General features: G+C 41.5%; 55 protein-coding genes (2 of these 55 cut by a window edge). 4 read left to right on the top strand and 51 right to left on the bottom strand.

The genetic code is table 11. The annotated features are described in order from the left end of the window. The 14 genes from ACJYYY_RS05720 to ACJYYY_RS05655 all read right to left on the bottom strand — a co-directional run. Positions 1-288: the start of an MFS transporter gene (locus ACJYYY_RS05720; protein ID WP_408869220.1), read on the bottom strand. The gene continues 912 nt to the left of window position 1, outside the view; 288 of the gene's 1,200 nt are visible here — the first part of the coding sequence; its start codon is at positions 286-288; its stop codon lies off the left edge, out of view. Further along, positions 285-1,010 (bottom strand): tetratricopeptide repeat protein, encoded by a 726-nt coding sequence (locus ACJYYY_RS05715; protein ID WP_408869219.1) that lies wholly within the window; start codon positions 1,008-1,010, stop codon positions 285-287. The genes ACJYYY_RS05720 and ACJYYY_RS05715 overlap by 4 nt, the downstream gene beginning before the upstream one ends. Positions 1,011-1,535: 525 nt before the next feature. Next, positions 1,536-2,636: an IS30 family transposase gene (locus ACJYYY_RS05710; RefSeq protein WP_408869218.1), complete on the bottom strand. Its 1,101-nt coding sequence runs from the start codon at positions 2,634-2,636 to the stop codon at positions 1,536-1,538. A gap of 333 nt (positions 2,637-2,969) precedes the next feature. Then, positions 2,970-3,953 carry a signal recognition particle-docking protein FtsY gene (gene ftsY / locus ACJYYY_RS05705; RefSeq protein WP_035313225.1) on the bottom strand — a complete coding sequence of 328 codons (984 nt, stop codon included), beginning with the start codon at positions 3,951-3,953 and terminating at the stop codon, positions 2,970-2,972. Between the two features lie 23 nt (positions 3,954-3,976). Next, positions 3,977-7,543, bottom strand: coding sequence for a chromosome segregation protein SMC (gene smc, locus ACJYYY_RS05700; protein ID WP_408869217.1), 3,567 nt, complete (start codon positions 7,541-7,543; stop codon positions 3,977-3,979). Between the two features lie 15 nt (positions 7,544-7,558). Next, complete coding sequence (gene rnc, locus ACJYYY_RS05695; protein ID WP_035313223.1) at positions 7,559-8,257, bottom strand: ribonuclease III; 699 nt, start codon at positions 8,255-8,257, stop codon at positions 7,559-7,561. An 89-nt stretch (positions 8,258-8,346) separates the two neighbouring features. Beyond that, a complete protein-coding gene (locus ACJYYY_RS05690) occupies positions 8,347-8,583 on the bottom strand; it encodes an acyl carrier protein (protein ID WP_035313221.1) in 237 nt (78 codons plus the stop codon). Between the two features lie 116 nt (positions 8,584-8,699). Continuing rightward, positions 8,700-9,446 carry a 3-oxoacyl-[acyl-carrier-protein] reductase gene (gene fabG / locus ACJYYY_RS05685; protein WP_035313219.1) on the bottom strand — a complete coding sequence of 249 codons (747 nt, stop codon included), beginning with the start codon at positions 9,444-9,446 and terminating at the stop codon, positions 8,700-8,702. After that, positions 9,447-10,382, bottom strand: a complete 936-nt coding sequence (fabD, locus tag ACJYYY_RS05680) for an ACP S-malonyltransferase (RefSeq protein WP_035313217.1) — start codon at positions 10,380-10,382, stop codon at positions 9,447-9,449. Next, positions 10,375-11,385, bottom strand: coding sequence for a phosphate acyltransferase PlsX (gene plsX / locus ACJYYY_RS05675; RefSeq protein ID WP_408869216.1), 1,011 nt, complete (start codon positions 11,383-11,385; stop codon positions 10,375-10,377). The genes fabD and plsX overlap by 8 nt, the downstream gene beginning before the upstream one ends. A 26-nt stretch (positions 11,386-11,411) precedes the next feature. Further along, positions 11,412-11,990 (bottom strand): transcription factor FapR, encoded by a 579-nt coding sequence (fapR, locus tag ACJYYY_RS05670; RefSeq protein WP_035313215.1) that lies wholly within the window; start codon positions 11,988-11,990, stop codon positions 11,412-11,414. A 131-nt stretch (positions 11,991-12,121) separates the two neighbouring features. Further along, positions 12,122-14,176 (bottom strand): ATP-dependent DNA helicase RecG, encoded by a 2,055-nt coding sequence (gene recG / locus ACJYYY_RS05665; RefSeq protein ID WP_035313213.1) that lies wholly within the window; start codon positions 14,174-14,176, stop codon positions 12,122-12,124. A gap of 71 nt (positions 14,177-14,247) precedes the next feature. Beyond that, the gene (locus ACJYYY_RS05660) at positions 14,248-15,900 is read right to left on the bottom strand and encodes a DAK2 domain-containing protein (RefSeq protein WP_035313211.1); all 1,653 of its coding nucleotides are present in this window, start codon (positions 15,898-15,900) and stop codon (positions 14,248-14,250) included. 31 nt (positions 15,901-15,931) lie between these two features. Further along, a complete protein-coding gene (locus ACJYYY_RS05655; protein ID WP_408869215.1) occupies positions 15,932-16,294 on the bottom strand; it encodes an Asp23/Gls24 family envelope stress response protein in 363 nt (120 codons plus the stop codon). 259 nt (positions 16,295-16,553) lie between these two features. Between ACJYYY_RS05655 and rpmB the strand changes: the two genes are divergently transcribed. Further along, on the top strand, positions 16,554-16,742 hold the full coding sequence (rpmB, locus tag ACJYYY_RS05650; protein WP_035313209.1) for a 50S ribosomal protein L28: 189 nt from the start codon (positions 16,554-16,556) through the stop codon (positions 16,740-16,742). 190 nt (positions 16,743-16,932) lie between these two features. Here rpmB and ACJYYY_RS05645 read toward each other — a convergent pair whose 3' ends face one another. From ACJYYY_RS05645 to gmk, 13 genes are all read right to left on the bottom strand, one after another. Continuing rightward, positions 16,933-18,159 carry an ABC transporter permease gene (locus ACJYYY_RS05645; RefSeq protein WP_035313207.1) on the bottom strand — a complete coding sequence of 409 codons (1,227 nt, stop codon included), beginning with the start codon at positions 18,157-18,159 and terminating at the stop codon, positions 16,933-16,935. Beyond that, positions 18,152-19,051, bottom strand: coding sequence for an ABC transporter ATP-binding protein (locus ACJYYY_RS05640; RefSeq protein ID WP_035313205.1), 900 nt, complete (start codon positions 19,049-19,051; stop codon positions 18,152-18,154). Before ACJYYY_RS05640 ends, ACJYYY_RS05645 begins: the two co-directional genes overlap by 8 nt. Before the next feature lie 124 nt (positions 19,052-19,175). Next, positions 19,176-19,817: a thiamine diphosphokinase gene (locus ACJYYY_RS05635; protein WP_156921091.1), complete on the bottom strand. Its 642-nt coding sequence runs from the start codon at positions 19,815-19,817 to the stop codon at positions 19,176-19,178. An 8-nt stretch (positions 19,818-19,825) separates the two neighbouring features. Next, positions 19,826-20,479 (bottom strand): ribulose-phosphate 3-epimerase, encoded by a 654-nt coding sequence (gene rpe / locus ACJYYY_RS05630; RefSeq protein WP_035313229.1) that lies wholly within the window; start codon positions 20,477-20,479, stop codon positions 19,826-19,828. A gap of 2 nt (positions 20,480-20,481) precedes the next feature. Next, positions 20,482-21,366, bottom strand: coding sequence for a ribosome small subunit-dependent GTPase A (gene rsgA, locus ACJYYY_RS05625; RefSeq protein WP_408869214.1), 885 nt, complete (start codon positions 21,364-21,366; stop codon positions 20,482-20,484). A gap of 18 nt (positions 21,367-21,384) precedes the next feature. Beyond that, a complete protein-coding gene (gene pknB, locus ACJYYY_RS05620) occupies positions 21,385-23,424 on the bottom strand; it encodes a Stk1 family PASTA domain-containing Ser/Thr kinase (protein ID WP_408869213.1) in 2,040 nt (679 codons plus the stop codon). Next, positions 23,424-24,185: a Stp1/IreP family PP2C-type Ser/Thr phosphatase gene (locus ACJYYY_RS05615; protein ID WP_035313201.1), complete on the bottom strand. Its 762-nt coding sequence runs from the start codon at positions 24,183-24,185 to the stop codon at positions 23,424-23,426. The genes pknB and ACJYYY_RS05615 overlap by 1 nt, the downstream gene beginning before the upstream one ends. Before the next feature lie 14 nt (positions 24,186-24,199). After that, positions 24,200-25,528: a 16S rRNA (cytosine(967)-C(5))-methyltransferase RsmB gene (gene rsmB / locus ACJYYY_RS05610; protein WP_408605170.1), complete on the bottom strand. Its 1,329-nt coding sequence runs from the start codon at positions 25,526-25,528 to the stop codon at positions 24,200-24,202. Further along, positions 25,528-26,475, bottom strand: coding sequence for a methionyl-tRNA formyltransferase (gene fmt, locus ACJYYY_RS05605; RefSeq protein ID WP_035313198.1), 948 nt, complete (start codon positions 26,473-26,475; stop codon positions 25,528-25,530). Before fmt ends, rsmB begins: the two co-directional genes overlap by 1 nt. 15 nt (positions 26,476-26,490) lie before the next feature. Further along, positions 26,491-28,899 carry a primosomal protein N' gene (priA, locus tag ACJYYY_RS05600; RefSeq protein ID WP_408869212.1) on the bottom strand — a complete coding sequence of 803 codons (2,409 nt, stop codon included), beginning with the start codon at positions 28,897-28,899 and terminating at the stop codon, positions 26,491-26,493. After that, positions 28,878-30,101: a bifunctional phosphopantothenoylcysteine decarboxylase/phosphopantothenate--cysteine ligase CoaBC gene (gene coaBC / locus ACJYYY_RS05595; RefSeq protein WP_408869211.1), complete on the bottom strand. Its 1,224-nt coding sequence runs from the start codon at positions 30,099-30,101 to the stop codon at positions 28,878-28,880. The genes priA and coaBC overlap by 22 nt, the downstream gene beginning before the upstream one ends. 124 nt (positions 30,102-30,225) lie before the next feature. Beyond that, positions 30,226-30,438 carry a DNA-directed RNA polymerase subunit omega gene (gene rpoZ, locus ACJYYY_RS05590; protein ID WP_035313227.1) on the bottom strand — a complete coding sequence of 71 codons (213 nt, stop codon included), beginning with the start codon at positions 30,436-30,438 and terminating at the stop codon, positions 30,226-30,228. A 34-nt stretch (positions 30,439-30,472) separates the two neighbouring features. Next, a complete protein-coding gene (gene gmk, locus ACJYYY_RS05585; protein WP_035313194.1) occupies positions 30,473-31,093 on the bottom strand; it encodes a guanylate kinase in 621 nt (206 codons plus the stop codon). A 184-nt stretch (positions 31,094-31,277) separates the two neighbouring features. Here gmk and ACJYYY_RS05580 point away from each other — a divergent pair, with 184 nt between their 5' ends. Both ACJYYY_RS05580 and ACJYYY_RS05575 read left to right on the top strand, forming a co-directional pair. Next, positions 31,278-32,978, top strand: a complete 1,701-nt coding sequence (locus tag ACJYYY_RS05580) for an NFACT family protein (protein WP_408869210.1) — start codon at positions 31,278-31,280, stop codon at positions 32,976-32,978. Between the two features lie 127 nt (positions 32,979-33,105). Then, positions 33,106-33,972 (top strand): DMT family transporter, encoded by an 867-nt coding sequence (locus ACJYYY_RS05575; protein ID WP_035313193.1) that lies wholly within the window; start codon positions 33,106-33,108, stop codon positions 33,970-33,972. Positions 33,973-34,411: 439 nt separating this feature from the next. Here ACJYYY_RS05575 and ACJYYY_RS05570 read toward each other — a convergent pair whose 3' ends face one another. Next, entirely contained in the window at positions 34,412-34,618 is a 207-nt protein-coding gene (locus ACJYYY_RS05570; RefSeq protein WP_035315674.1) for a hypothetical protein, read from the bottom strand. Between the two features lie 330 nt (positions 34,619-34,948). On the opposite strand from ACJYYY_RS05570, the gene ACJYYY_RS05565 reads away from it, so the two are divergent. Beyond that, a complete protein-coding gene (locus ACJYYY_RS05565; protein ID WP_408868886.1) occupies positions 34,949-36,028 on the top strand; it encodes an IS30 family transposase in 1,080 nt (359 codons plus the stop codon). Positions 36,029-36,218: 190 nt separating this feature from the next. Here ACJYYY_RS05565 and ACJYYY_RS05560 read toward each other — a convergent pair whose 3' ends face one another. The 23 genes from ACJYYY_RS05560 to ACJYYY_RS05450 form a co-directional block, all read right to left on the bottom strand. Beyond that, positions 36,219-37,418 (bottom strand): MFS transporter, encoded by a 1,200-nt coding sequence (locus ACJYYY_RS05560; RefSeq protein ID WP_035315181.1) that lies wholly within the window; start codon positions 37,416-37,418, stop codon positions 36,219-36,221. A 244-nt stretch (positions 37,419-37,662) separates the two neighbouring features. Next, the gene (locus ACJYYY_RS05555; RefSeq protein WP_035315180.1) at positions 37,663-38,274 is read right to left on the bottom strand and encodes a hypothetical protein; all 612 of its coding nucleotides are present in this window, start codon (positions 38,272-38,274) and stop codon (positions 37,663-37,665) included. A 15-nt stretch (positions 38,275-38,289) separates the two neighbouring features. After that, the gene (locus ACJYYY_RS05550) at positions 38,290-38,907 is read right to left on the bottom strand and encodes a hypothetical protein (RefSeq protein ID WP_035315179.1); all 618 of its coding nucleotides are present in this window, start codon (positions 38,905-38,907) and stop codon (positions 38,290-38,292) included. A gap of 34 nt (positions 38,908-38,941) precedes the next feature. Then, on the bottom strand, positions 38,942-39,547 hold the full coding sequence (locus ACJYYY_RS05545) for a hypothetical protein (protein WP_035315178.1): 606 nt from the start codon (positions 39,545-39,547) through the stop codon (positions 38,942-38,944). Between the two features lie 67 nt (positions 39,548-39,614). Next, complete coding sequence (locus tag ACJYYY_RS05540) at positions 39,615-40,232, bottom strand: hypothetical protein (RefSeq protein WP_035315176.1); 618 nt, start codon at positions 40,230-40,232, stop codon at positions 39,615-39,617. Positions 40,233-40,344: 112 nt separating this feature from the next. Continuing rightward, positions 40,345-40,974 carry an orotate phosphoribosyltransferase gene (pyrE, locus tag ACJYYY_RS05535; RefSeq protein ID WP_035315175.1) on the bottom strand — a complete coding sequence of 210 codons (630 nt, stop codon included), beginning with the start codon at positions 40,972-40,974 and terminating at the stop codon, positions 40,345-40,347. A 2-nt stretch (positions 40,975-40,976) separates the two neighbouring features. Beyond that, complete coding sequence (gene pyrF / locus ACJYYY_RS05530; protein WP_035315173.1) at positions 40,977-41,678, bottom strand: orotidine-5'-phosphate decarboxylase; 702 nt, start codon at positions 41,676-41,678, stop codon at positions 40,977-40,979. Beyond that, the gene (locus ACJYYY_RS05525; RefSeq protein ID WP_035315172.1) at positions 41,671-42,597 is read right to left on the bottom strand and encodes a dihydroorotate dehydrogenase; all 927 of its coding nucleotides are present in this window, start codon (positions 42,595-42,597) and stop codon (positions 41,671-41,673) included. The genes pyrF and ACJYYY_RS05525 overlap by 8 nt, the downstream gene beginning before the upstream one ends. Then, positions 42,594-43,358 carry a dihydroorotate dehydrogenase electron transfer subunit gene (locus ACJYYY_RS05520; protein WP_035315170.1) on the bottom strand — a complete coding sequence of 255 codons (765 nt, stop codon included), beginning with the start codon at positions 43,356-43,358 and terminating at the stop codon, positions 42,594-42,596. Before ACJYYY_RS05520 ends, ACJYYY_RS05525 begins: the two co-directional genes overlap by 4 nt. A gap of 187 nt (positions 43,359-43,545) precedes the next feature. Then, the gene (gene carB / locus ACJYYY_RS05515) at positions 43,546-46,722 is read right to left on the bottom strand and encodes a carbamoyl-phosphate synthase large subunit (protein WP_035315169.1); all 3,177 of its coding nucleotides are present in this window, start codon (positions 46,720-46,722) and stop codon (positions 43,546-43,548) included. After that, entirely contained in the window at positions 46,715-47,806 is a 1,092-nt protein-coding gene (locus ACJYYY_RS05510; RefSeq protein ID WP_035315168.1) for a carbamoyl phosphate synthase small subunit, read from the bottom strand. Before ACJYYY_RS05510 ends, carB begins: the two co-directional genes overlap by 8 nt. A gap of 13 nt (positions 47,807-47,819) precedes the next feature. Continuing rightward, the gene (locus ACJYYY_RS05505; RefSeq protein ID WP_035315166.1) at positions 47,820-49,106 is read right to left on the bottom strand and encodes a dihydroorotase; all 1,287 of its coding nucleotides are present in this window, start codon (positions 49,104-49,106) and stop codon (positions 47,820-47,822) included. 13 nt (positions 49,107-49,119) lie between these two features. Further along, complete coding sequence (locus tag ACJYYY_RS05500; RefSeq protein ID WP_035315165.1) at positions 49,120-49,998, bottom strand: aspartate carbamoyltransferase catalytic subunit; 879 nt, start codon at positions 49,996-49,998, stop codon at positions 49,120-49,122. Between the two features lie 13 nt (positions 49,999-50,011). Continuing rightward, complete coding sequence (locus ACJYYY_RS05495) at positions 50,012-51,286, bottom strand: uracil-xanthine permease family protein (protein WP_035315163.1); 1,275 nt, start codon at positions 51,284-51,286, stop codon at positions 50,012-50,014. A gap of 131 nt (positions 51,287-51,417) precedes the next feature. Then, positions 51,418-51,972: a bifunctional pyr operon transcriptional regulator/uracil phosphoribosyltransferase PyrR gene (gene pyrR, locus ACJYYY_RS05490; protein WP_035315161.1), complete on the bottom strand. Its 555-nt coding sequence runs from the start codon at positions 51,970-51,972 to the stop codon at positions 51,418-51,420. A 231-nt stretch (positions 51,973-52,203) separates the two neighbouring features. Next, positions 52,204-52,689: a MepB family protein gene (locus tag ACJYYY_RS05485; RefSeq protein WP_035315159.1), complete on the bottom strand. Its 486-nt coding sequence runs from the start codon at positions 52,687-52,689 to the stop codon at positions 52,204-52,206. A 50-nt stretch (positions 52,690-52,739) separates the two neighbouring features. Further along, positions 52,740-53,672 carry an RluA family pseudouridine synthase gene (locus ACJYYY_RS05480; protein ID WP_408605191.1) on the bottom strand — a complete coding sequence of 311 codons (933 nt, stop codon included), beginning with the start codon at positions 53,670-53,672 and terminating at the stop codon, positions 52,740-52,742. Beyond that, positions 53,665-54,159: a signal peptidase II gene (lspA, locus tag ACJYYY_RS05475; protein ID WP_035315158.1), complete on the bottom strand. Its 495-nt coding sequence runs from the start codon at positions 54,157-54,159 to the stop codon at positions 53,665-53,667. The genes ACJYYY_RS05480 and lspA overlap by 8 nt, the downstream gene beginning before the upstream one ends. Positions 54,160-54,239: 80 nt before the next feature. After that, positions 54,240-55,079 carry a ComEC/Rec2 family competence protein gene (locus ACJYYY_RS05470; RefSeq protein ID WP_408869209.1) on the bottom strand — a complete coding sequence of 280 codons (840 nt, stop codon included), beginning with the start codon at positions 55,077-55,079 and terminating at the stop codon, positions 54,240-54,242. 82 nt (positions 55,080-55,161) lie between these two features. Then, positions 55,162-55,377 (bottom strand): DUF3006 domain-containing protein, encoded by a 216-nt coding sequence (locus ACJYYY_RS05465; RefSeq protein ID WP_408869208.1) that lies wholly within the window; start codon positions 55,375-55,377, stop codon positions 55,162-55,164. Beyond that, a complete protein-coding gene (locus ACJYYY_RS05460) occupies positions 55,377-56,318 on the bottom strand; it encodes a LacI family DNA-binding transcriptional regulator (protein WP_408869207.1) in 942 nt (313 codons plus the stop codon). Before ACJYYY_RS05460 ends, ACJYYY_RS05465 begins: the two co-directional genes overlap by 1 nt. A gap of 369 nt (positions 56,319-56,687) precedes the next feature. Beyond that, a complete protein-coding gene (locus ACJYYY_RS05455; RefSeq protein ID WP_035315156.1) occupies positions 56,688-57,107 on the bottom strand; it encodes a Fur family transcriptional regulator in 420 nt (139 codons plus the stop codon). Positions 57,108-57,182: 75 nt separating this feature from the next. After that, positions 57,183-57,671: the 3' portion of a pseudouridine synthase gene (locus ACJYYY_RS05450; protein WP_035315155.1), read on the bottom strand. It continues 228 nt past the right edge of the window; 489 of the gene's 717 nt are visible here — the last part of the coding sequence; its start codon lies beyond the right edge, outside the window; it ends in the stop codon at positions 57,183-57,185.

Here is a 57,671-nt window from a genome sequence, read left to right as displayed (position 1 = left end):
TATTGCTATTATCGGACTTTCATAAAAAACCCTTAAAGACATTCCTATGGCGTATAATGGCAAAAATACTCTTAGTAATTTCTGTATAGACCAATGGTTAATAAAACTTGAAATTATGAAAGATAGCGAACCAAATATAGCCATTGAAGCATATGATAAAGAATAATTAAATAAAGCGTTATGGTTATTAAACCATAAAACTTGTATATATTTTGAAATGCCCATACTTGTGTAAAAAACAACTAGAAAAACAACTAAGTTATTAGGTATTACTTTTCCTTTAATCATTTAAATATTTCCTCTATTTCTTTATTGAAAAACACAAATTTTTTATTACTATATTTAGCTTTCAATTTCTGTATAGTATCTACTTCCAAAACTTGTTCTAAAGTAAGTAAATAATTATATAATGCTTCTTCTTCTTTACTATCTTCATAATTATAATCTAATGCCTTTTTAAAAAACATTTTAGAGTTATTATAATCCTCTAATAAATAGTAACAATATCCTAAGTAAGAATTTTGAGAATAACAGTCAGGATTATTTGTGTTTTTTATATTATCCAATTCTTCTAATGCTTCTTCAAACCTATTTTCTTCAATTAAAAAACGCACTAAATCATATTTATATTCTATATCATTTTCATCTGAATCAATAACCATCTTTATTGTTTTTTCAGCACTATCAATCATATCTTCTTTTAAATAACACTGGTATAAGTTGTACATAAGAACCGTTTTATGCAATTTAAAGTGAGAATTCGTGTTTTTTTCGTTTATTATTTCAGATAGCATCGCAATCTTTTCATTCAATATATTTATACATTCTGTAGTTTTACCCTCCTGAAAAAGAGCTAATGCATAACCATTTCTGTTAAATATTTCAATGAATTTTTGTTGATCTCCCAAACACAGTAATTCTGTAGTTGCAATATTATGAGCTTCATTCAATATGAGTTTAGCTTTTTTTAAATCTTTAAGTTTATTAGGATTGGTTCTTAAATAATTCATATGTATCCGAAAACTTTTGATTTACGTGTTAAAGATGGCTTTTTCATAATATATCCCTCTTTTAATTGTAACCTATAATAAGATTATCATAGTTATATACATTAGTAAATGTTTATTTCTGATTTTTCTGATAATTAGATTGTTATTTAATAATTTTAATGTTTATATGTAATTTTTCTCTTTACCTCTGTTTTTTAGTCAGAATAAGTGTCCCAAAAGTTCCAAAAAAACTTTAAGTTATTAAAGAAATCTGTAAGCACTTATTGCAAAAAAATTTATCATAACCATCAGTAAATACATTACTTTATAATTTATTACTAATCTTATTTTATTAGATCAATAATTTCTTGTATTGTGCCCTTATTTATTTTTCGTTTTTTTTTTGATTATACAACAGTCACATGAAAGTATGTTATAAAAAAAGCACCTTATGAATGGGTGCTTTTAAAATAATTTCGTTGTTAAAAAGTTAAGATTTCTTTTTTTTCATGAATTGCAAGCATAAGTTAGCCACCACGTGCCGAATCATGATAGTAAGTTTACTTTTTCATTTGTGAACAGTTGAAGTTTTGTAATTTCTTCTAAAAATAGCTCTTTTGGTGTTTGAAATCCTAAAATCCGACGTGGCAAATTATTCATCCATGTTTGAATCCGTTGGACAAGTTGATCACTTACATCACTGACAGAACGTCCTTTTGGAATGAATCTTCGAATGATTCCATCATGATTTTCATTGGTGCCACGTTCCCAAGAGGAATAAGGATGTGTGAAATAAATAGCCAGTGTATCTTTGAGCAACTCATTGATGCCTGAAAATTCTTTGCCATTATCCGCAGTAATGGTTTTAAAGATGGCTCCAAAATATGATCCACACTGTTTCTTTAGTTGTAAGAGGGCTTTATTCACAAAAGATGCTTGTTTTCCTTCGACTTTGAGTATGAATTCAAATCGTGTTTTACGCTCAGTCAATGTTAATAAAACAGCGTCTGCTTTATTTTTCAGACCAACAACAGTATCAATTTCCCAATGCCCTAATTCTTCTCGGACATCAACGATGTCTGGACGTTTTTCAATTGATTGTCCTAATATACGCTTGTTCTTACGACTTTTTTGTTTCTTAATTTGTCGTGATACCTTTTTATTCAAGTCAATGTTTTTGACGCCTAAGAAACCAGCATCAATCAGATGATAAAGTGTTTTTACTGAAAGCATTTCATCGTCTGAAAAAAGCTGATGGCGTTTGGCATAGCCAACGATTGCATCAGGTGACCATTTATCAATTGCTATTTTTCGAGTGACATATTCAATGAAGGCAACGCAGGAAATCCATTTGTATTTACGGCCACAATTTTTGCGCTTGAGTTCATAACAAGCTTGTCCCTTTTTATGCGAGTAAGAACGAACAAGAAAGACGGTGCTTTGTTTTTTGTTTACTTTCAATCGAAATCTTTTCGTGATTATTCCCCTTTTAACTTCGTTGTTAATTGTTTGAGGTGACCGATTGAGTAAATAAGCAATTGACCGATGTGATTCTTTCTTGCGGAGTAACATTTGTATCATCCTACGTTCGGCAACAGAAAGGTGTGTATGTTTTGTTTTAAATGTGTCATTCTTTATGAGTGTCATAGCAAAATCATCCTTTATTGTTTGGTGTCGTAATCTCAATAATACATGATTTTTCGCTAAGGCACTTTTTTTATAAATTCAGGTGGCTAACTTGATTATACAATTCGCCGTTAAATAATAAATATCAACAGTAAAAAAAGTGTCACCCTTTTGGGCAACACTCCAGATTGTCGATAAAGTCGAATTAAACTGCTTTATCTTGGAAAGTTAATGCAAGTGACAAAGTAACATCAGTATATAGTTGTTATTCTTTTACATTCCACTATCTTCAAGGTTTAACAAGCTGATGTCGCTTTTGTGCTAAGAACGTACTTCTGTAGATCGAAGCAGCCCTTACTCATTATCAATCATATCGCCAAACAAGCCATAGACAAATAGGTTGGAATCAAACACTTGTAAATCATCTATTTGCTCACCTAAACCGACGAGTTTAACGGGCACCTGTAATTCGCGGCGGATTGCCAGAGCAATCCCCCCTTTAGCCGTACCATCAAGTTTTGTGAGTACGATGCCAGATACGTCAGTTGCCTCACCAAAGACTTTTGCCTGTTGCAAGCCATTTTGTCCGGTTGTTGCATCGATAACTTGTAAAACTTCATGTGGTGCATTCGGTAATTCACGCTCAATGACACGGCGCACTTTACTCAGTTCATTCATGAGGTTAACTTTGTTTTGCAAACGACCCGCTGTATCACAAATTAAGACATCAACATTGCGACTTTTAGCTGCTTGTAAAGCATCAAAAATAACTGATGCGGGATCAGAGCCTTCTTTTTGTTTAATAACAGGCACACCTACACGGTCGCCCCACACTTCTAATTGTTCAATCGCACCCGCACGAAATGTATCGGCGGCTGCTAACATGACGTTTTTGCCTTCTTTTGTTAGTTTGTTGGCCAATTTACCAATCGTAGTCGTCTTACCAACACCATTGACACCGACAAACAAAATGACATTTAAGCCGTCATTGTTAATGTTAAGTGTTGTTTCAACCTCACCGGCCTCTTCATAAATCGCGACTAATTTTTCTGAAATCACTTCAAACAAGGCACTCGTTTCTTTAATATTGCGCAATTTGACTTCATCCCGTAGTTCATCGATTAATTCCATTACGGTATTAACACCGATATCGGCCATGATGAGCATCTCTTCGAGTTCTTCGAAGAAATCTTCATCGACGTTACGGTAACGTGCGACAAGGGCATTTAACTTCCCAGAAAAGCTATCGCGTGTTTTTTCTAAGCCCATTTTAAATTTTTCAGTCATTTCAGTTGATGAATTCGTCATCTTATCTTTAATTTTCTTAAAAAAGCCCATTATAAACCCTCACTTTATTCGTATTAGCTATTCGGTACTAAGGAGTCAGCTTCTTCTAAACGGACGGAAACGAGTTTAGAAACGCCTGATTCTTGCATCGTCACACCATAAAGTACGTTCGCCGCTTCCATTGTCCCTTTACGATGTGTAATGACAATGAATTGCATGTTTTGTTGGAATGCTTGCATGTATGAGCCAAAACGCATCACGTTTGCTTCATCAAGCGCCGCTTCGACCTCATCTAAAATACAAAATGGTACCGGACGCGTTTCAATAATCGCAAACAGCAGTGTAATCGCCGTTAATGCGCGTTCACCACCTGATAATAATAACAGGTTTTGCAGTTTTTTACCGGGTGGTTGCGCCACGATATCGACACCTGTATTCAAGAGGTCGGCTGGATCAGTTAACACGAGTGCCGCTTGTCCACCACCGAACATTTTAGGGAAAATCAGTTCGAATTGGCGCTTAATTTCAGTAAACGTTTCAAAGAACCGACGTGACACTTCTTCATCCATTTCAGACATCGTCACATTCAATGTCTCTTTGGCTGTGACAAGGTCAGTTTGTTGTTGCGTCAAGAAGTTGTAGCGTGTTTGCACGCGTTGGAATTCTTCGATTGCGCCTAAGTTAACCGGTCCAAGTTCTTCAATTGTTCGTTTAATCAGACGCACTTTTTTCTTCGCCTCTTCAATCGGAAGCTGTAACGCTGGTCGTGCTAACGCATCAGCTAACGTTAAGTCATAATTTTCTTTTAAGGCATTCAATCGATATGTCCGCTCATTTTGGTCACGTTCGAGTGACATTAAGGCTTCGTTATACTGCTTCTCATGAGTTGCGACTTCATTTAATTGATATTCCCGTGTTGACGCCACCTCACCCAGTTGTTTTTCAACGCGAATTCGTTTCGCTTTCAATTTATCAGAGGTCGCTTGCACAGCATTCATCTCCGTTTGTAAGCGATCACGTGTTTCTTCGAGTTGCTCACTTGTCGAGGCGTGTTCGGTCTGCTGTGAATGAATAAAGGTTAGTTTTTCTTGTAACTGTTCAGCCTTTGCCTCATGCGTTGCAATCAGCTGTTTCATTTCAGCGAGTTTGTTTTTCGCCTGAGTCAGTTTTTCTTCAGATACAGCCAATTCGGTTTTCTGATCCGTTAAACGTTGCACGTGTTCGGCCCGTTGTTCATCAGCCATATTTTGACTTTGGGTTGCCTGTTCAATCGCGCTTTCTTGGCTCGCTAAAGTCGTTGTCATTTCAGCCATCTTCGCTTCATTTGCAGCCATTTTGCTTATTAATGACGCATTTTCATCGACGAGTTCCTTCACATCGAAATCAAATATATGCATATTTTCATTAATACGCGACATTGCAGTTTGCGTCGCAGCGATGTCTTCTTCAATTCGTTTCACTTCATAGTTCAGGCGTTCTCCTTCAGATCGGAGTGCTTCACGTTGGTCACGCGTAGCTGTCACTTCCGCCTTGAGGGCTGTGACTTTTTGTTCGAGTTGGCTAATAACCGCCTCCATTTGAACAAGTTTAGCCGCCAATGAGGCAATCTCACTTTTACGGCCTAACAATGGTGCTTTATTTTGTTTCATTGCCCCACCAGTCATTGAACCACCAGGATTCACTACGTCGCCTTCGAGTGTGACAATACGAAAGCGATGATTGATCAGTTTAGCCAGCTGATTGGCATTGATTAAATCAGATGCAATAATTACTTGACCGAGGAGGTTACCAACAATCACTTGATAGCGGGCATCGATTGTGACTAATTCCGACCCGATGCCAATGAAGCCTTCATGCTGCACCAAGCGTTGTTTAAGATCTTGTGGCATGATCCGTGGTTTGATTGTTGTTATCGGTAAGAAGGTTGCACGACCGAGGTGATTCGCCTTTAAGTACGCAATCCCTTCACGAGCTGTTTGCTCGTTTTCAACAATTAAATGTTGGGCGCTAGCGCCTAAGGCAATATCAATCGCGGTTTCATACTGCGACGGTATAGTGACTTGTTCAGCGACAGCTCCCACTAGGCCGCCAAAACGATGACGCTCTTTGAGCAACATCTTAACCCCTTGGTAGTAGCCCGCGTAATCATTTTCTAAATCCACGAGTGTATCATGTTTCGCCTTTGCATGCTGACGCATTTCATACGCCTTATACAACTGCGAATCAGCCTGAGCAGCTGCCGCTTCGGCGGTGTGTAATGTGTTTGTTAATTGTTCGTATTGCGCCCGTTTTTGCTCAATTGCGGTTGTTTGTTCACCTAACAGCGCTTGCTTTTCTGCTTGTTGGGCGGTGGCTGCAGCTCTGTTTTCAATTACAGCCGCATTTTCTGAGCGCAGTTTATCTAAACGATGTTTATTTTGTTCATGTTGCTTCGTCATAAAGGCATTTTCATTTTTCAAAGTTGTTTGTTCGTGACGTAAGTCGATGTAATCATTTTTCAAACGCTCAATTTTAGCAGGTGTCCATTCGACCTTGCCATCGACAAAATTTTGTAATTGTTGCACCGATTGACGCATCAAAATAACCTTAGCTAATAGCGTATCATACAGCTGTTGTTGCTCAGCTAGTTGATTATTTGCTGTTGCTAATACTGCGGTGACTGCCTCCAATTGTTCGACAACTTCGGAATCATTCGCTTGACCGTGCAAGGCCCGTTCTTTTAAAACCTCACATTGACCATTCGCTCGTTCGAGTAAACGCGTTGTTTCCACGAGTTGCTCTTGCACCGTATCTGCCTCAGTTGTTACTTCAGCAAATAACGTTTTCTTCGCCTGCCATTGTTTTAATAACGTGTCGGCTTTCGCCTTGCTCTCACTCAGCTTCGCCTGCCATTGATGAAGGGCGACTGTCGTTTTGTCAGTTGCCTGTGTCAATGTTTGAATTTCATCCGCTAGAACGCCGACTTCAAAGGTCTCAAGCGTTTCTTTTTGAGCCAAATAGTCTTTGGCAATCGCTGCTTGAATTTCAAGCGGCTCCACTTGGTCTTGTAACTCGAACAAAATATCTTGCACACGGTTTAAGTTCTCATCTGTTTCGAGCAATTTTGCTTCCGCTTGTTTTTTACGTGATTTATATTTTAAGACACCGGCTGCTTCTTCAAAAATGAGACGGCGATCCGTTGGTTTACTATTTAAAATACTATCGATTTTACCTTGAGAAACAATCGAGAACGATTCCCGCCCTAAGCCTGAATCCATAAAAAGTTCAACGATATCCTTGAGACGACAAGGCTGTTGATTAATTTCAAACTCGCTATCACCATTACGATACACACGACGCGTTACACTAACCTCAGTATGATCATCGGGTAAAAAACCGTCTTCGTTATCAAATACGAGCGTGACTTCGGCAATATTAATCGCTGCGCGTGTGTCGCTACCTGAAAAGATAATGTCACTCATTTTACCACCACGTAATGCCTTCGCTGATTGTTCACCGAGCACCCAACGGATGGCTTCTGTGACATTACTTTTACCACTACCGTTTGGTCCGACAACAGCCGTAATACCAGGTACAAAATCAACCGCTACTTTTTCTGCAAATGACTTGAACCCATTCATCTCTAAACGTTTTAATTGCATTGCGACTGTCACTCCTTAGTTGTTAATCTTTGTTTGATAGGCTGCCAATGCTGCTTGGGCTGCCGCTTGCTCTGCTATTTTTTTAGTCCGTCCCTCACCAAACGTCTGTGGTTCATCATTGACGAACAGACGTACTTTAAAGGCTTTATCATGGGCAGGTCCATCTTCTGCTAGCAATTGATAGACAATCTTTATATCGCCATCTTGTTGTAACCACTCTTGTAAGAGTGTCTTATAGTCATTATTGGCTTCGAACATACCTTGATCAATTTTTGGGAAAACGACTTTACCAAGAAATTCACGTACAACCTCGATACCTTCGCTTAAATACATCGCACCGACAAACGCTTCAAAAATATCGGCAATCAACGCTTCACGCGTCCGCCCACCGGCATTTTCTTCACCGCGACCAATCCGGAAATAATCGCTTAATTGTAATTCATTCGCATAAATAACGAGGGCGCCTTCACAAACACAGGCCGCTCGCAATTTAGTCAATTGACCTTCTGGTCGTTCAGGGTAACGGTTAAATAAATAATCCGAAACGGTCAATTCAAGCACTGCATCACCTAAAAATTCGAGCCGTTCATAGTGTTTGCCCTCTTTTGTGCGATTTTCATTCAAATAAGAAGCATGCGTGAAGGCTTGTTCAAGTAATGCCTCTTGTTTAAATGTAATCTGTACCTGTTCTTGTAACGCTTGTAATGTTTTCATCGCGATTCTCCTTTTTATAAAATGAGTGAGGGCTGTTATGTAGTTGTATCACTAAATAACGAACCCTCATCATTTTTTATGCGTGTTGCTTATGCGTTTTCTTCAATGTATTTTACTGCATCACCTACTGTAAGAATCTCTTTAGATGCTTCATCAGAAATTTCAGTGTCAAATACGTCTTCAAATTCCATTACTAATTCTACGATTTCAAGTGAATCTGCTTCTAAGTCTTCTTTGAAAGAAGCTTCAGCAGTAACTTTAGATTCATCTACGTCTAAGCGATCAATAACGATTTCTTTTACTTTATCAAAAATGTTTTCAGCCATGTTATATTTCACCTCCCTTCAGTTATTATAGTTGATTCAAAGGGATTTATAAAGGTTTTTTTAAAGATAAGCGTGCTTTTACCGTTATTTCAGCCTGCTTTTTTTCAAACAAACAGTTACATTGCCATTCCGCCGTCAACGGATAACGTTTGTCCCGTCATATAGGCACTCGCATCAGATACAAGAAAGGCCACAACATCTGCAATATTTTGCGTGTTACCCATTGTTGCTAACGGAATTTGAGCAAGCATCGCATCCTTCACTTCTGTCGGTAGATCAACAGTCATATCGGTATCGATAAAACCAGGCGCCACAGCATTCACACGAATGCCACGTGGTGCTAATTCACGGGCAGCTGTTTTTGTTAAACCGATGACACCCGCTTTACTTGCAACATAGTTTGCTTGCCCAGCATTACCAGTCAGACCAACCACTGAAGCCATATTGACAATCACACCTGAGCGTTGTTTCATCATCGGACGTGCCGCAGCTTTAACACATAAGAACGTACCGCGTAGGTTTGCATTAATCACATCATCAAACTCAGATACTTTCATTCGCATTAATAAATTGTCACGGGTAATACCTGCATTGTTAATTAAAATATCGACTTGACCGAAGGCTGTCAACGTTTCTTTAAATAGTCGTTTCACCTCTTCTTCTTCGGCCACGTTCGCTTGAATCGCTAGTGCATCAACGCCGTAATCCGCTTTGATTTTAGCAACTGTCTCATCTGCTGCTGTAACGTTTCCAGCAAAGTTAACAACCACTTTTGCGCCGAGTGCCGCTAATTTAAATGCAATCGCTTGACCAATTCCGCGCGAGGCACCAGTAACAATCGCTACTTTATTTGCTAGTTCCATTTATTTTCCTCCTAATTCGGCAATCGTTGCTTCAAGTGAGGCAACATCCTGCACGTTATAAATAGTAATCGAACGATTCATCTTTTTCATTAGACCTGCTAATACCTTACCTGCACCAATCTCAACAATCGTTTCAACACCTTGTTTAATTAAATAATCCATTGTGTTAATCCATTGTACAGGAGCGGTTAGTTGTTGTTCAAGTTTCACCTTGAAGTCAGCCGCGGCGGTAGTTGCCATCGCATCAACATTTGTAATGACAGGCAGTATCGCGTCAGCAAACGTTGTTTGGGCTAACACAGTCGCAAACTCAGTTGCAGCCGGCGCCATCAGTTCCGAGTGGAACGGTCCACTCACTTTAAGCGGAATAACCCGTTTAACACCTGCTTCTTTCGCTGCCAACTGTGCCGCTTCGATTCCTGCGACTGTACCTGAAATAACGAGTTGTCCTGGGCAATTTAAGTTCGCTAACTGAACAACTTCATCACTGGTCGCACGGGCGGTTGCTAAAATGGCTTCTAAATCGGTTTCTGCTGTTCCCATGACAGCAGCCATTGCTCCCGTTGCTGCCGCTTCCATTAGTTCCCCCCGTCTATTAACGAGTTGGGCGGCAGTTGCACTTGGTAAAACCTGTGCTGCCACAAGCGCACTGTATTCACCTAAACTATGGCCAGCAACATAATCAGCAGTCACCCCCGCCGCTGCTAAGACGGCTAAAAATGCTGCACTCGTCGTAACTAAAGCCGGTTGAGCCACCCGAGATGCCTTCAAATCATCAGCCGTCCCATTTTTAATCACATCGACTAAGTCAAATGGCAGTAAGGCATTCGCCTCATCAAACACCTGTTTAGCCAATTGATCTTGCTCATATAAATCCATCCCCATGCCAACTACCTGTGACCCTTGTCCGGGAAAGACAAATGCTACTTTACTCATTAATTTGTTCCTCCTTTTTCGATTGTTCCAGTGACTCATTTATTTTACCAATGATATTACCTTCAACCATTGCGATAACCTGTGCTACCGTTGTTTCAATCGCGTGGGCATTAGATGAGCCATGTGCCTTTACAACCGTACCTGCTAAACCAAATAAGCAAGCACCGCCGTAATTGCTGTAATCCATCATATCTTTAATTTGATAGACTCCCTTTTTCATCGTTAGCGCACCGAGTTTACTAAGAGGTGTTGCTGTCATTGCACCCTTAACCATTTTCATTAAGCTACCAGCTGTACCTTCAATTGTTTTTAACACCATGTTGCCAGTAAAACCATCGGTCACCACAACATCAGCGACGCCACTTAGTAAATCGCGGGCCTCGACATTTCCAACAAAGTTAATTTGAGTATTTTGTTCGAGTAAAACATAAGCTCCCTTTGTTAAATCGGTGCCTTTATTCGACTCTGTACCGATATTTAGTAAGCCAACACGTGGCTTGGTAATTTTTTCAACGGCAGAAACGTAGGCAGACCCCATCATCCCAAACTGGAGAAGATGTTCGGGTTTTGCATCTGCATTAGCCCCTGCATCAAGCAAGACAAATCCTTTGCCATCAGTCGTTGGAATCGTTGGTGCCAGTGCTGGGCGCTTAATCCCTTTCATCCGTCCGACGACGAATAAACCAGCCGCCATCAGAGCTCCTGTATTCCCAGCAGAAATACAGGCATCAGCCACACCTTGTTTCACTGCGGCTGCCGCTAACACCATTGAGGCTTGTTTTTTCTTCCGTACTGCTTCAACGGGACTGTCGGTACTTTCAATCTTTTCTGACGTATGAACAACCTCAACATTAGCCAAATATTCTAAATAAGGTGCGATTTTACTACTGTCTCCGTATAAAACAAACGCAGTTTCCGGTTGTTTTTTGGCGGCGTGAACGACACCTTCAACGATTGCTTGTGGTGCGTGATCGCCACCCATTGCATCAATTGCGATTTTCATCTACTTCGTCTCCTTCATATGGTTACCTAATTAGCTTCTACTTCTGGATACATTTCAAATGTTCCTTTTAAAACAATATGGTTATTCACATAACTTTCGACTTTTACTGTCCGCAACGTTTTTTTAGACGCATCATCGCGCGCACTAACACTGACCTTGCAAACGACTCGTTGGCCTAATTTAGCTGGTTGAATAAAGGTCACATTCGCACGAGCGGTTAAGGCGCTATCGCTGCCCATGACGGCAACGGCTAACGAATTCGCTTGAGCAAATAAATAGTGACCGCGGGCAATTTGATTACGCTGAAAAACATGCTCTTCCTCAATCGTAAAAATTGAGATGGCACGCTGATCAAGTTCCAAATCAATAATATCACCAATAATATCTTCGAGCGGCAATGAGCGCACCTCATTTTGGAACTGACGGTTTGCAACATCTTCCACCCGTTTACGTAATTCTGGAATTCCAATTTCCATCCGATCAAGTCGAATGGTTTGCACGCTCACATTAAACTGAGCAGCAAGCATATCATCAGTGGTGAACGGATTGCGTTCGATCGTTTCAACGAGTAGGCGTTGACGCTCTTTTTTAGGATGTTTTTTCATAGCCGAGTCTCCATTCTTGAGCACTTTTTAGTACTTGTTACTAATAGTCAATAACAACCTCTTTTTTATTATACAAATAAACGACTAGTGTCGCAAGCCATCGCTTTAAAACACGAGGATTTATTAACCAATCAATCAATTTTAGTAGCTTCAGCCTGTAACTGCCATTGGACCTTTTGAGCCAAACGCTCGTAATCCGGTTGTGTTAATAAACGCTCGCTAATGATCTGGATGGCATCGGTTCGGGCCACTTCTAATACCCTGTAATCTTCAACTAAGTCAGCCACTTTAAACTGGGGCACGCCACTTTGTTTATTGCCGAAAAAGTCGCCGGCCCCGCGTAATTCAAGGTCGCGCTGTGATATAACAAAACCATCGTTCGATTCCGTCATAATTTGCATCCGTTCTTTACCATTTTCTGATTTCGGGTCAGCGATTAAGAAACAATACGATTGATACCCACCTCGCCCGACACGGCCGCGGAGCTGATGTAGTTGGCTCAAACCAAACCGCTCGGCATCGTAAATAATCATTGTACTCGCATTCGGAACATTGACACCAACTTCGATGACCGTTGTTGTCACCAACATTTTTATTTCATCCGCTTCAAAAGCATGCATGACCTCTTCTTTTTCAACCGCTTTCAAGCGACCATGCATGAGACCAATTGGAATCGCTGCCCCAAAGTATTGTTGCATTTGGGCATGCAAATCAAATGCATTTTGTAAATCCATGTTTTCTGACTCTTCGATTAGAGGTGCTACCATATAAACTTGGCGGCCTTCGGCTATTTCACGGCGGGTAAAGGCTAATACATCAGCCATTTGTTCATGTTTAAACCAGCGTGTTTCAATCGGTTTGCGACCGGCTGGCAGCTCATTAATAACACTCACATCCATCTCACCGAAGACCGTAATTGCTAATGTACGTGGAATCGGTGTTGCTGTCATAAATAACACATCAGGCTGTTCGCCCTTTTCACGAAAGGCACGTCGTTGTTTCACACCAAAACGATGTTGTTCATCCGTAACAACGAGTCCGAGACGGTGATAGACGACATCATCTTGGATTAAAGCATGCGTTCCGATTAACACGTGGAGGGCACCACTCGCCATCCGTTCATGCAACACACGACGATTTTTTGCTTTCGTAGAACCTGTTAACAATGCAACTTCGATGCCAAACGGCGTTAACAAACGTGTCAACTCCGCGAAATGTTGTTCCGCTAATATTTCAGTTGGCACCATTAAGGCCGCTTGATAACCTGCATTAACCGTTGCAAAAATCGCAATCGAAGCAACGACGGTTTTACCTGATCCAACATCACCCTGCAATAGCCGATTCATGTGGGTGGCAGACAGCAGATCGCCACAAATTTCGTTGACAACACGCTTTTGCGCCCCCGTCAATTCAAAGGGCAAAGAAGCGATATACGTACGCAGCGCTTGTACCTCGTATTTAATCGAAATACCGCCACTCTGTTCTTTTTCTCGTTGCCGCATCAACTGTAACTTCAACTGAAACAGTAACAATTCCTCATACGTATAGCGTCGTCGCGCCTGTTTCAATTGCTGTAGATCAGTCGGGAAATGAATTGCTTCATAGGCCGCATGACGATTGAGCAATTGGTATCGGTTAATGAGCGTGGGCGGGAGATATTCTTCAATCGTGTGCTGATACTGCTCCCATGTTGTGCGTAACCATTTTTGAAATTGACTTTGCTTCACTCCCTCAGTCATTGAGTAGACCGGCTCCATTTTCTTGTCATCAACCGTTGCAGTCGTTTCGTCAGCCATCGCGTATTTAGAGGCTGAAATTGCTTGGCGTTGACGATCCCATTTACCAATAATTCGAATGCTATCACCAACATTAAGTTTTGCTTTGAGATAGCCTTGATTAAAGAAGGTAATCTGTATGACAAGATGCGCCACCTTTAATTTGAAACTCAAACGATTTCGTTTTTGACCGAAGTAACTGACAACAGCAGGCGTCACAATTTCTCCTACCACATTGACACGTGCTTCGTTAGGAGCCACACTTAAATCGACTTCCTCATTTGTCTCGTATCGAAACGGGAAATAGTCGAATAGCTCAGCGACGGTCTCAATTTCAAGTTTCTGAAGCTTTTCTTGGGCGCTCGGGCCAATCCCCTTCACTTGGTTTAATGGTATTGTGGCGTTTCCCATCTTCTTCCTCCTCTCTCATATAAAAAAAGCCCACCACACGTATGCGATGAACCTTTTTTATTTGACGCCTCTTATTCGACTGCGAATAAATAAGGATAAACCGCTTGGTTTCCTTCTTTCACTTCGATTTCAACGTCTTCGAATTGTGCGGCAATCTTTGTAGCGAGAGCTTCTGCTGTCGCTACAGTCGCTTCTTCACCCACGATAATCGTCACAATTTCTGAATCTTCATCAATCATTTGGCTTAAGGTTGCTAACGCAACGACTTCACGGTCTTGTTCTGATAACACAATTGTGCCATCAACTATCCCCATAAAATCATCCTTCGCAATCGTAACACCTTTAATTTCAGTATCACGTACGGCTGTTGTAATCGCACCGCTGCTAACATTCTCAAGTGCGATTGACATCGCAGCTTGGTTTTCGCTAAATGACGCTTCTGGCATGTAAGCAAAACAAGCGACTAAGCCTTGTTGAATCGTTTTCGACTTAACAACGGCCACCTGCGCTTCTTCGGCTAACTCCACCGCTTGCTCAGCTGCCATCACAATATTTTTATTATTTGGTAAGATAATGACATGTTTAGCATTCGCCTCTTTTACAGCGGCTAGTAAATCGGCTGTACTTGGGTTCATTGTTTGACCACCAGAGACAATCACATCAACGTTCAGACTTTTAAAAATCGTATCTAAACCAGCACCTGATGAAACAGCTACTACGGCCACATCTTTTTGTGGTGCTTGGGTCTGTTGTTTATCTTGTAAGTTTGAATTTTGCTCACGCATATTATCCACTTTGATTTTAAGCAACGGACCAAATGATTGACCATAGTCAATGACTTGACCTGGTGTATTTGAATGCACATGCACTTTCGCCACTTCATCATCAGCAATAACAATCAGTGAATCCCCGTACTCAGCTAAGGTATTACGGAATTCTTCCTCGTCAAACGGTTTTTCATCGATATTATTAATTGACACCATAATTTCAGTACAGTAACCAAACTTAATGTCTTCTGGATTCATGTACTCATTGACAGTGTTTTCATGTTCAATCGTAACTAAGTTTGACAATGAAGTCGGTTTTAACGCTTCAGCCTGTGCTTCACCTTTTAATTCTGCTAAAAAGGCATTATAGACGATTTGTAAGCCTTGGCCCCCACTATCAACAACCCCCACTTCTTTTAATACAGGTAGTAAGTCAGGTGTCGATGCAAGAGCAACTTCGCCAGCTTCAGCAATAATGGTCATTAATTCCACCACATCTTCGATTCCCGATTCAACGGCAACAACGCCTGCTTCAGCCGCCAGACGAGCCACGGTTAAAATCGTTCCTTCGACTGGTTTCATCACAGCTTTGTATGCTGTTTTAACGCCGTTATCAAAGGCAGCAGCTAAGCCACTGGCGTTGATTTCAGTTTTATCTTCGATTGTTTTAGAAAAGCCACGGAACAACTGCGATAAAATAACACCCGAGTTACCACGGGCACCCATTAATAATCCTTTTGATAAATGTTTACCAACCTGCGCAACTGTCGTATGGTCAAATTTTGCCACTTCTTCAGTTCCCGATGTTAAGGTCATGCTCATGTTCGAACCGGTGTCGCCATCCGGAACAGGGAACACATTCAATGAATTGACGTACTCTGCATTGGCAGCAAGTTGTACTGCACCTTGGGCGATCATTGCTGCTAATTTATCACCGTTAATTGTCTTTATAATCACTTGTGATTATCCTCCTCTTTAGTCTGTTAGACTAATCATTCAATAGTCGCACACCTTGAACATACACATTAATTTCGTTTGCCTCAATGTTCAATTGTTTGCCTAAATTATACTTGATGTTTTCTTGAATATTACGAGCAACTTCTGAAATTTTCACACCGTATGTGACAACAACATAAACATCGACCACATAACCTGCTTCTGTTTTAGTAACAACAACGCCTTTAGAGTTGTTTTCTTTTTTTAGCATTTCATTAAAACTGTCACGGATGTATTTTTTAGAAGTCATGCCTATCACGCCAACTTGATTTGTTGCACTATCCGACGCAATTGTTGCGATTACTTCGTCAGCGATTTCAATTTGTCCGAGTTTTGTTTCAATTTCCATAGACATACTCATTCCTCCCTATTTGCTTACTGCTTACCTATCCACTTCATTTTACACTAGTCGTACATATAAATAAAGTACATCTAACAATAAACAGCTGTCAAGTAAAAAAACTTTATAGATAAGTGATTTTCACTTGCAAAGCATTGGGTTATATGATAAATTAATAAAGTGTGTTAGAACACCGAATCGTATAGAGTCTTATACAATTATTTATGATGCGACTGAAAAGTACTAGCATCTTTGTAAAGGAGGAAATTCTAAAATGGCAAAAGTATGTGTAATTACTGGACGTAAAACTTCAGCAGGTAACCGTCGTTCTCACGCTTTAAACGCAAACCGTCGTACTTGGAAAGCAAACTTACAAAAAGTTCGTATCCTTGTTGATGGTAAACCTAAAAAAGTATGGGTTTCAACTCGTGCATTAAAATCAGGTAAAGTTGAACGTGTTTAATTTTACGATTTAGTCACCCTCTTTATGAGGGTGACTTTTTTTTTGGCAAAAAAAAGCCCGATTAAGCGCATTACGCCAAATCGGGCAAATAGTTGATTACAGTAATAAGAACAGAATGTCACCACTACAAAAGCCAGCTTTTCAAATCCTCCAATTTAGTTGCCTTTACCAAGTTAATTCCACTTTCACTTTATGTAGTGAATTTTAAAATGTTTTTAACTTTTTGGATTAGGCTACCCGAGCTATAAGATAAGACGCTCCGACGATACATCGCGTTCGTAAAGATAAACAACACGACGACTGTAACAATTAAAAGCACGAGTGCTATCAATGCCGGTATGAGTCCTATATCAGTGGCACTGAAGCGCAGCGGCATAATAAAGCCTGCGGTGAACGGTACAAATGACAACACTTTGATAATGAAGGCATCAGGATTAGACATCCCATAGATCATGCTAAACAGGCCTGCCATAATAAGCATCATTCCTGGTAAAGCTGCTTGACTTGCCTCTTCTACTTTCGAAACAAGCGACCCTGTAAAGGCGCCTATTACCAAGTACAAGCTTAACGTGAACAAGAAAAAACCTGCCGTTATCACGAAATAAGTTAATGAGATTTCGTGCATAAGCTCTGTCGCACGGTGCCACAGTGACGTGTTCCCCAGTTTCAAGGCAATTATGGCTGTTAGGATAATGAGACTCACCTGCGTTAATCCCACTGCAAGTGTCGAGCTGATTTTTGCCACAAGATGTTGCGAAGGACGTGCTGCTGACATTAAAACTTCTAACACACGTGACCCTTTTTCAGAGGCAATATCTGTCGTAATCATCGACGAATAGGTCATCACGAAGATATATATTAAGAAACCTACGACATAAGAGACCGCAATGCCGACCACTTTATCAGTCGCCGATTTACCATTACTTTCCTTTAATGAAACTTCATCAAGCGAGACTGTCGCGTTCGTTAACTGCTTAACTTGTTCGGGTTTAAGTTGTAATTGATTCATAAGATACAACTTAGTCGCCTCTGACAGTGATGCTTCAACCGCTTGTTGTGTTGCTAATTTTGGATCATCGTAAGTGACGAACTGCGCCTTTAATTGCCCGTTTTCATCCGCTAAATACAGACCGGCATCATAGGTGCCTTTTTTAATCGCTTTATTCACAACGGCGGGCGACTCAGTTACAGCCACATAACGGAGGTTAGGCAACGATTCAAAGCTCGGTTGCGCCTGCTCGGTTGCGTTTATTAAAGCAATCTTAACTTCTTCATCACTGGTGATTAAGGCGCTTAAACTTTGCCAGTTGACAGCCACTATAATTACTGCCATATAGAGGAGTGTCATTACTAAAAAGGCTTTTCCACGCAATTTCTGTATGTAATTTTGTTTGAACAATAACCATGTCTTATTCATTGCCCTCACCTACCTTCAATTTAAAAAGTTCATCGAGCGACAAATAATCCATACTGAATTTTTCGATATACGCTCCGTCGCCTATTTGTTCGAAAAGAGCTGGACCATAAGATTCATCTGCGAGACGCAGTGTATAGCCATCTTTGGTCGTTACAACGTTAACTACGCCTGTTAAATTTGCTAATTCAGCCGCAGTTAAAGACGAACGCACACGCAAATTTACCTTACCATACTGTTGTTTTAGGTCTTGTAATGCTCCCGAAAAAAGCATTTCTCCTTTTTTCAAAATACAAAGGCGGTCACACAGTTCCTCCACATTATCCATTTGATGACTCGAAAATAAAATCGTCATCCCTTGATCCCGTAAATCGATAATTGCCGTCATCAATAATTCTCTATTAACGGGATCTAACCCACTAAATGGCTCGTCCAAAATTAAAAACTGTGGTTGATGAATGAAACTCGCCAACAACTGAACCTTCTGTTGATTGCCTTTCGATAACGTTTCAGCCTTGGCTTGGCGTTTATCGTTCAAATCAAACCGTTCAAGCCAATAATCAATCACTGGTTTCAAGTCTTTTTTACGTTTGCCATGTAATTCCCCAAAAAAATACAGTTGTTTTTCGACTGTCATTTGTGGAAAAATCCCGCGTTCTTCGGGTAAGTATCCGAGTAAGTCACGGTTTAACTGGTTGATAGGTTTTCCCTGCCAACTAATATCACCTGCAGTTGCCGCTTGCAGGTTTAAAATCATTCGAAATGTGGTGGTTTTGCCTGCACCATTTTGACCGATTAGACCAAAAATCTCACCGGCATCAATCGTAAAATCAATCGCGTTAACAGCTGTCAAATCACTATATTTTTTTGTCACTTTCTTTATAGATAACGTCATTTAACTACCTCCTCTGTGACCTTTGACTATTTGTAACCATTATTAGTATAACACAGTTAATCGTTAGCAATAACGCAAAAAAGTTAAGCCTCTTTAACTGAGCTTAACTTTTTCACATCATCGTTTAATCTTTACTCTGACTCATTAAAATTAGTCCGTTCGAGAAGGCTAGCACACCTTCGCGCTCAATGAATTCATTGCTTGATAAGGCCGAACCGAACCGATAACTCGCATTCGTTAACGGATATTTAAACCCTTCAAGCGTTAAGCCATCAACCTTATCACTCACCACTGTGAATGCAACATAGGTCATGCCATCTTCTTTCGTGATGGCATATTTCCCCGGTTGATACAGTTTAAACCGATTTTGTTTATCAATAAAGGTTGTCAACGGAATCGCTGCCTGATACTCATCATAGGTTAGCATGAATAAGTTCGCTAACAAGTGATCCATCCGACCACCTGTCGCCCCAAAAATCAGGATTTCATCCGGTTGTTGTGCCAAGGCATACAACACCCCAATCATCGCGTCAGTTTGATCTTTTTCAGCGGGATATTGCTTTACCGTAGTGACTTGCTCGCGCACAAACACTAACTCTTTGGTCGATAAAGAATCAAAGTCACCTAAGGCCGTTTGTGGCATAATGCCTTGATTAAGTAGACGCAAAGCGCCACGATCAATTCCTATCCAATAATCGGCTTTATAAGGTGATAAATCGGGGACATTGGCGAGTGGTCCGCCTAATAATAAACAAATGCGCATCAGTCGCCTCCTTAGTTAATAGCGTTTCTCAATGACGTAATTGCGGCTTTACGATCTTCCTTGTTATAAATGTATGAACCGGCAACAAAGACATCGACACCAGCTGCGGCACAACGTTTCGCTGTTTGCTCATTAATCCCACCGTCAACTTCAATTTCAATTTTCTTACCTGTGGCAGCAATCATTTCTTTAAGTTCAACCATTTTCGGTATCATTTCTTCGATAAACGATTGGCCACCAAAGCCGGGGTTCACGGTCATAATTAACACGAGATCGACATCGTTCAAAATGTATTTCAGGCTGTCTAACGATGTTCCAGGATTGATGACAACTCCCGCTTTGACACCAAAACTATGAATCAATTGAATTGTGCGATGAATATGGGGACACGCTTCAACATGAACACTAATAATATCGGCACCAGCACGCGCATAATCACCGATATAACGGTCTGGATCAACAATCATTAAATGGACATCTAACGGTAGTTTTGTTGTCGGACGAACCGCTTCAACGACGTTAGGTCCAAAGGTTATGTTTGGCACGAATTGACCATCCATTACATCAATGTGAATGTAGTCAGCACCAGCTTGTTCGACCGCAATAATTTCTTCACCAAGTTTCGAAAAATCAGCACTTAAGATTGATGGGGCTATTTTATTCATAATTAGTACCTCCGTTTTTTTTGTTGGATTTCAATTAAAAACGATGCATAGTGTTTAAAGCGAAAAGCGGCTATCTCACCAGTTTCAACTGCTGCTTTCACCTGACAATGAGGTTCATTTTGATGCACACAACCACGGTATTTACATGAGCCTTGTTGCAAAAAGTCGGGGAAACAATAGCCCAAACCTTCAGGTGTTAAATCGGTAATATCGATTTGACTAAACCCAGGTGTATCGGCTATATAACCAGCTCCAAATGGCAATAACTCCACATGACGAGTGGTGTGTTTCCCGCGGTTTAAAGCTTGCGAAATCACACCGGTTTCAAGTTTCCAATTGGGATGTAGCGAGTTTAAAAAGGTTGATTTTCCGACACCTGATTGACCAGCAATCACACACATCGAGTGTCCGAGAAGTTTTTTTGCTTTCTCGGTAAGCGCAGCCGGTTCATAATCATTTAAGATGATGACCTGATAACCCATCTTTTCATAAACTGCAGTGGTTTGCTTAATTTCAAGCTGTTTCTCGGCAGTGAGTAAATCCATTTTCGTAATGAAAATTAAGGGAGTAACGTCTTCTTTCTCAATTGCTACTAAAAAGCGGTCCATTAATGTCGTTGAAAGATCCGGTTCTGCCGCCGAAAAAAACAACCAAACTTGATCCACGTTTGCAATCGGCGGTCTCACAAACGCATTATCGCGCTTGCCCATTGCCAAAATGTAACCCTCTTTTTTATTCTCCGCTTGAAACTCGACCCAATCCCCTACAAGAGGTGTAATCCCACTTGCGCGAAAATTGCCTCGTGCCCGTGTTTGGTACAGTTCTTTTTCTGCCGTTTCGACATAATAAAAACCGCTTAATGCCTTCACAATTCGACCTTTATACAAACTCTCACTCCTTTAGTTTTATTTATATCCGACTGTTTCTTGTTCGATGTTTTTATCATCACGTTCGATTTTATAAGCTCCTTCAGTATCGGCTACTAAGTCAAACAACAAGGTAATCTCAGTATCTTCAGTAATCGTTAATGTTTTGTAAACATCTGTAAGTTTATGCGTCTTATCCTTTAAGTACACCTTAATTGTTTGTGGCGTGCGCGTTGGTTCAGATGATGCTGAGCTTGCTTCGGTAGTGTCATCCTCAGCGTCATTATTTGTACTTTCATGCTCGCTACTGGCTTCAATAATTTCACCCGTATAAACAAGCTTAATCTTACGTTCCACCGTCTTATCGGGATTTTCTACACCTTTTGAAATTATCACTTTGAGTGGCGCACCAGCTTTCAAGGAATTTCCAGCTGCGGGTTCTTGTGATACTACTTGGTCGACTTCGATATCATCTGAAAAAGCCTCTTTTATCGTTAACTCAAAGCCATTTTCTAAGGCATAAGCTTTGACAGAATTCGTATTATAGCCCGTTAAATCTTTTAAAACGATGTCCTCTGGTCCCGAACTATACTCGAGCTCAATCGTCGTTTCACTCGGGACAACTTTGAGACCTGCTTGAATACTTTGCCCAGTGACTTCACCGACATTGACAGTATCGTTTGTGATTGCCACGGTTTTCACTTTCTTAAATCCTATCTTTTCAAGTTCTTTTTTCATTTCATTAGCATTCTCACCACGGTAATCTTCCACGGTTACTTCTTCTTTACCAATTGAAATATACAAATCGATTTTTGTGCCTTTTTTGACTTTTTTATCCGCTGGTGGATCAGTCTTAATAATATAGCCTTTTTTCACCTTTTCACTATGCTCCTCAATGGTTTTTCCAATGTGGAATCCATCCTTTTGCAAACGCGAAATTGCAACTTGTTGGGATACATCAGTGACATCTGCCACTGCATAGGTTTTTTGTGATTGATAATAAAAATAAGTTGCTGCCAAAGCAATTAAAGCCACGATTAGTATTATTATGAGCCATCTTTTTTGCTTGCTTTTTTTCTTTTTTTCAACCGGTTTATCTTTTGGAATGACCGCTGGCTTACGCTTAGCAGGTGGTTTCTGAGCAGACAATTTTTCAATATCAGCAATTTTTTCTTTAATAATGCTCGATGGTAGTGGAATTGTCTGCGTTTCATCATAATCCATTTTATGAATGTCATAAGGCGCTTCGTTAATACGACTTGGTTGCAGTGCAGTCGCTAAATCAGCCTGCATCTCTTCAACTGACAGATAACGATTAGCGGCATCTTTCGCCGTTGCCTTCATCACAATATTTTGCAAGCTCATTGGTGCCGATGGTAATTCATCGGCTAATAAGGGCATCGGCGATTGTAGTTGTTGAATCGCAATCGCAACCGCTGATTCACCATCAAACGGTAATTTCCCTGTTAACATCTCATACAACATAATGCCTAACGAATAGACATCCGACTTCGTCGTTGCGATACCTCCACGCGCTTGTTCTGGCGATAAATAATGGACTGAACCTAAAGTTGTATTGGTTTGAGTCATCGATGTTTCAAACAATGCCATTGCAATCCCAAAATCAGTAATTTTCGCAGTTCCCTCATGATTAATCAAAACGTTTTGCGGTTTAATATCACGGTGAATAATTTGTTGATGATGGGCATGTGCAATCGCCCCTAAAATTTGATTCATGATTGTAATAACTTGAGGTAACGGTAACCGCCCTTTTTTATTAATATAGGCTTTCAAATCCATTCCATCGATGTATTCCATTACAATAAAATGATTATCGTGATCTTCATCGACATCAAAAATATCAACAATATGAGGATGCATCAATTGTGTTGTCGCCTGGGCTTCACGCCTGAACCGACGAACGAGTTGTTCTTCATTTGCCATGCTCATCCGCATCAGCTTAACGGCTACATCACGCTCTAAAATGATATCACGGGCTAAGTAGACGTTCGACATGCCACCGGTACCAATCAGACGAGTAATTTCATAACGTCCACTTAAACGTTTGCCAATTATCATCAGTCGTCACCTCCGTCAGTTTCATCAATGCCGGTTTCCGCGATAATGACTGAAATATTATCATTACCACCATTATCATTTGCCTGTTGAATCAACATCGTTACCTTTTGTGATAATGAAACCTCTGCCATGACAACCGCACGAATATCATCAATGCTGACTTTGTTCGTTAAACCATCTGAACAAAGCAACAATCGTTCGTCTTCACGCTTATATACAAGTTGACAATCCACTTCAACAAAGCCATCCATGCCTAATGAACGTAACACGACATTACGACGGGGATGAATTTTTGCTTCATCTGCTGTAATTTCTCCTTTTTTCATCAACATCGCCACCAATGAATGATCTTCGGTTAATTGTGTCATCGTTTGATGATTAACAAGATAGGCGCGACTATCTCCCACGTGTGCAATGGCAACTTTCGATTCATCGATGTCAATCGCACAGACGATTGTCGCTCCCATCCCATTTAACGATTCGTTTGACGCTCCGGCTTGCAACACGTTATCGTTAATCCGTTGAATCGTTTGACGCAACCACCGCTGCGCCTGATCTTCATCCATTCGAATCATTAATTTCTCAAAATGTGTCGTTAAATAGCTAATTGCTAATTCACTAGCAATTTGCCCCGCCCGATGTCCACCCATGCCGTCAGCAACGACAAATAATTGTTGATTGGTAGGATTGGTAATAATCGCCACACGGTCTTCATTATTCGGTCTTACTTTTCCCTTATCTGTTTGAGCAACTGCACGCATGTTTTCACCTCGTTTTATGATTGGCGTGTAAAGGCTGATAAATAGAACCCGTCACTAAAGTTATTATCTGGCAACAACTGTAAGGTTGTTTGCTCAGCAGTCGTAATGTTATTTGGCAAGGCTAATGGTGCTTGCACAAAGTTAGGGTGCTCCGCTAAGAAACGTTCCCAAACTTCTTTGTTCTCGTTTTCATCGATTGTACACGTACTATAAACTAAGCGGCCACCTACTTTTAATAGTGGTGCTAAGGCTGCTAAAATATCATATTGAATGACGCTGAGTGATGCGATATCCTTCGCTGTTTTTTGGTATTTAATGTCTGGTTTACGGCGAATGACACCAAAACCACTACATGGGGCATCGACTAAAATACGATCGTATGTTTCTTCCTCAATGTCATTGCCGTATTGGCGAGCATCCGCTTGGAACGGTTTAATAATCGTATGACCAAGGCGTTTTGCACCTTGGGCAATCAATTTTGTTTTGTGAGCATGAATATCAAGCGCATCAATTTGACCTTCATCACCCATTAATTCGGCGATATGTGTCGTTTTTCCACCAGGGGCTGCACAGGCATCTAAAACACGCATGCCCGCTTCTGGTTGTAAAGCATGTGCGACTAACATCGAGCTTTCATCTTGAATTGAGAAAGCACCGTATTGGAACATTGCATGGCTCGCGGCGTTTCCACCAAAAACCATAATTGCTTCAGGTACAAGTGGATGCGCTTCGACTTCATAGCCATCACCTTGTAACGCTTCAATGATTTCGTCACGGTTGCCACGTAAAGGGTTCACACGAAGGGTTTGATGCGGTGGTACGAGTAAGGCCTCACCAATTTCGCGGGTTTTTTCAACGCCGTATTGCGCGACCCAACGCTCGGTTAACCAGATTGGCACTGAAATATCAAGCGCTAAACGCTTGATAGGGTCCTTCACTAAGGCAGCCACATTTGGCTGGCCTTCACGGATAGCTGTCCGTAACACACCATTGACTAATTTTGAAACGCCAACATGTCCGCGTTTTTTAGCGACATTAACGGCTTCATTTACAATAGCATGATCCGGTACCTTATCTAAGAAATACAATTGGTAAAAGGATACACGCAACAAGATTTTGACCCAGATTTCTAGTTTTTCTGGTTTTGCCACAAATTGTTCCATATAGAAATCCAAAGTCATCTGGCGTTGGATTGTTCCGTATACTAATTCCGTTAACAAGCCTTTATCAATTGGTTTAACACTGTTTTTTGTCATCGCATCATGGATTAATAAATGGCTGTATGCCTGTTGTTTTTCAATTTTTTCTAAAATACTTAATGATACCTCACGTACTGTTCCCACTATACTTCACCTAAACACTTTCCGGCTTCTAGGTCTTTGCCCGAGCCTCTTAAAAAATCACTTGTTGTCATCCGTTGTTTACCTGCTGGTTGGAATAAAACGATGTCGACTGTTTGACCGTCACCTGCTGCGACACGAATGGTGCCGTCAACACTTACGATTGTACCAGGAGCCGCTGTCGTTGTTTCAAAACTCTCGACAACCTCCCATAGTTTCCAGTTTTTACCTTCGTACGTCGTAAAACTCGACGGAAAAGGATTCATCCCACGCACATGGTTAAAAATAGCGCGGGCTGATTTCGTCCAATCGATGCGTTCTTGTTCACGGCTAATGTTACGGGCAAAGGTTACCTCTGCTTCAACTTGTTCAACCACTTCAATCGTACCAGCTAAAATAGCCGGCAAGGTCGCTTCTAACAAATCAGCACCAACGACGCTCAGTTTCTCAAATAATGTTCCGACATTGTCTTCTTCAGTAATCGGTAGCGCTGCCTGGCTTAAAATCGCACCAGCATCGAGTTTTTCTGCCATGTACATAATCGTCACACCTGTTCGCTCGTGGCCTTCGATTAAGGCATAATGAATCGGTGCTCCACCTCGTAACTTCGGCAACAGTGAGGCATGCACATTGATGGCACCGAGACGCGGTGCTTCGAGCAAGCTGTTTGGCAAAATTTGACCATAGGCTGCCGTAATTAACAAGTCCGTTTCCATTGCATTCAACTGTTCTAATTCAGCTGATGTGCGCAATTTCTCTGGTTGTAATACGAGCAACCCCGCTTCAACTGCCGCTCGTTTAACAGGCGTCGGTGTTAACACATGTTTTCGTCCGACTTTACGATCTGGCTGTGTTACCACTGCGTTAATGGTAATTGTTGGATCCGCTATTAATTTTTGTAATACAGGTACTGCAAAATCAGGTGTTCCCATAAAGATTATCTTTGTCATCTGTTTCTCCTTTATTCACATCATCATATAAGGTTCAAAATCGATCGAGACACTGAGGCCGTTTCGTATTTCTTTTTGATAGGACTCAAGCACGCGTCGAAGCGTTTCTCTTAATGCAGGTTCTATCTTATATTTTATCAGACATTGGTAGCGGTAGCGATTGTTTATTTTAGCAATTGGCGCAGGCGTCGGTCCTAAGAGGATCGTTTGCTCTCCTAATTCACGTTTTAAGAATTGAACAATTTGAGCCATCGTCTGTTCGCCCTTGCGTTCATCGGTGCTTGATACTTGCACCAAGGTTGTTAAATAGTATGGCGGATAGCCTGTTAACTTCCGTAACTGCATCTCATGGTTATAAAAACCGATGTAGTTTTGGTATTTGGCCAGTTGAATGCTGTAATGATCCGGATTAAAGGTTTGCACGATAACTTCACCTATTAAATGGTGCCGTCCAGCACGACCACTCACCTGTGTGAGCAATTGGAAGGTGCGTTCCGCCGCCCTAAAATCGGGCACATTCAACGCCGTATCGCCATTTAACACACCGACTAATGTAATGTTCGCAAAATCAAGCCCTTTGGCAATCATTTGCGTGCCTAACAACACATCGGCTTCTTTATTTCCAAAGGCGCGGAGTAATTTTTCATGCGAGCCTTTGCGTGTTGTCGTATCCACATCCATCCGAATGATTCGAATGGACGGCAGCAGTTCGAGCAGTTCTTCTTCTATCTTTTGTGTCCCGGTACCATATTGCCGTATATGAGGCGATTGACAGCTCGGACAAGTGGGCGGCATTGGCGCTTGATGACCACAATAATGGCACTTAAGCTGATGACCGCGTTTATGATAGGTTAACGTGATTGAACAATGCGGACATTCAGGCACAAAACCGCAATCACGACACATTACAAAGGAGGCAAAACCGCGTCGATTCAACATCAAAACGGTCTGTTCACCTTTTTGGTGCCGGTCTTTAATTTTTTCGAGCAACACCCGTGAAAACGAACTGTTATTACCAGCCCGTTGTTCATCTTTCAAGTCTACCACTTCAACTAAAGGTAGCGGTTGTTGGTTGATGCGCTCGGGAAGTTGAACGAGCTCATACACCCCTTTGGCAGCGCGGGCAAAACTTTCAACGTTCGGTGTCGCACTACCGAGCACGACCGGGCAGTTATGATAATCCGCGCGCCATAATGCAATGTCACGTGCATGATAACGTGGGTAATCTTCTTGTTTATAGGTTGCTTCATGTTCTTCATCAATAATAATAAGACCGATGTTGGTGAGTGGCGCAAAGATTGCTGACCGGGCACCAACAACAATTGACGCTTCTTGCCGTTCGATTTTTTGCCACTCATCAAGCCGTTCCCCAGCTGATAACGCACTGTGTAAGACGGCGACTTTTTCACCAAAGCGTCCTTTAAAACGATTGACCATTTGAGGTGTTAAGGCTATTTCGGGCACGAGCATAATCGCCTGTTTCCCTGCCGCCAATGCTTGAGCAATCGTTTGTAAATAAATCTCGGTCTTGCCACTACCAGTTACACCATGCAGTAAGAACGTCTTTGTCACACCCGCTTGTTGCACTGCATAAATACGTTCGTATACCTGTTGTTGTTGTGCTGTCAACAGAAGCGGCTCTGATGGTTCAAATGCCACGCCAGCATAGGGATCACGATCAACCTCTTTTTGAAACACTGTGAGATAGCCTTTCGCCTCTAGTGTTCGGATGGTCGTATCACTGACACCCGCCTGTTTGAACTCATCGACAAAACACTCAGACTCTCCGAGGTCAATGAGTTGGTACAAGGCTTTTTGTTGCGCCTTCGCCTTTGAACCGACCGCTTCAACCGCAGCTAATAACGCGGCGGTTGTTAAACAGTTTTTGAGGGCTCGTTTCGTTTTTTTCGTTTCCTTACTCGAAACGCGATAAACCGTTGCTAAATCACCCTCACTAACCCATTTTTGTACATTATGCACATGAGGACTTGCTTGGACTGTTTGCCAATCGAGCGTTTCTGCGCCTTCAAATAAGGCGACAGCCGCGGTGTTTTCCCAGTTTTTTAACACCACATATTTCTCGTACGAACCACGCATTAAATTGGGCAGCATCGTCTGAAAAATGGAGATACGAAAATTGAGCGAGTCCTGTGCCATCCACTCCCCTAAGGCAAGCATCTCTGGCGTAAGCACAGGCCGCACATCAAATAATTCGGTGACACTTTTTAGTTTCGTGATATCGGTGACGTCACTAACATCTGCGACAGCGACAACAAAACCTAGCAATTGTCGTGGACCGAATGGTACGGCCACACGCATCCCAGGTTGAATAACAGTTTGCCACTGTTGCGGAATTAAATAATCAAACGGACGATCGACCGTCATTGCAGGCGTATCGACGATTACTTTTGCAATACTTGGCATTCGTTCACCTCAATCGCTGTTAATTCAATAATACCTTGCCAAATGAAGTGCGCTGTTTCGGTTTTCGATAACAACGGCAGCTGTCTTTTAGTCGTCGGTGTGATTAACAGCACTTCGTTCGTATCGACACCAAAGCCAGCATCGCCTCGGGAAATATCATTAGCGATTACCATATCAAGTTTTTTAGTGACGAGCTTTTTACGCGCATTTTCTTCGACCCGCTGTGACTCAGCAGCAAAGCCTACCAACACTTGCTTCGCAGGTTTGTTTTCACCTAAGGTTTTTAAAATGTCGACTGTTCGTTTAAACGTAAAGGCACTATCGTCACCGGCGGCTTTTTTTATTTTTTGCGCTGAATAGCTGACCGGTGTATAGTCTGCAACGGCTGCTGCTTTAATGATGATATCCATCGCGGCACTCCGGGCAGTCACAGCGCTCAACATCTCAGCCGCCGATTCAATCGGTACGACTGTGACACGAGCATCCACCGCTGGCTGTTTAACACTTGTAACAAGTGTTACATCAGCACCTAAAGCGAGCGCTTCATTCGCTAAGGCAAAGCCCATTTTCCCTGATGAACGATTCGTTAAAAAACGCACTGGATCAATCGCTTCGACCGTTGGCCCAGCTGTAATCAGCACTCGCTTACCGGCAAGCTGTTGTTTTCTCGCGAAGAAACGATTGATGTTAGCGACGATTTGCTCAGGTTCTTCTAAACGTCCCTTACCGACATAGCCACAGGCCAGTAAGCCTTCTGATGGTTCAATGAAGCGGACGCCATCGTCGGATAATTGTGCAATTTGACGTTTAACTGCTGGATGTTGATACATGTGCACATTCATTGCGGGTGCTACCCAGACAGGTGCTGCTGTTGCTAAATAAACACTCGTTAACATATTATCAGCAATCCCTGCTGCCAGTTTACTAATCGTATTGGCTGTTGCCGGGGCAATCACCACTAAATCAGCCCAATCAGCCAACTCAATATGGGCAATCTTTTCGGGTTTCGGTTCGATAAAGGTGTCTGTGTAGACCGTGTGATGGCTCATCACTTGAAACGTTAACGGTGTCACAAACTGTGTGGCATTTTCTGTCATCATTACTTTGACTTCATACCCAGCTTTGACTAATTGACTTGCTAAAGTAACCGCTTTGTAGGATGCAATCCCACCAGTTACGCCTAAGACGATGTTTTTTTTCATTGTTGTCCCACCTCGTTTAATGATTCCCTTTATTTTACCATGATATTGGTAATTAGACAGTATATAACGCTATTAAACAAAGAAAAACCAGCTCATAAAGAGCTGGTCCGAGACTGAAATAACTTTAGTCTTCGTATCCTTTTGCTGGAATCATTTGGAGTGTTTCTGCATCAATTTCTTCCAACGCTTTACCAACGTTTTTAGCTGATGTGTAGTTTTCCAAAGTCATTGAGTTTGGTTTTTCAAGCATTTCACGGGCACGTTTAGAAGCTACTGCTACTAAAGAATATTTCGAGTCGATTTTTTCTAATAATGAGTCGATAGATGGTTTAATCATCATGTTACATTCCTCCAATTCAATTTAAAACAACTTAATCAATAATTTCGTCGAGCATCGAACGGTACTTTGGATACATCCATTTCGTACGCATATGTTCGATTCGAACAATATCTTTAATTTTTTCTACTGCGAGACGCACTTCATCATTAACGACAGCATAGTCGTAATGCTTCATCATTTCAATTTCATGATGGGCCGTAGCCATTCGTTTATCAACAACCTCGTTTGTTTCTGTGCCGCGGCCGACAATGCGACTTTTCAGCTCAGTTAAGCTCGGTGGTGTTAAAAAGATAAAGACAGCTTCAGGCATTTTTTCACGCACTTGCATTGCCCCTTGGACTTCGATTTCTAAAAAGACATCTTTGCCCTCGTTCAATGTTTTTTCAACATATTCAAGTGGTGTACCATAATAATTATCCACAAATTGTGCGTACTCTAACAATTGATCCTGCTCAATGAGCAATTCAAATTGCTCTTTTGTACGGAAATAGTAATCAACGCCCTCTTCTTCGCCAGGACGCATTGTACGAGTGGTCATTGAGATTGAATAAGAAAAATCGGTATTCTCATCTTCAAAAACAGCACGACGTACCGTTCCCTTGCCAACACCAGATGGTCCGGATAAAACAAATAACAAACCTTTTTCAGACATTAGACTACTCCTTTTAAATTAAAGTCATCTTTAATATTACTTCTTAAGTGACAGAACTGCAAGTAAAACTTCACTTTTCACGCGATTTGTTTGCTTCTTTAGCCTACCTCACACTGATATCAGTCCAATCACCCACCTAAACGTGGTATAATAACGGAGTTATCCAACAGAAAGGGTGAGAAATTTGGCATTTGACAGTCTCTTTCTATCCGCTATGACGACAGAACTTAGTGAAAAATTAGTCGGCGGTAGAATTATGCGTATCCAACAACCGTATTCACAAGAATTAATTTTAGTCGTTCGTAATGAACGTAAAAATCATAAACTACTCATTTCCGCCCATCCTACGTATGCACGGATTCAAATAAGTGATTTAGAAACAACGAACCCACCAGTGCCACCGAACTTTTGTATGATCTTACGTAAGTATATCGAGAGTGCCGTTATTGAACGCATCGAACAAATACCAAACGAACGCATTTTAAAATTTCATTTGCGCGGTAAAAATGAAATTGGTGACGAACGCCTCTGCGATCTATATGTTGAAATTATGGGCCGTTATTCAAATGTCGTGCTCGTCGATAAAGAAAAGAACAGCATCATTGACTGTATAAAACATGTCTCGATGGCATATAACTCATACCGAACCTTATTACCGAATGCACCCTACTTGCTCCCACCAGCACAAACAGATAAAATCAGCCCCATCGATTTAACAGAAGCTGATATCGCAGCAATGCTTACGTCTGAGCTGAAGTTGGCAAAACGAATTGTACAAGTTGTCGCTGGCTTTTCACCTTTGTTTGCCCGCGAAGTAGTAGCGAAGGCGCAATCACAACAACCAGCAGCAATTTTGACTGCAATGCACTCCCTCTTGCAAACAACTGTGCAACCGAGTTGGACGGAAACGAATAATAAGGAAGATTTCTACCACTTTGAGCTGCAAACCAGTGATACACTTGTTAATCAATACAGTAGCTTAAGTGAGCTGCTTGATCAGTTTTATGCCGATAAGGCCCGTCGTGATCGGGTACATCAAATTGGTAAAGACATTGAACACATGTTACAACTTGAAATCAATAAAGCCGAACTGAAAATAGCGAAGCTCGAACAAACGATGCACGAAACGACGAAGGCCGATGATATTCGAATTAAAGGCGAGTTACTCACAACCTATATGCATGCCTTCAGTAAAGGGATGACTGAGGTGAGCCTCGTTAATTACTACGATGAAACAGGTGGCGAACTAAAAATTGTCTTAAATCCATTGAAAACACCATCACAAAATGCTCAAGCTTATTTTAACAAATACCAAAAACTGAAAACAGCCGTTATTATCGTAGCTGAACAAATCGCTAAGACACAAACAGAGCTGGCTTATTTAAACAGTGTCGTCACACAGTTAAACAGTGCTGCCCCATCAGATATTGATGAAATTCGTGAGGAGTTAATTGAACAAGGGTATCTCCGTGCTAAAAAACAAAAAAATAACCGTCCGAAAAAAGCCAAAAAACCGAATGTCCATCGTTACCTAGCAACCGATGGTACAGAACTGTTTGTTGGCCGCAATAATATTCAAAATGACTATTTAACCCATCGTTTTGCGCATAAGCTCGACACATGGTTGCACGTGAAAGATTTACCAGGCTCTCATGTCATTGTCAAAAGCTTAGAACCAACTGATGCGACGTTAATGGAAGCAGCAATGATTGCAGCCCATTTTTCAAAAGCTTCTCTGTCTGCACAAGTTCCTGTTGATTATACCCTCATTAAGCATGTGCATAAACCAAGTGGCGCTAAACCGGGCTATGTGATATATGATCACCAAACAACCTTGTTTGTTACACCAGAAAAAGCGGCTGTTGAAGCCTTAGAAGTAAAATAATAGCGATTAAACACCAAACTTGCATTCCCTTTCTCCCTTCAATCACGTAAACTGAAGGGAGACCTTTTTTAAGTTTTACATTAGTTTACATAATAAAGTTACGTGCAACAAGGAGGTGCTACTGTCAATGAATAAAAAAGCGTTATTGCAACTAATAATTGCGATGGCCATCTTTGGCTCAATCGGTTTTTTCTCACGTTTAACGGGTTTAGCAGCACTTGAGCTTATCTATGTACGCGCTGCCTGTGCTTCAGTTTTCTTATTGTTTGTTTGGTTTATTACCGGTAGCCACCACCAAGAACGTTGGCTCAAAAAAGAACTCTTACTGATTGCTCTTTGTGGTGTCAGTAATTTATGCAACTGGATTTTCTTGTTCAAAGCCTTTGAGGTCATCTCCATTACCGTGGCGATTTCGCTCTATCATATCGGTCCGATTCTAATGCTCGTCGTCGGTGCCATGATTTATCGTGAAAAGTTGACCCGTGGTATTATGTTAGCGATGCTCGCCTGCTTTATCGGGACGATTTTCATCATGGGAACTGATGTCTTTTCGGCCGAAGTCCCCAACTGGCAAGGCATTATCTACGGTTTATTAGCTGCTGTTTTTTATGCGGTCACAATGTTATTTGGAGCGACCTTTAAGCAAACAAGCGTCTACATGACGACGCTGATTCAGATGGTCGTTGCTGTCGTCCTTTTGACGCCTTTTATTGCGTTCGATGCCTATAACAGCTTAACGCAAACACAGTGGTTTTATGCGCTCTTAACTGGCATTGTCCATACCGGTATCGTCTATTTGCTGCTCTATACAAGCATTCGCCAACTGTCACCTACGATTGTCAGTTTTTCGGTGTTTGTTGATCCGGCCGTCGCGATTTTATTAGATATTATCATTACTGGGTTTATGCCTTCTAGTTACCAAATCATTGGCATTGGCGCGATTTTTGTTGGACTATTGTATAGCTTATTCCCTCGTTATCAGCTGAAAATTTAACCAGACAACGATACGATGAGGATATATTTTGACTGAGCCAACAGCAATGCTGTTGGCTCAGTCTGAAGATAAACGCTGTTCTAGGTCGTCAATGCCTCGCCTTCTCGGAGTCGAGTACCATCTGTACACTCACCTCAAAGGCTCGTGTTTCCTACTATAACAACGTTTCTTTTCAGTCAAGTCATCTTGTAACCAAAGTTACTTGAACTAACGTTCAAAGTAAAACCAGTTTAATTCGACTTTGTCTACAATCTGAGCCAACAGCAATGCTGTTGGCTTTTTTTATGCTTAGTTTTCACTATCATTTTAAATTTCAGCGTGAGGTTAACACTCATCCTTGCCCAAATGAACGCCGGTCGTTTCGGAATGAAACACTCAATTGCAATGTCATCACTAGGCATCGGTAACCTCTCATAGCAATGACACTTGTTTTTTCATCTTATCCCCCCTCTTTTTTATTGTATTCATCAACATTAGAAAGCGCTAGATAGCAGACGGGGTTAGTTATTGTTTTAGCTTCATAAGAGGTAATATTTACACCATTGGTATGACGAGGCATTAGTTCAGGTAATGTTGGTAAAATAAAAAAACAAAAAGCAATACATGCTACATTAAGAAAAACAAAGTAAAGCAGTTGTTTTTTCATGTTATCCTCCATTCACAGTTTTAAGATAGCTTAACCAATATGATAAATCCTAAGCTAAATATACCTAGAACTTACATGTACAGACTAATAATCATTTCATTAAAATAGAGAAATCCATGTAATCTGCAACGGTAAGAGATAATTTTCTATTCCATCACTTCAGATTAATTTGTACAAAGCTATAGTGCTACTTTGACCATTCTAATGGTATTTTCACTGGGGGCGAATTGTATAATCAAGTTAGCCACCTGAATTTATAAAAAAAGTGCCTTAGCGAAAAATCATGTATTATTGAGGTTACGACACCAAACAATAAAGGATGATTTTGCTATGACACTCATAAAGAATAACACATTTAAAACAAAACATACACACCTTTCTGTTGCCGAACGTAGGATGATACAAATGTTACTCCGCAAGAAAGAATCACATCGGTCAATTGCTTATTTACTCAACCGGTCACCTCAAACAATTAACAACGAAGTTAAAAGGGGAATAATCACGAAAAGATTTCGATTGAAAGTAAACAAAAAACAAAGCACCGTCTTTCTTGTTCGTTCTTACTCGCACAAAAAGGGACAAGCTTGTTATGAACTCAAGCGCAAAAATTGTGGCCGTAAATACAAATGGATTTCCTGCGTTGCCTTCATTGAATATGTCACTCGAAAAATAGCAATTGATAAATGGTCACCTGATGCAATCGTTGGCTATGCCAAACGCCATCAGCTTTTTTCAGACGATGAAATGCTTTCAGTAAAAACACTTTATCATCTGATTGATGCTGGTTTCTTAGGCGTCAAAAACATTGACTTGAATAAAAAGGTATCACGACAAATTAAGAAACAAAAAAGTCGTAAGAACAAGCGTATATTAGGACAATCAATTGAAAAACGTCCAGACATCGTTGATGTCCGAGAAGAATTAGGGCATTGGGAAATTGATACTGTTGTTGGTCTGAAAAATAAAGCAGACGCTGTTTTATTAACAGTGACTGAGCGTAAAACACGATTTGAATTCATACTCAAAGTCGAAGGAAAACAAGCATCTTTTGTGAATAAAGCCCTCTTACACCTTAAGAAACAGTGTGGATCATATTTTGGAGCCCTCTTTAAAACCATTACTGCGGATAATGGCAAAGAATTTTCAGGCATCAATGAGTTGCTCAAAGATACACTGGCTATTTATTTCACACATCCTTATTCCTCTTGGGAACGTGGCACCAATGAAAATCATAATGGAATCATTCGAAGATTCATTCCAAAAGGACGTTCTGTCAGTGATGTAAGTGATCAACTTGTCCAAAGGATTCAAACATGGATGAATAATTTGCCACGTCGGATTTTAGGATTTCAAACACCAAAAGAGCTATTTTTAGAAGAAATTACAAAACTTCAGCTGTTCACAAATTAAAAAGTAAACTTACTATCATGATTCGGCACGTGGTGGCTAACTTATTCTTGCAATTCATGAAATAATTTTTTTAACTATCTTATTACCTTTTACACAGCAAAAAAACAGCCCTTTCAGGCTGTTCTCATCAATCATTCATTTTTGGTCTTAACAGCGGTTACACTTTCCTTTTTTATGGTGACACATGCTGTTATTCCAACTCTGTTTGTTTCGTTTCCGTCCCTAAAAACAGCACGGCTAGTACACCAATAACAATGACACCACAAAACAAGGTGAAAATCGTGTTAATCGCGGTGCCATTTGAAAGCATCATTCCGACCATCAACGGTCCTAACACCCCTCCCAAACGGCCGACAGCAGCCGCCATACCTGTTCCAGTGCCACGAATGTTTGTGGGGTACTGTTCGGGGGAATACGCGTATAAGGCGCCCCAAGCCCCTAAATTAAAGAACGATAAAAACATCCCTGAAACGAGCAACATTGCGGTTGTATCCGCATTACCAAACACAAAGGCAGAAACAGCGGTACCACTTAAATAAGCGACAAGGACGAATTTACGGCCCGCACGCTCAATTAACCAGGCAGCTGTAAAATAACCTGGCAGTTGTGCTAATGTCATAATCAGCACATACTCAAAACTTTTGATCATACTAAAGCCCTTCATTGTCATCACAGAAGGCAGCCATAAAAACATGCCATAATAGGATAAAACAACCGTGAACCAAACAATCCATAACATCAATGTTCGTTTAGCATATTGTTTTGACCAAACAGACGCGATTTTTTGTGACATCCGCAACGTATCCTTTTGTTGGGCTGTGAAACGCGGCGAATCGGGCATATGTATTCGAATATAGATGGCATAAAGCGCTGGCAACGCCGTCAGTAACAAGGCGATTCGCCAGCCATAATGTGGAATAATAAAGTAAGAAATTAAAGCGGCAATCAGCCAACCACCTGCCCAAAAACTCTCGAGTAACACGACGATTCGGCCACGTTCATGGGCAGCGACGCTTTCTGATACAAGTGTTGATGCGACAGGCAATTCGCCACCTAAACCCATCCCCGCAATAAAACGAAGCACCATAAAAGTGGCGAGTGAGGTCGTAAACGCCGATAAGCCATTGGCGACTGAAAAGACAATCAATGTTAGCATGAAGATATTTTTGCGGCCAACCTTGTCAGCATAAATACCAAAAACAAATGCACCAACAGCCATTCCGATTGAATTGACACTGCCAATCCAGCCCATTTCAGTCGGGGTTAACTGCCATTCGACCGCTAATGCAGCGATTACAAATGATAGTATCCCGACATCCATTGCATCAAACAACCAACCAAATCCTGCTACACCTAACAATTTTTTTCGTGAGATCTCTTTTTGTTCCATCAAAAGCCTCCCTTAGTACGATATTGTTTAAATATATCTAAAGTTTCTTATTTATACAAGCTTTTATTAACGGATGAACCACTAAAAAAAGCGCCACCTTATTGATGGCACTCCAGATTGTAGACAAAGTCCAAACAGACTTCAGTGTCTTTCGACTCTATGACTGTCACTTTGTTTGCGAAATAATATGACTGAATAGATAGGTTGTTCTATCGTCGCGTTTAATCGACCAGAAGCTTTCATTTTATTGTTCTAATCGGACGGACATCAAATAAACCATGTCAAACTGATTGATAAAGTCCGCATCTTTTTCAGCTCGTAAATAGTTTTTAAAAGAGACGGAATTATCACTAGCGGCTTCATTTTTACCAAACCCAACGAAACCAATGGTGTTGTCCTTCGTTAAATCACTACTTCCGATAAAGACCGAACCATTTTTGATGGTCTCTTGCTTACTCTGACGACTAAAAGAGTAAGCGGTACTGCTTGTTGCTCCTTTGCTTAATGACTTGATGCTCACCTTACCTGCATCTTCATCATTGATAAAGAAACTAACAAACCCCTTTACATCATTGTTTGCCAGTTTCAGCTCAGCTGTTTCGACCAGTTCACCTTTTTTATACTGTGTAATTGTATAGATGAATGCTTTGTTTTTATCTGTGGGACTCAGTTGAAACTTAAATGGATTATAGGCAGTCGCTTCCAATTCATCTGCTAAATCCTCAATTTGATTCGTCTCATCGGCACTGCTTATTTTCGTTGTTTGTGGGGTTCTCAACCCCAAATACAACGCAAGGCAGATTCCGAGCACGATAGCAAAACTGATGATGATAAACAGTCCTCTTTTTTTACTCATCTTATGACACTCCTTTTAGTTTAGTTCTGGCAGTTGAATCAATTGTGCCGATACGACAAGCAACCCGCTTAAGTTGGCTAGACGCTGATCGCCTTTTTTAGTCAAGCTCGCAATGGCCTCTCGTTGTTCCGCTGTCACCGGTTGTTCTGCGCTTGCTTCAGCATAAGAAGCAATAGCAGTCGGTTTCGTCGTAGAAAAAACCGTTTTTTTCGTTAAAAGCGACTCATTCATTGTCAGCTGTGCTTGCGGTCGTTGCCATTTAATTGGAGCTGTATGGGCGGCAAGGCTGCCGGATTTCAATGTCAATTCAATCGTGTCATCCAACTGTTTGAGACTAAGTTCAAACGCTCCGCTTTTTGTCAGACCCGCTTGAATTGGAGCGTACGTATCGATGTATTTCCCATCCTCATAACGTGCCATCGTCAGTTTAACACCAGGTGACTTTTTTTCAGCTTGCTTACTCAAAGAAAAATGATAATGCTGTTGCAAGACTAAACCTGCAGCAACCATATCATCTGCCAAAGGTTGGGCTGTTAGCGTCGATGTTGTCGGTTTTTGCACAAAAATGACACTAACACTCAGACATGCAACAAGAAAAATACACACTAATAAACTTATTTGTCGTTTAGTCATTGTCTCGTCCCCCTGTTCAAATCGGAGCGTATAGTTATTTAGCGACTAACTTTACAGAAAACACATACAGATAGTCAAAGGCTGCGAGCTGTTTATTATTAGCTGCAGTCGCTTGTTCAATCGCATCTTTATCAGCTGTAGTCGCCGTAAGGTTTGTTTTAAACGCTTCGCCATAAAAGGCAATCGGTTGGTAATCACTGAACGATAATGGTGTTTTTTTCTCAGCGAGAAGCGTCATGCCCGTTGCACTCGCAATCGGTTGGTCATGCGTAATTTTGGACCATTCGACCTTTGTTTTACCGTCACTCATCATCGGATAGATTATTTGATTATCTGTCACGACACTCAAGGTGAATTTACCGGCCTTTTTAATCGGTAAGTATTGTACATCGCTTTCTCCGATATACCTGCCCGCTTCATAATAGGACATTTTGACAGCGACTTGATTGGCTTTCTTTTTATCAGTGGGCTTCAATTGATAATGATAGCCTGTTGCTAACGCCATCTTCGTTTTAAACTTTTCAGTTAATGGTTGATCCTCAATGTATGATTCTTTCGTTGGCGTGAAATAATTAAAATACACACTCACACCTAGCACGATAATTAGTGTCCCTAAAATCCACTTCGTTCTGTTACGCATGTCATCCTCACCCATCTGTTAGTTTGTTTGTCTGTTTGTGCGTTTCTTAGTCCCCTATACGCTAGTGTTAGTTAAACTTGAATTGTGCCGTAAAAATGTATAAATCATCGTAAGCCGCTAACGCTTTAATCGTTGCCTTTTCCTGATTGTACTTTCCAATTAAAGCGGCATCTTCTTTGAGTGATAACACGCGTTTATTATCGTCTTGTTTATAAGCATAGCCAATCACTGGTTTTTCACTAATATTTACTTTCTTTTTTAACGTCCCATCGGTGATGAATTGGTCTTTTTCAGCCAGTTTAACAGCTGGTGTTGGCCATTTGGTGATGGTTGCATTGTTGACTAAACTCAGTTCGTAAGCGGTCGTCGCAAGGTTCGCTTGATCATATAAAAATGAAATCATCAAATCCCCTTTTTTTTCATTTAGCCCGGTCTGTAACGCAACTGGTTTGGCCACCTGCTTGCCTTTTTTGTAATGGTGTAAGGTTACCACCAATGTTTTTTCGGCATCTGCTTTGGCGAGACGATAATCAGCACCAATTAAATGCGTCACACCCTTCCATTCATCCGCTCCGACAAGATCATTACTCTTAATCGTGCTCTCGGTCGGTGCTTTAAAAAAGAGCCAAATGCCCCCTACAATAAAAAAAAGTAAAACAACTGCAATTATACTGTTACGTTTCATCTTCCCACCCTCTCATACCCTTTATTTTAACATAGAAAGCGCTTTAATATTATAGACAAAAAGTAACAAATAAAAAGCGGCTATCCCTTGGATAACCGCTCCATTTTATTTTTTAGCTCAACCACTTTTCTGGATCTTTATTCCACTCACGTAAAGTTGCCAAGTCTTCTGCTTGAACAACACCTTCTGCCGCAGCAACTTCAAGTAAAGTCGAATAGTTAGTTAACGTTAGCAGCGGGATGTTCGCCGCACTTAAATTACGACCCGCAACTGCGAGTTCGTATGTGAAGATAGCTGCTATTGCCACTACTTCTGAACCTGCTTCTTCAACCGCTCTAGCAGCTTTTAAACACGAACCTGCTGTTGAGATTAAATCTTCAATCATCACGACTTTTTTACCGGGAGCTAAGGGACCTTCGATTTGTTTCCCTTTGCCGTGATTCTTCGGTTCAGAACGGACATAAATCATTGGTAAATCTAATTCTTCAGCAATAAAAGCAGCATGGGGAATCCCCGCAGTTGCTGTGCCTGCAATCACATCGACATCAGGGAAAGCTGCCTTAATTTTAGCAGCTAAACCTTTTGCAATATCACGACGAACCGCTGGAAAACCAAGTGTCATTCGGTTGTCACAATAGATTGGTGATTTAATGCCTGATGCCCACGTGAATGGTTCTGTCGGTTTTAAGAAAACCGCCTCGATATCTAATAAATGTTTCGCAATTTGTTTGTCAATTGTCATCGTTAAACACTCCATTCCGTTAAAATTTGGTGATAAGCTGATAGAGGATCGGGTGCCGTAGTAATTGGACGACCAACCACAATATGAGTTGAACCGTTCGCACGGGCCTGTTGTGGTGTCATAATTCGACGTTGGTCACCAGCGGCAAAATGGGCCGGACGTATCCCCGGTGTCACACGTAAAAAGTTGCTCTTAGTTGCTTCACCAATCGCACGAGCTTCATGCGCCGAGCAGACGACACCGTCTAATCCAGCTGCAAACGTTGAGCTCGCATAATGTACAACTGATTCCAACAAAGGTACACGCAGCAATTGATCTCGTTGCATTTCTGCTTCAGATGTTGATGTCAGTTGGGTTACCGCAATCAGTTGTGGCTGATGCCCCGCTGCCGACCCTTGGATTAAACCTTCTTTGGCTGCTGCCATCATCCGCTGACCTCCGGCCGCATGAACATTGACCATATCGACACCTGAACGTGCTAAGTTTGCCATTGCTCGTTGCACTGTATTCGGAATATCGTGGCATTTCAAGTCCAGAAAAACGTCATGTCCCTGTGCTTTAATCGCTTCAATCAGACCTGCACCTTCGGCATAGAAAAGTTCCATACCGACTTTCACGAATAATTTCTCTTGGTTAAATTGTTCTAAAAAAGCAAGCGTATCCTGGCGCGACGAAAAATCGAGCGCGATAATTGGTTTAGACATGTCGTGCCTCCTTCACTTCGGCAATCAATTGTTCAATTGATGCAATATTGTATTTCGCTAAAGCAGCTGGTAATTGTTCGATTAACTGTGGACAAATAAAGGGATTCGTAAAGTTTTCCGTTCCAATTGCGACAGCTGATGCCCCCGCCATAATGAATTCAAGCACATCTTCAACTGTACGAATACCGCCCATTCCGATAATCGGAATATCGACGACAGCACTGACCTGTTTAATCATACGGATGGCAACTGGCTTAATCGCCGGTCCACTCAAACCACCTGTTTGATTTGCAATTACCGGTTGACGTGTTTTAAGGTCTAATCGCATCCCCAGCAATGTATTAATCATCGTTAAACCATCCGCCCCACCCTCTGCCATTGCTTGTGCAATTGGCACAATATCAGTGACATTTGGACTCATCTTCACATAAATTGGTACAGCAGAGACAGCTTTCACTGCTTTCGTTAAACGATAAGCAGTTTCTGGGTCAGTCCCAAAAGCAATCCCTCCATGTTTCACATTCGGACAACTGACATTTAATTCAATCGCCTTCACGTTCGGTGCCTGTGAGATCGCAGCACACACTTTAATGTAATCTTCTTCAGTCGAACCGGCCACGTTGGCAATAATCGGCGTGTCACACACGCTTGCTAACCAAGGCAGTTCTGCTTGCATCACCTTTTGCAGTCCGGGATTTTGCAACCCAATCGCATTCAGCATACCGCTTGGTGTTTCGGCAATCCGGGGTGTTGGATTACCGTAACGCGGTTCAGGTGTAGTCGCTTTAATCATCATCGATCCTAATAAGTTAAGGTCAAAAAACTGAGCGTATTCACGGCCAAAACCGAAGCAACCAGACGCGGGCATAATTGGATTTTTCAGCTCTAAACCGGGTAAGGAAACACTTAATTGACTCATAGTTCAACCTCCCCTGTTTTGAAAACCGGACCATCGACGCAAATCTTTTTCGATTCATTACGATCACCGTCTGCTTTATGACACACACAGGCATAACAAGCCCCAATCCCACATGCCATGCGTTCTTCTAATGAAATAAAAGCCCGTTTTGTTAACAGACGATCATTTAAAACACGCAACATTGGCGTTGGCCCACAGGAGTAATATGTATCTGCTTCAGGAATGTCATCCATAATTGTTGTGACAAATCCTTTTGTGCCGTGTGAGCCATCAGCTGTTGCTACATGAACATCACCAAGGGCTGCAAATTTTTCTTCGTAAAAAACAGCGTCTTCGGAATTGAACCCGAGTACAGTCACCACTTCAGCACCTTTGGCTTTTAATTCACATGCCACTTCATACAATGGTGGCACACCAATCCCGCCACCAATTAGCATCGCTGTTTCCCCAGCCAATGTTTCTTCGACCGGAAAACCTTTACCTAACGGTCCGATAACATCGAGTAAGTCACCTACTTTTACATCAGCAAACGTTTGTGTTCCTTCACCATCGACGCGATAAATAATTGTACATTGACGCTGCGCTTTGTCGATTTTAGCAACACTGATGGGACGGCGTAACAATAGATCTGAACGTGTCGGTTTAATATTAATAAACTGCCCCGCTTCCATCTCGGTTACCATCTCACCTGCTAAAATAAGCTCGTAAACGCGCTCGGCGATTTCTTTTTGCTGAATGACGGTCATTTGTTCAATTCTCATTTTTACACCCCTTTAAACTTAATGTGGAATCAACCGTTTAGAACTGCAGAAATTGGAACATCCGAGTGTGCCGATTATTTCCCATCGGCAAGCGAGGAAGTGAAATTTCCGAAGTTCTGGTTGACGCAACTGGAAAAATCTTAATGTGGAATCAACCTGATAGAAGCAACTAACGATTCAAATCCGCTTACATCTCAGTTACTGAGAACGAACGTGATTCCATTACTTGTAAAATCGCATCAGCTGTATCGAATGATGTGAAGATCGGCACACCATTTTCAACTGATTCACGGCGGATTTGAAACCCATCGCGTTGCGGCTCTTTACCGCGTGTTAATGTATTGATGACAGCCTGTACTTTGCCACCGCGGATCCAATCGATTAACGTTTCACCGTCTTCACCAATTTTATTCACTTCTTTAACAGCAATGTTCATGTCGCGTAAGAACGAGGCCGTTCCTTTTGTTGCCACAATGCCGTATCCAATCGCCGAGAAACGTTTCACTAATGCAGCCGCTTCTTCTTTATCGCGATCGTTTACAGTCACTAACACCGTCCCGAATTCTTTCATTTTTAAGCCCGATGCTGCAAAACCTTTGTAAAGTGCTTTTTCTAACGTCGTATCTTTACCCATGACTTCACCAGTTGATTTCATTTCAGGTCCGAGTGAGGTATCTACTGAACGAAGTTTCGCGAATGAAAACACCGGTAATTTCACAAATACGTTTGGTTTCTCAGGCGCTAAACCATTTTGGTAACCTTGACTCTGGAGTGATTGTCCTAAAATAACCTTCGTTGCGACGTTTGCCATCGGAATGTCGGTAATCTTGCTCAGGAACGGTGCTGTTCGACTTGCACGCGGATTGACTTCAATCACAAACACTTCGTCTTTCGAGATAACATATTGAATGTTCATCATCCCGCGAATGTTTAACCCATGTGCTAGGCGTGTTGTGTAATCGACAATCGTATCTTTATGTGCTTGTGATAAGCGTTGTGGTGGATAAACGGCAATCGAGTCACCTGAATGGACGCCGGCACGTTCAATGTGTTCCATAATACCAGGAATGAGCACGTCTGTTCCATCACAAATCGCGTCTACTTCAACCTCTTGACCGACTAAGTAACGATCGACCAAAACGGGATGTTTCGGATTAACCTTCACCGCATTTGTCATGTACTGATGTAGTTCTTCTTGTGATTCAACGATTTCCATCGCACGACCCCCAAGGACATACGAAGGACGTACTAAGACTGGATAGCCGATTTGCGTTGCAATCGTAATCGCTTCTGTTACGGATGTTGCAGTGCGTCCTGCTGGCATCGGAATGTTCAAACTTGTTAGTTTTTGCTCAAAACGGTCACGGTTTTCAGCCAAGTCAATGCTGTCTAACGATGTTCCGATGATGTTTACGCCACGTGCTTCTAATCCTTCTGCTAAGTTAATCGCTGTTTGTCCACCGAATTGAACGACCACGCCTTTCGGTTGCTCTAAATCGATAATGTGCATGACATCCTCAACTGTTAATGGTTCAAAGTAGAGTTTATCTGAAATACTGAAGTCAGTTGAGACTGTTTCAGGGTTACTGTTGATAATAATCGCTTCATAGCCTGCTTGTTGAATCGCCCACACTGAATGCACTGTTGCGTAGTCAAATTCTACCCCTTGTCCGATTCGAATCGGGCCTGATCCTAACACTATCACAGATTCTTTATCCGACTTCACTGATTCTGTTTCATACTCGTATGCGCTGTAGAAATACGGTGTGCGCGATTCAAACTCAGCAGCACAGGTATCAACCATTTTAAAGACTGGCATGAGGTTATTTGCGCGTCTTAAGTCGTAAACTGCCACTTCTTCCCAATCCCAGATTTTAGCAATTTGTTCATCACCAAATCCGAGGTTTTTAGCCGCTTCTAACGTATCAATGTCACCGATGCTGGCTGCTAGTTCATGTTCGAATTGAACAATTTTGTTGAACTTATAAAGGAAGAACAAATCGATTTTAGTCATCTCATGTAAGGTCTCAATCGTATAACCACGACGCATTGCTTCTGTTAAATAATACAGACGATTATCATTTGCAACACGGATGTTTTGTTCAAGTGTTGCTGTATCTGCTTTTTCAGCATCATCCGTATGTAAATAGGTCGTGCCGTTTTCCATCGAACGAACAGCCTTCATCATCGACTCTTCAAACGTTCGACCAATTGCCATCACTTCACCGGTTGCTTTCATCTGCGTACCAAGCTCACGGTTAGCTGATTCAAACTTATCAAATGGGAAACGGGCAATCTTGGAAACAACATAATCAAGTGTTGGTTCAAAAGCCGCGTAAGTTGTTCCTGTCACAGGGTTTTTCATTTCACTCAGCGTTAGACCAACAGCAATTTTCGCTGCTAATTTAGCAATCGGATAACCGGTTGCTTTTGAAGCAAGTGCTGACGAACGAGATACCCGTGGGTTAACTTCGATGATGTAGTAGTTGTAACTGTCTGGGTCTAACGCTAACTGAACATTACAGCCACCTTCGATCCCGAGGGCACGAATGATTTTAAGTGACGCATCACGTAACATTTGATATTCGCGATCAGAGAGTGTTTGACTTGGTGCCACAACGATGGAGTCACCTGTATGAACGCCGACAGGGTCAATGTTTTCCATGTTACAGACAACAATCGCATCATCGGTTGAATCGCGCATCACCTCATACTCGACTTCTTTATAGCCGGCAATCGAGCGTTCTAGCAAACATTGCGTCACAGGACTTAATTTCAAACCCCCTTCAACAATTTCAATCAATTCGGCTTCATTGGCACAAATCCCACCACCCGTACCACCTAATGTATAAGCTGGACGTACAATAAGTGGATAACCAATCTCGTTGGCAAAGGCAACCGCTTCAGCCACTGTGTGAATAATGTCACTGTCTGGTACCGGTTCGTTGAGGTCGTTCATTAGCGTACGGAATTCTTCACGATCCTCTGCTTTTTGAATCGCATCTAATTTTGTCCCTAACACTTCAACGTTACATTCGTCTAACACACCAGCCTCATGTAAGCTCATCGCCATATTTAAACCCGTTTGACCACCTAAAGTAGGTAAAATGGCATCTGGACGTTCTTTTCGAATGATCCGTGAAACGAATTCAAGTGAAATTGGTTCGATGTAGACCTTATCGGCAATTTCCTTATCCGTCATAATCGTTGCTGGATTGGAGTTAATTAAAACGACGCTGTACCCTTCTTCTTTTAATGCTAGACACGCTTGCGTGCCTGCATAGTCAAATTCAGCTGCTTGCCCAATAATAATCGGACCTGAACCAATCACCAAAATTTTATTTATGTCTGTACGTTTAGGCATGCTCATTTCCCCCTTTTGCTGTATCCATCAATTGCATGAAACGGTCGAATAAGTAGTTCGCGTCACTTGGTCCTGGTGCTGACTCAGGATGGTACTGCACTGAGAACACCGGTGCTGTTTTATGTTTTAAGCCTTCGTTCGTACCATCATTTAATTCACGATGCGTTACGACGAGGTCTGTGCCTGCTAGCGAATTTTCATCAACTGCAAAACCGTGGTTTTGTGACGTGAAGTCAACGCGTCCTGTGGCCACATCTTGGACCGGATGATTGGCACCACGATGGCCGAATTTCATTTTATACGTTTTCGCACCATTTGCGAGTGCAATGAGTTGGTGTCCTAAGCAAATACCAAAGATGGGAATGTCACCTTGGATGTCGCGAATCATTTCAAGTGCGTCAGGAACGTCGGTTGGGTTCCCTGGCCCATTTGATAACATCACACCATCAGGATGGAGGCGACGAATTTGATCTGCCGTCGTGTTATACGGCATAATAATGACATCACATTGACGTGCATTTAACTCACGTAAGATGCTGTGTTTCATGCCGAAGTCAATCAACACAACGCGGCGACCACTTCCTGGGCTCGGATAAGCTTTTGTTGGTGATACTTGACGGATTTGATCGGTTGGCAGTTTCGATGCCTTTGCACGGTTAACCATTTCTTCAACCGATTGATCACTGTTGGCGATTACCCCTTTAAGAGTCCCGTGCTCACGAATCAAGCGTGTTAAAAAGCGTGTATCAATTCCACTAATTCCCGGAATATCTTTTGCTTTTAAGAACGTATCCAATGTTTCTTGGTTACGCCAGTTCGATGCAAATTCGGCTGCTTCTTTCACAATCACGCCTTTTACGACTGGTTCAATTGATTCAAAATCGTCACGGTTGATCCCATAATTCCCGATTAAAGGATACGTAAAGGTAATAATTTGACCTGAGTACGACGGGTCAGTAATTGTTTCTTGATAGCCTGTCATTCCTGTGTTAAAAACAACTTCACCGAAGGCGTCCTTCATGCTACCAAACGCGCGACCTTTTAAAACGGTACCATCTTCTAATACGAGCATACGATTTTTCATCTCTTGTTCCCCCTTAGTTTTCTTGCCAAACGGTCTTGCCGTTATAAAGTGTGCGAACCGGCCAACCGTAACAGGTTTGTCCGGTGTACGGTGTGTTTTTACCGAGTGATAAAAAGGCGGTCGCATCGATTGTTTTTTGTTTGTTTAAGTCGATTAAAACGATGTCGGCTGAGGCACCAACTGCCAGCGTGCCATATGGCAGACTAAACGTGTCAGCAACAGCCTGACTCATCCAATCGAGTAACTGCTTAAGTGTGAAAATCTTCGTTTTAACAAAGTGTGTATACAGTTGTGCAAAGGCGGTTTCACTGCCAACGATACCGAAGGCTGAATCTTCCATCTTGCCACATTTTTCATGTTCACAATGCGGGGCATGATCGGTTGAAATGCAATCAATTGTACCATCCATTAAGCCAGTGATTAACGCTTGGCGATCACGGGTCGCACGTAGTGGTGGGTTCATCTTCCAGTTGCCCGTGTTGGCAGTAATATCATTTTCGTCACTGATGAGATGATGTGGACACACCTCGCAAGTGACATGAATGCCAGCTGCTTTTGCATCACGAATGACTCGCACAGATTCGACTGTTGACACATGACACACATGATAATGCGCGCCTGTCGCTTCAGCCAGCAACACATCGCGAGCGATTTGCACCGATTCACAGACGCTTGGTATCCCTTTAACACCTAATTGTGCCGCGCGACGACCGTCATGCATTGATCCACCTAAAATGAGTGAATTATCTTCACAATGTGCCACAATCGCTTTATTGACACGGGCGGCCTCTGCCATTGCCTGATACATTGTTCCTGCCGACTGAACACCGACACCGTCGTCACTAAAGGCGAAGATGTCACTGGCTACGAGTTCATCGAAGTCGACTAATTGTTCAACCGATGCATTGGCGTCTAATGCCTTCGTAATCGCGGCGTACGGCAGCACCCTAATGTGTGAATCTTCTGAAATCAACTGATGCAACGCCTCTAAACGAGCGGCTGAATCCGGTACTGGATTGGTGTTAGGCATTGCACAGATTGTTGTAAAACCACCATGCGCTGCCGCCATCGTTCCTGACGAAATCGTTTCTTTTTGTTCGAACCCTGGTTCACGTAAGTGCATATGCACATCGATAAAACCAGGAGCGACGATTAAGTCGGTTGCATCAATGACTTCTTCACCTGCGATTGGCTTTACCTCAGCTCCGATTTCACTAATTTTGCCGTCTACGAGCCTAATATTCAAGCGGGTTGGTTCATTAAATTCATTGACGATATATCCGTTTACAATAACTGTCATGAAAAGGCCTCCTCTATTGTGTAATTGCTTCTAAAATTGCCATCCGTGCATACACGCCATTTTGCATTTGTGTCACAATCCGTGAGCGTTTGCTTTCTACTAACTCATCTGCGATTTCCACCCCACGATTGACAGGACTAGGATGCATAATAATCGCAGTCGCTTTCATTTGCTGTGCACGTTCGTTCGTAAGACCAAATTGTGCATGATAGTCTGTCTTTGTATCATCATTATTATTCTGATGACGTTCATGTTGCACACGTAGTAACATCACCACGTCCATCTCAGCAATCGCCTCATCAATTTCGCAGTATGAACCGTAAGTGTTAAACGACTCATCATAAAGTGCCGCTGGCCCACTAAAAAATAACTCAGCGCCTAATTGCTGTAACACATAAGCATTTGAACGAGCGACCCGGCTATGAGCTAAATCACCGCTAATGAGAATTTTCAAGCCAGCAATCGTGCCAAATTCTTCACGAATCGTCATTACATCAAGCAATGACTGTGATGGATGATGGCCACTGCCATCACCGCCGTTAATAATACTCATCTTCAGTTTATCAACCAACGGTTCGTAATAATTATTTTCACTGTGACGGATGACCACTGCTTCAACCCCAATAGCCTCAAGTGTTAACAAGGTGTCGTATAAGGTTTCACCCTTACTAATACTCGATTGTGAGGCATCAAAGGGAAGCACTTGCATCCCCAAGCGACGCTGTGCTACCTCGAAACTTAAATGTGTTCGTGTTGAATTTTCAAAAAAGAGATTGGCAATAAACCGTGGTTGCGGCTTTACAACCTCACCTTGCTTAAAGGCAAGCGCACGATCGAGTAACTGATGAATGTCATTGACACTTAACTGTTCAATTGCAACAAAATGTTTCATCTAACACACCCCTTTACGCTTCTTTGTTTGATTGTGGGATAATTAAGTTGATTAAAATACCGACGATGGCAGCCAATGACATCCCTTCCAGTTTAAGGTCTGAGCCTGCAAAGCTGATCATCACTCCACCGATACCAATGACTAATATTACTGAGGCAATCACGAGGTTGCGGTTATCGTCAAAGTCGATTTTATTATCGACTAATATTTTCATGCCATTAGCGGCGATAACACCGAACAGTAAGAACGATACCCCACCTAAGACTGACGCTGGAATAGAGTTAATAAAGGCACTTACGTAACCGATAAAGCCGAACAAGACAGCGAAGATTCCCGCACCTGCAATGACGTAAATACTGTACACCCGTGTAATTGCTAATACGCCTAAGTTTTCACCGTATGACGTTACCGGTGGTCCACCGATGAATGAAGCAATGACTGAAGCCATTCCGTCACCTAATAATGATTTATGTAAGCCTGGATCTTCGAAGAAGTTACGGTTCGTAATTTTATTAAGCACGAATTGATGACCCATATGTTCTGCCATTGTGACAAACGCGAGTGGCGCCATCAAGAGAATGACAGTTGGGTTGAAAATGGGTGTATCTGTAATGAATGGGAATGAAAAGTTTGGCACTGAGAACAATGAGGCATTGGCAACCGGCCCGAAATCAACGACACCAACACACACACTCACGATGTATCCGACAATAATACCGACTAAAATCGGGATAAGGCTTAAGATACCCTTAAAGAACATCATTGTGAAAATAGTGACTATTAAGGTAATACCAGCAATCATCAAACTTTGAACGCTGTAGTTTTCAACACCACCTGAGGTGTTCATTGCCATGCCTGCTGCTGTTGGCGCTAAACTTAAACCGATAACCATGATTACTGGTCCAACGACGATTGGTGGTAACACACGGTTCATCCAACCAATCCCGAACTTATAAACAATCAGCGAGATAATGGCATAGACGATTCCGACTGATAAGGTACCAACCATGATACCACCGTGTCCAAACTGCGAACCAATTACCTGTAAAGAGGCGATAAAGGTGAACGATGAGCCGAGATAGGCAGGTATTTTACCGCGGGTAATGAGGATGTAGGCCAATGAACCAAGACCACTTGAGACAAGGGCAACACCTGGGTCCATCCCTACAAGACGTGGTACAAGGACGGTTGAACCGAACATTGCGAATAAGTGCTGAATACTTAAAATTAACCATTGTGGGATTGTTGGTTTTTCGTGGATATCTAATACTGTTTTTCTAACTGTCATTTTATTTGCTCCTTTTTGTGTAAAAAAATAACTCTTATGAGAGGTCATAAGAGTTCACAGCAGCATAAGGTACAGATGTTCCTTGCTGGAGAACTCCTTCTTAGCCTCTCTGGACTAAATTAAAAGAGTTGTTATTGGGTTTTATCGATCAAGACTTCATCTTGTTCGAGTTTATCATATTCAAGTAAATGCACGTGCACACTTTCACTTTGCGCTGTCGGAATATTTTTACCGACATAATCAGCCCGAATTGGCAATTCACGATGACCACGGTCGACGAGAACAGCTAATTGAATTTGAGCGGGACGACCGACATCCATAATGGCATCCATCGCTGAACGAACCGTCCGACCAGTAAACAAGACGTCGTCAACGAGGACCACGGTTTTGCCATCGATTGAAAAAGGAATCGAATGTCCGTTATACGATGGTTGGATTTCTAGCGATGACGATTTATGGACGTCGTCACGGTACAAGGTAATATCGACATCACCAACGGGAACTTCGATGCCTTCGATTTGTTGCAAACGATTGGCAAAGCGTTGTGCTAAGAAAATACCTCGCGTTTTAATACCAATTAAGACGATATTTTCAATCCCCTTGTTTTTTTCGATAATTTCATACGTTAAACGAGTGATGGCACGGTGCATTGCTTGCTGGTCCATAATTTCAACAGTTTTCGACATTTTTTCACCTCTTTTAGTTGTAACCTTGCACGAAAAAAAACGCCTATGCGAGGGCATAAGCGTTTTTAACAGTAGCCAAACTACTGTTCTACAAAGGTAGTTTTACCCCTGTATACGATTCAATGCCTTCTTAGTCTCTCTGGACTAGGTTAAAGGTTATTTAAGTTATTTACATCATAACGCAGTTTAGGTTAAACGTCAAGAGCTTTTTATGATTAACTTGCTTATTGATTAATCTTTTCGATATAACTTACGAAGGTTTTCAAGCGCACCTAATTTTGTTAGATCAACAAAATACGGGAGCTGCCACGTCTGTGTGCTCGTTGCTGTCTTATTCAAGACCTTCTCCCATTGAGGATACACACGCATCGCCATCTTTCCCGCTTGCTTGGCATCGCGTAACACACCGTGAGTATGTAACACTTCCTTCGGGAAAACAAACTGCCCTTGCCGCTCGCCATCACTGATGACAACAACCAACTTCGCTGGGCTATCTGCTACGTGATAGGCTTGATTACGGAACTGCTCATCCTTTTGCCAAAATGCGACAAAATAACCGGCCTTTTTAGGCGTTCGCTTCGCCCGTCGTACTCGAAAAACAGACGAATCATACTGGAATACTGCCCCATCGTATGCTGCATTTTGCGGTTCTGCTTGCCATGAATGTGCCTCATTATTGATGAGGCCACATATTTGCGCTTGTGCTGTTGTTATCATCTGTAAGGCCTCCTAAAAAACCTCCCAGTTTACACCGGGAGGTTTCGTCATCAATTTTTTTCTAATTTAACAAGGCGACCGGCACGTAATGTTTCGATCATATCGTTAAAGTTTTTTGGTAGTGGTGCTTCAAAAGTCATTTTTTCACCTGTACGTGGATGTGTAAAGGCTAATGTTTTCGCATGTAAAAATTGACCATCTGTTCCGATTGTTTTCTTCGGACCATATTTAGGATCACCTGCAAGCGGATGTTCAATGTAACGGAAATGCACACGGATTTGGTGTGTACGTCCTGTTTCTAATTGACATTCAACGAGTGTGAAGTTGACAAAATGCTCCAATACTTCAAAATGCGATACAGCTGGTTTACCATGATCAACGACTGCCATTTTTTGACGATCAGTCTTAGATCGACCAACAGGGGCATCGATTGTTCCTTTTGAATGCGTAATTTCGCCATGAACAAGTGCTAAATAATGACGATCAGCTTTGTGATCTTTTAGTTCTTGCGCTAACGCAATATGCGCTTTATCATTTTTAGCAACCATCAACAAGCCAGATGTATCTTTATCAATACGATGAACAATCCCTGGACGGATAACGCCATTAATACTTGATAAATCTTTACAGTGATGCATTAAGGCATTCACTAACGTACCCGACGTATGACCAGCTGATGGATGAACAACCATTCCTTGTGGTTTATTTACGACGATAACATCCTCATCTTCATAAATAACATCAAGTGGAATATCTTCCGCTTCAATCACCAATTCTTCGGGCTCTTTAATCGCATAATCAATGATATCGTTTAATTGCACTTTATATTTAGCCTTTTTAACTTCGCCATTAACCGTGATGATACCATCTTTAACCATCGCAACTGCCTGCGTACGGCTAATTTCAGGGTCGACTGTGCTTAATGCCTTATCAAGACGTTGGTCAACAACCTCTTCTGTTACTGTCATTTGTTTTTTATTCAAAGTAATATTTTCCTCTCTGCTTGCTTTTCTTTTTGTTCCACTTGTCGCCAAAAAGAACATACACCATTAATACCACCACACCGATACTTAAGCACATGTCTGCTACATTAAAGATAGGGAAGTAATAGTTGCCCCAAATCGTTTGGATGAAATCAACCACTTCTTGGTAGCGAATCCGGTCTACTAAGTTGCCGACTGCCCCTGCTAAAATCAAACTCAAACTAAGATGAAGTGTAAAATGTTCTTTTTTATATTTATAAAATGCAAAAACAATTGCGAGTACTACCACCGTTGTTATAACATAAAATATACTCATGTGATCTTCTAAAATACCCCAAGCAGCGCCGCGATTTCTAATTGATGTGATGTACAAAAAATTAGGAATAACTTCAATTTGATCACCGAGATTAAGACGGCTCACAATTAACGCTTTCGTACCTTGATCGATTCCTAGAAGAGCTAACGCTAAAATGATGAATTTATACATATCGTCGTCCCTCTCTACCGTTGCTTAAGTTTCTTTCTGATTATACCACAATTTAATCAATTGCTCGATAACTATCGGCCTTAGCGACGTGAAACACTGATTTTTTTACCATTTGATGTAAAAATAATGTTGCCGCCTTTATCCGTGCGATAGACCTTTGCTTTAATACGTGCCAAACGGCTTAAGGTTGCCCCAGTCGGGTGACCATAGCGATTGCTACTTCCGACGCTAATTGCCGCATAGTTTGGTTTCGTTTTTTGTAAAAAATTTGCCGTACTTGCTTGTTTAGCTCCGTGATGACTCACCTTCAGCACATCAACCTTAGACAACACTTTCGCTTTTAACAAGTCATTTTCAGCCCGTGTTTCCATATCACCCGTTAACAAAAATTTCTTTTGACTATGTTGCACTTGTAAAACAGCACTCCAGTTGTTTAGATCACTTTTATTATAGTCTTTAACTGGGCCTAAAAATTTGACCGTTACATTTTTAGGTTTTGTCGGTATAACGACGCCTTTTTTGGCTACCTTAATTTTAAGCTTTTTACGTTTGACCGCTGTCAAAAAGTTTTTATAGGCAATTGTTGTATGTGTCACACGCGGGGCGTAGACACTCTTCACCTTCATATTACTAATAACGCTCGCTAACCCCCCGACATGATCCGCATCGGGATGTGTTGATACCACTGCATCGAGCGTCTTAATATTTTTACGTTTCAAATAAGCGAGTACAACGGACCCCTTCCCTTTATTACCACCATCAACTAAGATATTTTCTTTGCCCGTTTGAATAAGAATGGCATCCCCTTGCCCTACATTAATAACGTGCATTTTGACAGAACTGCTGTTTTTGACTGGTGTTGCTCCCATTAGCAACACCGCTGTGATGAAAGCAATCAACACCAACTGTATTTTTTTCATAATTATCCCCCTATATTGTCAACTTACTCTTTAATCTTACCGAATAATCACATAAAAAAACACCTCTTTTTGAGATGTTTTTTTAATCTTCAAATAATTCGTCTGCCAACTGTTCGATTTCATTCTCTAATTTTCGACGTGCCTCACGATTAATGCGGATGTCCCCAGCTTCAAACACGAGCACATCACCGACCTTAATTCCGCTTGGCAGCTCTTTTTTTAACATATCTTGCATCTCGTCCGCGAATTCAATCACCGCGTACTTTCCTTCAAACCGATCAATTATCCCTGTTTTCATCATATCTCTCCTCGTTCAATATAGACGGATTGCAACGTCGTTTTCGTAATCTTATTTAAAAACAAAAGGCGAAAAGCCTCTTTACCAATCATAGTTAATTGATGGTCAATCGTTGCCATCTTCAACAACTCACTCGTCAGTTCGTTGCCTTGTCCGACCAGTTTAATATGTGTTTGGTTTGTTCGCACCAATTCTTGATAGGCACCGACAGCAATGGCATCATCATTCAAAAAAAGGGCATCAATTTCAATTGCGCTTGTATTAAAGTGGCGGATTGCTGCTGCACCGTCAGCCCGAGTTGAACAGCGACGGTATACTAATTCGGGTGGCAATGTTTGAAACACTGAGCGATATGACGAAAACATCGCACGCGTTGTAGCACTTTCTTGCTCATTACGGTTGACAGCAATTGCCACACGCTCATAGCCTTGTCGTTGTAACGCACGCAAAGCTTCTGTTAAGGCCACTTCGCGGTTTAAGGATACCGACGAAAGATTAACTGTATCGGTATTTTCACAACAGACAATATTCCCCCGCGTTTGATACTGTTCAATCACCTCAAACGAGTTACATTTAGAAGTGACAATCAGCCCATCAAAACTCTTCGCCTGCAATTCTTTGAAATAGCCTTCTTCTGTCGCTTGGTTGTAATTCGTTGGCAGTAAGGTAACCTTGTAGTCTTGGATAAAGGCAGCTTCGACAACACCACCGACAATCTTATCAAAATACGGATAATTCGAATACGGCACAACGATGCCGATGTTTTTTGATTTCCCAATACTTAAGGCGCGGGCTGTATTATTCGGCACATAGCCGACCTCCTTCATCACCGCTTTAATTTTACGACGTTTTTCATCAGCGACATACGGGTGGTTATTAATGACGCGCGATACAGTCGTCACCGAATAACCTGCTAATTTGGCAATCTCTTTAATGTTCATCTGTCCCCTCCCTTTCTGTCTGACCCTTGTGTTAATTCAGCTTAATTATAGCATATTGATAACATGAACTCAGCTGATAAACTGAGCTATAAGAGCCACTCATTCCCTTATTCTGCCCTTCAGGTCGTAAGATTAATAGGTAAGTCATTGCTCACAATCTGGTAACGCAACTTAAAACTAGCGGCAACGAATTAATCCACTATTTAAGTGAATCAAATTCACCGCTATGATTGCATCTTTCAAAAAAACCTCGTCATACCGACGAGGTTTCAGAAAAACGATACAAAGAAAGATCAAATTAGTACCACCTTCGTACCATTTAACAATTAGACGGAAAACAAAAAACTTACTCTCCCAGAGGTTTACAGCTCAACTTGCCAAACAAACAGGACATTTACCGTAAACTTCAAATTTATGACCTTCTATTTGATAACCCGGCATACTCTCCGAGAGTAAATCCATCGGGCAAAGGTCGATTTCTTTGGTTGATCCACAGTTCGTGCAAATAAAGTGGTGATGATGACCATGCACACACGTTAAACGATATTGTTTTTCGCCGTTCAATTCTGTTTCCTCAAACAAATCCAACGTTACAAATAATTTCAAGTTACGATAAACCGTATCAAAACTCAATGTCGGAAAATCAGTTTTCATTGCCTTCAATACATCTTTTGCCGTTAAATACTTATTTTCTTCTTTAAAATATTCTAAAATAAATTCCCGTTTATCGGTGAATTTATAGCCTTTGTTTTTTAACGTTAGTAACGCTTGATCGACACTAATTCCCATTCAAATCGTTCCTTTCTTGCTGAATCAATACGCTTAGTATAGCATGCAACTGCGCTTTTAAAAACGGATTGATTCTTATCTCCCTTGTAACTGCGCCAATTCTGCTTCCGTTAACGCGCGGTATTCTCCCACTTCTAAATCAGTTGGTAAACTAAAGCCACCCATTTTAATTCGTTTCAAATAGGTCACTTCCTTGCCGACTGCGATAAACATCCGTTTCACTTGATGAAACTTACCTTCGAAGACAGTAATCTCGATTTCAGAGACACCATCACCGCTACTTAAAATTGTTAAATCAGCTGGTAAGGCGGTAAATTCTTCATTGATTTCAAGCCCTGCTTTAAAGGCCTTTACATCAGCAGCCGTCACTTCACCGGCAATTTTAGCGTAATAAACTTTTTCAATGTGTTTCTTCGGCGACAATAAACGATGCGCCATCGGACCATCATTCGTAATAACTAATAAACCCTCGGTATCTTTATCAAGACGACCAACTGGAAACAAATCTTTCCGAGCATCCTCATTCGCAATAATATCAATCACCGTTTCATGCACGCGATCAGT

This window comes from Brochothrix campestris (assembly GCF_046058945.1).
GTDB lineage: Bacteria > Bacillota > Bacilli > Lactobacillales > Listeriaceae > Brochothrix > Brochothrix campestris.
Note: the sequence above shows the minus strand (reverse complement) of the source record. Positions and strands in the feature narration are given on the sequence as shown.

What these genes read in the sequence shown, in the direction of transcription:
- pyrR (WP_035315161.1), bottom strand. Translation starts at nt 51,972, where the DNA reads ATGTCGAAAACTGTTGAAATTATGGACCAGCAAGCAATGCACCGTGCC.
- lspA (WP_035315158.1), bottom strand. Translation starts at nt 54,159, where the DNA reads ATGTATAAATTCATCATTTTAGCGTTAGCTCTTCTAGGAATCGATCAA.
- ACJYYY_RS05565 (WP_408868886.1), top strand. Translation starts at nt 34,949, where the DNA reads ATGACACTCATAAAGAATAACACATTTAAAACAAAACATACACACCTT.
- rpmB (WP_035313209.1), top strand. Translation starts at nt 16,554, where the DNA reads ATGGCAAAAGTATGTGTAATTACTGGACGTAAAACTTCAGCAGGTAAC.
- rpe (WP_035313229.1), bottom strand. Translation starts at nt 20,479, where the DNA reads ATGAATAAAATAGCCCCATCAATCTTAAGTGCTGATTTTTCGAAACTT.
- ACJYYY_RS05715 (WP_408869219.1), bottom strand. Translation starts at nt 1,010, where the DNA reads ATGAATTATTTAAGAACCAATCCTAATAAACTTAAAGATTTAAAAAAA.
- ACJYYY_RS05465 (WP_408869208.1), bottom strand. Translation starts at nt 55,377, where the DNA reads ATGAAAACAGGGATAATTGATCGGTTTGAAGGAAAGTACGCGGTGATT.
- ACJYYY_RS05560 (WP_035315181.1), bottom strand. Translation starts at nt 37,418, where the DNA reads ATGGAACAAAAAGAGATCTCACGAAAAAAATTGTTAGGTGTAGCAGGA.
- rnc (WP_035313223.1), bottom strand. Translation starts at nt 8,257, where the DNA reads ATGAAAACATTACAAGCGTTACAAGAACAGGTACAGATTACATTTAAA.
- ACJYYY_RS05510 (WP_035315168.1), bottom strand. Translation starts at nt 47,806, where the DNA reads ATGAAAAATCGTATGCTCGTATTAGAAGATGGTACCGTTTTAAAAGGT.
- ACJYYY_RS05575 (WP_035313193.1), top strand. Translation starts at nt 33,106, where the DNA reads ATGAATAAAAAAGCGTTATTGCAACTAATAATTGCGATGGCCATCTTT.
- recG (WP_035313213.1), bottom strand. Translation starts at nt 14,176, where the DNA reads ATGGGAAACGCCACAATACCATTAAACCAAGTGAAGGGGATTGGCCCG.
- ACJYYY_RS05550 (WP_035315179.1), bottom strand. Translation starts at nt 38,907, where the DNA reads ATGACTAAACGACAAATAAGTTTATTAGTGTGTATTTTTCTTGTTGCA.
- ACJYYY_RS05645 (WP_035313207.1), bottom strand. Translation starts at nt 18,159, where the DNA reads ATGAATAAGACATGGTTATTGTTCAAACAAAATTACATACAGAAATTG.
- fmt (WP_035313198.1), bottom strand. Translation starts at nt 26,475, where the DNA reads ATGACAAAGATAATCTTTATGGGAACACCTGATTTTGCAGTACCTGTA.
- ftsY (WP_035313225.1), bottom strand. Translation starts at nt 3,953, where the DNA reads ATGGGCTTTTTTAAGAAAATTAAAGATAAGATGACGAATTCATCAACT.
- ACJYYY_RS05495 (WP_035315163.1), bottom strand. Translation starts at nt 51,286, where the DNA reads ATGACAGTTAGAAAAACAGTATTAGATATCCACGAAAAACCAACAATC.
- ACJYYY_RS05500 (WP_035315165.1), bottom strand. Translation starts at nt 49,998, where the DNA reads ATGAAACATTTTGTTGCAATTGAACAGTTAAGTGTCAATGACATTCAT.
- rpoZ (WP_035313227.1), bottom strand. Translation starts at nt 30,438, where the DNA reads ATGATTAAACCATCTATCGACTCATTATTAGAAAAAATCGACTCGAAA.
- ACJYYY_RS05690 (WP_035313221.1), bottom strand. Translation starts at nt 8,583, where the DNA reads ATGGCTGAAAACATTTTTGATAAAGTAAAAGAAATCGTTATTGATCGC.
- ACJYYY_RS05470 (WP_408869209.1), bottom strand. Translation starts at nt 55,079, where the DNA reads ATGAAAAAAATACAGTTGGTGTTGATTGCTTTCATCACAGCGGTGTTG.
- pyrF (WP_035315173.1), bottom strand. Translation starts at nt 41,678, where the DNA reads ATGTCTAAACCAATTATCGCGCTCGATTTTTCGTCGCGCCAGGATACG.
- smc (WP_408869217.1), bottom strand. Translation starts at nt 7,543, where the DNA reads ATGCAATTAAAACGTTTAGAGATGAATGGGTTCAAGTCATTTGCAGAA.
- ACJYYY_RS05505 (WP_035315166.1), bottom strand. Translation starts at nt 49,106, where the DNA reads ATGACAGTTATTGTAAACGGATATATCGTCAATGAATTTAATGAACCA.
- ACJYYY_RS05640 (WP_035313205.1), bottom strand. Translation starts at nt 19,051, where the DNA reads ATGACGTTATCTATAAAGAAAGTGACAAAAAAATATAGTGATTTGACA.
- ACJYYY_RS05520 (WP_035315170.1), bottom strand. Translation starts at nt 43,358, where the DNA reads ATGAGAATTGAACAAATGACCGTCATTCAGCAAAAAGAAATCGCCGAG.
- ACJYYY_RS05525 (WP_035315172.1), bottom strand. Translation starts at nt 42,597, where the DNA reads ATGAGTCAATTAAGTGTTTCCTTACCCGGTTTAGAGCTGAAAAATCCA.
- pyrE (WP_035315175.1), bottom strand. Translation starts at nt 40,974, where the DNA reads ATGACAATTGACAAACAAATTGCGAAACATTTATTAGATATCGAGGCG.
- ACJYYY_RS05485 (WP_035315159.1), bottom strand. Translation starts at nt 52,689, where the DNA reads ATGATAACAACAGCACAAGCGCAAATATGTGGCCTCATCAATAATGAG.
- gmk (WP_035313194.1), bottom strand. Translation starts at nt 31,093, where the DNA reads ATGTCTGAAAAAGGTTTGTTATTTGTTTTATCCGGACCATCTGGTGTT.
- fapR (WP_035313215.1), bottom strand. Translation starts at nt 11,990, where the DNA reads ATGAAAAAACATCCTAAAAAAGAGCGTCAACGCCTACTCGTTGAAACG.
- fabG (WP_035313219.1), bottom strand. Translation starts at nt 9,446, where the DNA reads ATGGAACTAGCAAATAAAGTAGCGATTGTTACTGGTGCCTCGCGCGGA.
- priA (WP_408869212.1), bottom strand. Translation starts at nt 28,899, where the DNA reads ATGCCAAGTATTGCAAAAGTAATCGTCGATACGCCTGCAATGACGGTC.
- ACJYYY_RS05570 (WP_035315674.1), bottom strand. Translation starts at nt 34,618, where the DNA reads ATGAAAAAACAACTGCTTTACTTTGTTTTTCTTAATGTAGCATGTATT.
- pknB (WP_408869213.1), bottom strand. Translation starts at nt 23,424, where the DNA reads ATGATAATTGGCAAACGTTTAAGTGGACGTTATGAAATTACTCGTCTG.
- ACJYYY_RS05540 (WP_035315176.1), bottom strand. Translation starts at nt 40,232, where the DNA reads ATGAAACGTAACAGTATAATTGCAGTTGTTTTACTTTTTTTTATTGTA.
- ACJYYY_RS05555 (WP_035315180.1), bottom strand. Translation starts at nt 38,274, where the DNA reads ATGAGTAAAAAAAGAGGACTGTTTATCATCATCAGTTTTGCTATCGTG.
- fabD (WP_035313217.1), bottom strand. Translation starts at nt 10,382, where the DNA reads ATGAGTAAAGTAGCATTTGTCTTTCCCGGACAAGGGTCACAGGTAGTT.
- ACJYYY_RS05545 (WP_035315178.1), bottom strand. Translation starts at nt 39,547, where the DNA reads ATGCGTAACAGAACGAAGTGGATTTTAGGGACACTAATTATCGTGCTA.
- coaBC (WP_408869211.1), bottom strand. Translation starts at nt 30,101, where the DNA reads ATGAAAAAAAACATCGTCTTAGGCGTAACTGGTGGGATTGCATCCTAC.
- ACJYYY_RS05655 (WP_408869215.1), bottom strand. Translation starts at nt 16,294, where the DNA reads ATGTCTATGGAAATTGAAACAAAACTCGGACAAATTGAAATCGCTGAC.
- carB (WP_035315169.1), bottom strand. Translation starts at nt 46,722, where the DNA reads ATGCCTAAACGTACAGACATAAATAAAATTTTGGTGATTGGTTCAGGT.
- ACJYYY_RS05615 (WP_035313201.1), bottom strand. Translation starts at nt 24,185, where the DNA reads ATGCGTGCAGTTGCTCAAACAGATAAGGGAAAAGTAAGACCGAATAAT.
- ACJYYY_RS05455 (WP_035315156.1), bottom strand. Translation starts at nt 57,107, where the DNA reads ATGGGAATTAGTGTCGATCAAGCGTTACTAACGTTAAAAAACAAAGGC.
- plsX (WP_408869216.1), bottom strand. Translation starts at nt 11,385, where the DNA reads ATGAAAATCGCAATTGATGCAATGGGTGGCGATCACGCACCACAAGCA.
- ACJYYY_RS05710 (WP_408869218.1), bottom strand. Translation starts at nt 2,636, where the DNA reads ATGACACTCATAAAGAATGACACATTTAAAACAAAACATACACACCTT.
- ACJYYY_RS05460 (WP_408869207.1), bottom strand. Translation starts at nt 56,318, where the DNA reads ATGAACATTAAAGAGATTGCCAAATTAGCAGGTTATTCGGTGACGACT.